The organism is Sphingobium sp. TomMM35A (genome assembly GCF_054771735.1).
On the sequence record NZ_BSRC01000002.1, the window covers coordinates 55,752 to 112,225 of the forward strand.

At 61.0% G+C, this 56,474-nt stretch carries 53 protein-coding genes (1 of these 53 only partly in view); 32 read left to right on the plus strand and 21 right to left on the minus strand.

Going from position 1 to position 56,474, the window contains the following annotated elements:
• Positions 1–48: 48 nt before the first annotated feature.
• The gene (locus ACYU8T_RS13425) at positions 49–1,299 is read left to right on the plus strand and encodes a serine hydrolase domain-containing protein (RefSeq protein ID WP_461159859.1); all 1,251 of its coding nucleotides are present in this window, start codon (positions 49–51) and stop codon (positions 1,297–1,299) included.
• A 91-nt stretch (positions 1,300–1,390) separates the two neighbouring features.
• On the opposite strand, the gene ACYU8T_RS13430 is transcribed toward ACYU8T_RS13425, so the two are convergent.
• The gene (locus tag ACYU8T_RS13430; RefSeq protein ID WP_461159860.1) at positions 1,391–2,263 is read right to left on the minus strand and encodes a 3-keto-disaccharide hydrolase; all 873 of its coding nucleotides are present in this window, start codon (positions 2,261–2,263) and stop codon (positions 1,391–1,393) included.
• Positions 2,264–2,401: 138 nt separating this feature from the next.
• On the opposite strand from ACYU8T_RS13430, the gene ACYU8T_RS13435 reads away from it, so the two are divergent.
• Positions 2,402–3,490, plus strand: a complete 1,089-nt coding sequence (locus tag ACYU8T_RS13435) for a Rieske 2Fe-2S domain-containing protein (RefSeq protein WP_461159861.1) — start codon at positions 2,402–2,404, stop codon at positions 3,488–3,490.
• A gap of 250 nt (positions 3,491–3,740) precedes the next feature.
• Entirely contained in the window at positions 3,741–5,234 is a 1,494-nt protein-coding gene (locus ACYU8T_RS13440; RefSeq protein ID WP_461159862.1) for a DUF5597 domain-containing protein, read from the plus strand.
• 217 nt (positions 5,235–5,451) lie between these two features.
• Here ACYU8T_RS13440 and ACYU8T_RS13445 read toward each other — a convergent pair whose 3' ends face one another.
• The 3 genes from ACYU8T_RS13445 to hppD are packed head-to-tail and all read right to left on the minus strand — an operon-like array spanning position 5,452 to position 8,113.
• A complete protein-coding gene (locus ACYU8T_RS13445) occupies positions 5,452–6,486 on the minus strand; it encodes a fumarylacetoacetate hydrolase family protein (RefSeq protein WP_461159863.1) in 1,035 nt (344 codons plus the stop codon).
• On the minus strand, positions 6,483–7,025 hold the full coding sequence (locus ACYU8T_RS13450; RefSeq protein ID WP_461159864.1) for a VOC family protein: 543 nt from the start codon (positions 7,023–7,025) through the stop codon (positions 6,483–6,485). The genes ACYU8T_RS13445 and ACYU8T_RS13450 overlap by 4 nt, the downstream gene beginning before the upstream one ends.
• Positions 7,022–8,113 (minus strand): 4-hydroxyphenylpyruvate dioxygenase, encoded by a 1,092-nt coding sequence (gene hppD, locus ACYU8T_RS13455; RefSeq protein ID WP_461159865.1) that lies wholly within the window; start codon positions 8,111–8,113, stop codon positions 7,022–7,024. The genes ACYU8T_RS13450 and hppD overlap by 4 nt, the downstream gene beginning before the upstream one ends.
• Before the next feature lie 216 nt (positions 8,114–8,329).
• Here hppD and ACYU8T_RS13460 point away from each other — a divergent pair, with 216 nt between their 5' ends.
• The 5 genes from ACYU8T_RS13460 (at position 8,330) to ACYU8T_RS13480 (ending at position 12,871) form a co-directional block, all read left to right on the plus strand.
• Entirely contained in the window at positions 8,330–8,797 is a 468-nt protein-coding gene (locus ACYU8T_RS13460; protein ID WP_461159866.1) for an Lrp/AsnC family transcriptional regulator, read from the plus strand.
• A gap of 88 nt (positions 8,798–8,885) precedes the next feature.
• Positions 8,886–9,905 carry a 2-oxoadipate dioxygenase/decarboxylase family protein gene (locus ACYU8T_RS13465; protein ID WP_461159867.1) on the plus strand — a complete coding sequence of 340 codons (1,020 nt, stop codon included), beginning with the start codon at positions 8,886–8,888 and terminating at the stop codon, positions 9,903–9,905.
• 106 nt (positions 9,906–10,011) lie between these two features.
• Positions 10,012–11,247 (plus strand): hydrolase, encoded by a 1,236-nt coding sequence (locus ACYU8T_RS13470; RefSeq protein WP_461159868.1) that lies wholly within the window; start codon positions 10,012–10,014, stop codon positions 11,245–11,247.
• A 106-nt stretch (positions 11,248–11,353) separates the two neighbouring features.
• Positions 11,354–12,175: a class I SAM-dependent methyltransferase gene (locus ACYU8T_RS13475; protein ID WP_461159869.1), complete on the plus strand. Its 822-nt coding sequence runs from the start codon at positions 11,354–11,356 to the stop codon at positions 12,173–12,175.
• A 138-nt stretch (positions 12,176–12,313) separates the two neighbouring features.
• Positions 12,314–12,871, plus strand: a complete 558-nt coding sequence (locus ACYU8T_RS13480) for a dihydrofolate reductase family protein (protein WP_461159870.1) — start codon at positions 12,314–12,316, stop codon at positions 12,869–12,871.
• 11 nt (positions 12,872–12,882) lie between these two features.
• On the opposite strand, the gene ACYU8T_RS13485 is transcribed toward ACYU8T_RS13480, so the two are convergent.
• On the minus strand, positions 12,883–13,629 hold the full coding sequence (locus ACYU8T_RS13485; RefSeq protein WP_461159871.1) for an SDR family NAD(P)-dependent oxidoreductase: 747 nt from the start codon (positions 13,627–13,629) through the stop codon (positions 12,883–12,885).
• A gap of 244 nt (positions 13,630–13,873) precedes the next feature.
• On the opposite strand from ACYU8T_RS13485, the gene ACYU8T_RS13490 reads away from it, so the two are divergent.
• The 14 genes from ACYU8T_RS13490 to ACYU8T_RS13555 all read left to right on the plus strand — a co-directional run bounded on the left by ACYU8T_RS13490 (position 13,874) and on the right by ACYU8T_RS13555 (position 28,639).
• Positions 13,874–14,644, plus strand: coding sequence for an SDR family NAD(P)-dependent oxidoreductase (locus ACYU8T_RS13490; RefSeq protein ID WP_461159872.1), 771 nt, complete (start codon positions 13,874–13,876; stop codon positions 14,642–14,644).
• Complete coding sequence (locus tag ACYU8T_RS13495; RefSeq protein ID WP_461159873.1) at positions 14,641–15,168, plus strand: SRPBCC domain-containing protein; 528 nt, start codon at positions 14,641–14,643, stop codon at positions 15,166–15,168. The genes ACYU8T_RS13490 and ACYU8T_RS13495 overlap by 4 nt, the downstream gene beginning before the upstream one ends.
• Complete coding sequence (locus ACYU8T_RS13500) at positions 15,168–16,454, plus strand: MFS transporter (protein WP_461159874.1); 1,287 nt, start codon at positions 15,168–15,170, stop codon at positions 16,452–16,454. Before ACYU8T_RS13495 ends, ACYU8T_RS13500 begins: the two co-directional genes overlap by 1 nt.
• Before the next feature lie 2 nt (positions 16,455–16,456).
• Positions 16,457–17,245, plus strand: a complete 789-nt coding sequence (locus ACYU8T_RS13505) for an SDR family NAD(P)-dependent oxidoreductase (RefSeq protein ID WP_461159875.1) — start codon at positions 16,457–16,459, stop codon at positions 17,243–17,245.
• An 8-nt stretch (positions 17,246–17,253) separates the two neighbouring features.
• Entirely contained in the window at positions 17,254–18,297 is a 1,044-nt protein-coding gene (locus tag ACYU8T_RS13510) for a zinc-dependent alcohol dehydrogenase (protein ID WP_461159876.1), read from the plus strand.
• Between the two features lie 4 nt (positions 18,298–18,301).
• Positions 18,302–19,969, plus strand: a complete 1,668-nt coding sequence (locus ACYU8T_RS13515; RefSeq protein WP_461159877.1) for an FAD-dependent oxidoreductase — start codon at positions 18,302–18,304, stop codon at positions 19,967–19,969.
• 99 nt (positions 19,970–20,068) lie between these two features.
• Positions 20,069–20,518: a nuclear transport factor 2 family protein gene (locus ACYU8T_RS13520; RefSeq protein WP_461159878.1), complete on the plus strand. Its 450-nt coding sequence runs from the start codon at positions 20,069–20,071 to the stop codon at positions 20,516–20,518.
• Positions 20,519–20,624: 106 nt separating this feature from the next.
• Positions 20,625–21,398 (plus strand): SDR family NAD(P)-dependent oxidoreductase, encoded by a 774-nt coding sequence (locus tag ACYU8T_RS13525; RefSeq protein ID WP_461159879.1) that lies wholly within the window; start codon positions 20,625–20,627, stop codon positions 21,396–21,398.
• Between the two features lie 21 nt (positions 21,399–21,419).
• A complete protein-coding gene (locus ACYU8T_RS13530; RefSeq protein WP_461159880.1) occupies positions 21,420–21,686 on the plus strand; it encodes an oxidoreductase in 267 nt (88 codons plus the stop codon).
• A complete protein-coding gene (locus ACYU8T_RS13535; protein WP_461159881.1) occupies positions 21,665–23,551 on the plus strand; it encodes an oxidoreductase in 1,887 nt (628 codons plus the stop codon). Before ACYU8T_RS13530 ends, ACYU8T_RS13535 begins: the two co-directional genes overlap by 22 nt.
• A gap of 11 nt (positions 23,552–23,562) precedes the next feature.
• Positions 23,563–24,279 carry an SDR family NAD(P)-dependent oxidoreductase gene (locus ACYU8T_RS13540; RefSeq protein WP_461159882.1) on the plus strand — a complete coding sequence of 239 codons (717 nt, stop codon included), beginning with the start codon at positions 23,563–23,565 and terminating at the stop codon, positions 24,277–24,279.
• Between the two features lie 94 nt (positions 24,280–24,373).
• The gene (locus ACYU8T_RS13545; RefSeq protein ID WP_461159883.1) at positions 24,374–25,507 is read left to right on the plus strand and encodes a helix-turn-helix transcriptional regulator; all 1,134 of its coding nucleotides are present in this window, start codon (positions 24,374–24,376) and stop codon (positions 25,505–25,507) included.
• A gap of 326 nt (positions 25,508–25,833) precedes the next feature.
• A complete protein-coding gene (locus ACYU8T_RS13550; RefSeq protein ID WP_461159884.1) occupies positions 25,834–28,110 on the plus strand; it encodes a TonB-dependent receptor in 2,277 nt (758 codons plus the stop codon).
• A 46-nt stretch (positions 28,111–28,156) separates the two neighbouring features.
• Positions 28,157–28,639: a nuclear transport factor 2 family protein gene (locus ACYU8T_RS13555; RefSeq protein WP_461159885.1), complete on the plus strand. Its 483-nt coding sequence runs from the start codon at positions 28,157–28,159 to the stop codon at positions 28,637–28,639.
• A 36-nt stretch (positions 28,640–28,675) separates the two neighbouring features.
• On the opposite strand, the gene ACYU8T_RS13560 is transcribed toward ACYU8T_RS13555, so the two are convergent.
• Entirely contained in the window at positions 28,676–29,092 is a 417-nt protein-coding gene (locus ACYU8T_RS13560) for a BLUF domain-containing protein (RefSeq protein ID WP_461159886.1), read from the minus strand.
• 168 nt (positions 29,093–29,260) lie between these two features.
• Between ACYU8T_RS13560 and ACYU8T_RS13565 the strand changes: the two genes are divergently transcribed.
• The 3 genes from ACYU8T_RS13565 to ACYU8T_RS13575 all read left to right on the plus strand — a co-directional run bounded on the left by ACYU8T_RS13565 (position 29,261) and on the right by ACYU8T_RS13575 (position 30,950).
• Positions 29,261–29,782, plus strand: coding sequence for an SIMPL domain-containing protein (locus ACYU8T_RS13565; RefSeq protein WP_461159887.1), 522 nt, complete (start codon positions 29,261–29,263; stop codon positions 29,780–29,782).
• A 15-nt stretch (positions 29,783–29,797) separates the two neighbouring features.
• Positions 29,798–29,998: a hypothetical protein gene (locus ACYU8T_RS13570; protein WP_461159888.1), complete on the plus strand. Its 201-nt coding sequence runs from the start codon at positions 29,798–29,800 to the stop codon at positions 29,996–29,998.
• Positions 29,999–30,161: 163 nt separating this feature from the next.
• Complete coding sequence (locus tag ACYU8T_RS13575) at positions 30,162–30,950, plus strand: SDR family oxidoreductase (protein WP_461159889.1); 789 nt, start codon at positions 30,162–30,164, stop codon at positions 30,948–30,950.
• A 157-nt stretch (positions 30,951–31,107) separates the two neighbouring features.
• On the opposite strand, the gene ACYU8T_RS13580 is transcribed toward ACYU8T_RS13575, so the two are convergent.
• The 7 genes from ACYU8T_RS13580 to aptA form a co-directional block, all read right to left on the minus strand.
• Positions 31,108–32,898: a flavin-containing monooxygenase gene (locus tag ACYU8T_RS13580; protein WP_461159890.1), complete on the minus strand. Its 1,791-nt coding sequence runs from the start codon at positions 32,896–32,898 to the stop codon at positions 31,108–31,110.
• Between the two features lie 146 nt (positions 32,899–33,044).
• Positions 33,045–33,440, minus strand: a complete 396-nt coding sequence (locus tag ACYU8T_RS13585) for a VOC family protein (RefSeq protein WP_247229576.1) — start codon at positions 33,438–33,440, stop codon at positions 33,045–33,047.
• Positions 33,441–33,488: 48 nt separating this feature from the next.
• Positions 33,489–33,875 carry a VOC family protein gene (locus ACYU8T_RS13590; RefSeq protein ID WP_097093431.1) on the minus strand — a complete coding sequence of 129 codons (387 nt, stop codon included), beginning with the start codon at positions 33,873–33,875 and terminating at the stop codon, positions 33,489–33,491.
• 68 nt (positions 33,876–33,943) lie between these two features.
• Positions 33,944–36,304 carry a TonB-dependent receptor gene (locus tag ACYU8T_RS13595; protein WP_461159891.1) on the minus strand — a complete coding sequence of 787 codons (2,361 nt, stop codon included), beginning with the start codon at positions 36,302–36,304 and terminating at the stop codon, positions 33,944–33,946.
• Positions 36,305–36,534: 230 nt separating this feature from the next.
• Positions 36,535–37,581, minus strand: a complete 1,047-nt coding sequence (locus ACYU8T_RS13600) for a hypothetical protein (RefSeq protein ID WP_247229580.1) — start codon at positions 37,579–37,581, stop codon at positions 36,535–36,537.
• 68 nt (positions 37,582–37,649) lie between these two features.
• The gene (locus tag ACYU8T_RS13605) at positions 37,650–38,450 is read right to left on the minus strand and encodes a phytanoyl-CoA dioxygenase family protein (RefSeq protein ID WP_097093434.1); all 801 of its coding nucleotides are present in this window, start codon (positions 38,448–38,450) and stop codon (positions 37,650–37,652) included.
• Between the two features lie 86 nt (positions 38,451–38,536).
• Complete coding sequence (aptA, locus tag ACYU8T_RS13610) at positions 38,537–39,856, minus strand: omega-aminotransferase AptA (protein WP_461159892.1); 1,320 nt, start codon at positions 39,854–39,856, stop codon at positions 38,537–38,539.
• Between the two features lie 159 nt (positions 39,857–40,015).
• Here aptA and ACYU8T_RS13615 point away from each other — a divergent pair, with 159 nt between their 5' ends.
• The 4 genes from ACYU8T_RS13615 (at position 40,016) to ACYU8T_RS13630 (ending at position 43,753) form a co-directional block, all read left to right on the plus strand.
• Positions 40,016–40,558, plus strand: a complete 543-nt coding sequence (locus ACYU8T_RS13615) for a cupin domain-containing protein (RefSeq protein WP_461159893.1) — start codon at positions 40,016–40,018, stop codon at positions 40,556–40,558.
• Positions 40,559–40,662: 104 nt separating this feature from the next.
• Positions 40,663–41,835, plus strand: a complete 1,173-nt coding sequence (locus ACYU8T_RS13620) for an acyl-CoA dehydrogenase family protein (RefSeq protein ID WP_201516578.1) — start codon at positions 40,663–40,665, stop codon at positions 41,833–41,835.
• Positions 41,835–42,956, plus strand: coding sequence for a CaiB/BaiF CoA transferase family protein (locus ACYU8T_RS13625; RefSeq protein ID WP_461159894.1), 1,122 nt, complete (start codon positions 41,835–41,837; stop codon positions 42,954–42,956). The genes ACYU8T_RS13620 and ACYU8T_RS13625 overlap by 1 nt, the downstream gene beginning before the upstream one ends.
• Complete coding sequence (locus ACYU8T_RS13630) at positions 42,953–43,753, plus strand: HTD2 family dehydratase (RefSeq protein WP_461159895.1); 801 nt, start codon at positions 42,953–42,955, stop codon at positions 43,751–43,753. The genes ACYU8T_RS13625 and ACYU8T_RS13630 overlap by 4 nt, the downstream gene beginning before the upstream one ends.
• 65 nt (positions 43,754–43,818) lie before the next feature.
• Here the strand turns inward: ACYU8T_RS13630 and ACYU8T_RS13635 are convergent, their stop codons facing one another.
• The 4 genes from ACYU8T_RS13635 to ACYU8T_RS13650 are packed head-to-tail and all read right to left on the minus strand — an operon-like array spanning position 43,819 to position 47,849.
• Positions 43,819–45,186 (minus strand): MmgE/PrpD family protein, encoded by a 1,368-nt coding sequence (locus ACYU8T_RS13635; RefSeq protein WP_461159896.1) that lies wholly within the window; start codon positions 45,184–45,186, stop codon positions 43,819–43,821.
• Between the two features lie 4 nt (positions 45,187–45,190).
• On the minus strand, positions 45,191–46,681 hold the full coding sequence (locus ACYU8T_RS13640) for an aldehyde dehydrogenase (protein WP_461159897.1): 1,491 nt from the start codon (positions 46,679–46,681) through the stop codon (positions 45,191–45,193).
• A 38-nt stretch (positions 46,682–46,719) separates the two neighbouring features.
• Positions 46,720–47,310, minus strand: a complete 591-nt coding sequence (locus ACYU8T_RS13645) for a thiamine pyrophosphate-dependent enzyme (protein ID WP_097093440.1) — start codon at positions 47,308–47,310, stop codon at positions 46,720–46,722.
• The gene (locus tag ACYU8T_RS13650) at positions 47,298–47,849 is read right to left on the minus strand and encodes a thiamine pyrophosphate-binding protein (RefSeq protein WP_097093441.1); all 552 of its coding nucleotides are present in this window, start codon (positions 47,847–47,849) and stop codon (positions 47,298–47,300) included. Before ACYU8T_RS13650 ends, ACYU8T_RS13645 begins: the two co-directional genes overlap by 13 nt.
• Positions 47,850–47,938: 89 nt before the next feature.
• Between ACYU8T_RS13650 and ACYU8T_RS13655 the strand changes: the two genes are divergently transcribed.
• The 3 genes from ACYU8T_RS13655 (at position 47,939) to ACYU8T_RS13665 (ending at position 51,110) form a co-directional block, all read left to right on the plus strand.
• Entirely contained in the window at positions 47,939–48,886 is a 948-nt protein-coding gene (locus ACYU8T_RS13655; RefSeq protein ID WP_461159898.1) for a LysR substrate-binding domain-containing protein, read from the plus strand.
• Between the two features lie 164 nt (positions 48,887–49,050).
• Positions 49,051–50,220: an alpha-hydroxy acid oxidase gene (locus tag ACYU8T_RS13660; RefSeq protein ID WP_461159899.1), complete on the plus strand. Its 1,170-nt coding sequence runs from the start codon at positions 49,051–49,053 to the stop codon at positions 50,218–50,220.
• Complete coding sequence (locus ACYU8T_RS13665; protein ID WP_461159900.1) at positions 50,217–51,110, plus strand: amidohydrolase family protein; 894 nt, start codon at positions 50,217–50,219, stop codon at positions 51,108–51,110. Before ACYU8T_RS13660 ends, ACYU8T_RS13665 begins: the two co-directional genes overlap by 4 nt.
• A gap of 81 nt (positions 51,111–51,191) precedes the next feature.
• On the opposite strand, the gene ACYU8T_RS13670 is transcribed toward ACYU8T_RS13665, so the two are convergent.
• The 4 genes from ACYU8T_RS13670 to ACYU8T_RS13685 all read right to left on the minus strand — a co-directional run.
• Complete coding sequence (locus ACYU8T_RS13670) at positions 51,192–52,151, minus strand: SDR family NAD(P)-dependent oxidoreductase (protein ID WP_461159901.1); 960 nt, start codon at positions 52,149–52,151, stop codon at positions 51,192–51,194.
• Between the two features lie 180 nt (positions 52,152–52,331).
• Positions 52,332–52,709: a hypothetical protein gene (locus ACYU8T_RS13675; protein WP_097093446.1), complete on the minus strand. Its 378-nt coding sequence runs from the start codon at positions 52,707–52,709 to the stop codon at positions 52,332–52,334.
• A gap of 102 nt (positions 52,710–52,811) precedes the next feature.
• Positions 52,812–55,844, minus strand: a complete 3,033-nt coding sequence (locus tag ACYU8T_RS13680; RefSeq protein ID WP_461159902.1) for a PAS domain-containing protein — start codon at positions 55,842–55,844, stop codon at positions 52,812–52,814.
• A 116-nt stretch (positions 55,845–55,960) separates the two neighbouring features.
• On the minus strand, positions 55,961–56,474 hold the end of the coding sequence (locus tag ACYU8T_RS13685; protein WP_461159903.1) for a hypothetical protein. 647 nt of this gene lie beyond the right edge of the window; 514 of the gene's 1,161 nt are visible here — the last part of the coding sequence; its start codon lies off the right edge, out of view; the stop codon is at positions 55,961–55,963.

A 56,474-nucleotide genomic window follows, 5' to 3' on the forward strand; every position in this document is an offset into this window, starting at 1 on the left:
TCCTAATGTGCAAAACCCGGCGAATTGCTCGGGATGAAGGAATTGGATGTGAACCAAGAATCATCACGCCGCTTTGATCCGGCCAGCTTCCGCGAAGTGACGAGCCTGTTCGAGCGCCATATAGGTCAGGGTGATGTCGCAGGGGCAGTGCTCTCGGTTGCTGTGGGCGATGAAGACCCTTGCTTCATTTCCGTCGGTGAGACGGGGTTCGGAACCGGCCGGCCAGTCCAGCCCGACAGCTTGCACCGCATCTATTCGCAAACGAAGCCGATCACCGGGATCGCCACGATGATGCTCGTCGAAGAGGGCGTGATCGGTCTCGATCAACCCATAGGCGAATTGCTTCCGGAACTTGCCAAGCTCGATGTGCTCGTTTCAGAAGAAGGCGACGCCATGCGTCCGGCCAAGCGGCAGCCGGTGGTGCGCGATCTGCTTACCCATAGTGCAGGCTTCAGCTACGGTCTGCAATTCTCACCTCTTGCGGCGCGTTACCGGGAGCTGGGCCTTTTGCCCGGCGACAGGATTTCCGCGCATCGTGACGGTGGCGAAGATCCGCGCGATTTGGCGCACATGGTTGAACTGCTCGGCACCTTGCCGTTGGCGCGCGATCCGGGCGAAATGTTCGAATACAGCCTCTCGATAGACGTGCTTGGAGCGCTCATCGAACGCGTTTCCGGCCGTGGCCTTGATGCCTTTTTCGAGGAGCGCATCTTTGGTCCGCTGGGGATGGCGGACACCAGTTTCGTCGTACCCTCCGATAAGCTCGACCGGCTCGTCAACCTTCACGAACGCGGTGAGGATGGGACATGGCGCCTGGTGGATGATCCAGCCGATAGCGCTTATGCCCGTCCGGCGCTGCTTTCAGGCGGTGGCGGGCTTGTCTCGACCGCCCAGGATTATGCGCGATTTACCGCGATGCTCGCGAATGAGGGTGAATATCGTGGCAAAAGGCTGCTGAAACCCGAAACGGTGCGTTTGGCGCGGTCCAACCTGTTGCCGGCCGGGATCAATGCCCAATTCTACGGCAATGTGATGCAGGATGTCGTCTTTGGCGCGGCTATGCAGGTGAACCTGTCTGCCTCACGCACGCCGCCGGGGCTGTACGGCTGGGGAGGCGCTGCTGGCACCGGAATGTGGGTCGATCCGATCCACCGGCTGCATGTCGTCCTGATGACCCAATATTTTCCGCCGGAGATCAATTTGACCTTCCGTGAAGACCCTGTCGCGGCGGTTTATGCTGACCTGGGGCTCTGGCCTGCTGGGCCGAGGGCGATGCTGCATCATCATCTTGATGGCTGAGTGCGACTGCTAAGCCGCGCATGGTGTTATCAAGGCCTCGTGTCTGCGATTTCTTCAATCAGGACCAATGCACGAAGTCGGCACTTCCGCATCACAGCCGTTTCAACCGGATATTCCGATATTCCACCTTCATCGGTGGACCTACATGCACTTGCATTCCGATCTCGCCACTGCAGCGGCGGCCCTTCGATTCATCCATTGCCGCCGCCATCAGTTGTCCGTTCAAGAGATGATAGAGGGCAGGGCCTTTGGCGATGATGTGGACTTCATTCCAGTCCGGTCTGATCATCGTCTTCAGGGATCCGGGCTCCCCAATCGCTCCGATCACTTGTGAAGGCTCTGTCGTCGTGCGTGCGAATTGGCCGCGTCGGGCGATAAAGCTCCGTCCTCGCTCCTCATATACCATGGCGGTGAAAAGATTCTGGCCATCGATATCGAACTGCAGCCCCGACAGTGCAAAGCGGTTGGTGGGGGTGGTTTCGTCTTTGACGACCTTGCTGCGGTAATTGACTCCGCTATTGCCCTGAGCCGTGATCCGATAGTCCAACTTCAGCTCGAAGTCTTCAACTTGACCCCCGCTCCAGATCAGAAACGTGTTGCTGCGGAGGAGGGTGTCCGGTGTCACCTCTCCCACGATCATGCCGTCCTCCACGCGCCAGTATGTGGGATCACCGCGCCAGCCCGACAGACTCTTGCCATCAAAAATCGGCGTGAAGCCGGGCCCGTCGCCCTTCGCCGGCCTAGGCATCAAGGGCATCGGCTTTGGTTCCGGCGGCAATGTCCGCTGCGCGGCAGAGGTCAAGGAAGGGAATATCGCCAAGGCGCCAGCGCCTGCGATGAATGTTCGACGTCCGGTCCGGTGTTCCATGATGTCCCCTTCAGATGCGGCCAGCAATTTACAGGAGTGGTCGCGGAAAATGCTGCTCGGCGCAAGCCGATCCGCTTGTCCACGCTTCAGATCCATCCAGTTGGGCGTGAACTTGCAAAATCAGGCCCGGCAGTTGGCGGGAAGCGATGCTCGGGGTCGCCACCCGCTTGGGGAACTGCTAATCAAGTCAAGGGCATCGCGGCGATCAAGACCGCGTGATCAGAGGATGAAGAGATGGCGAGCAGCAGCGATTATGGCTTCGGCCCGTTCCAATATCCGCGCGGGTGGTTCATGATAGGGGCCGCAGATCAGGTGATGGATCGGCCCGTGCCGGTGCGGTATTTTGGCGAGGATCTCGTCCTCTACCGAGGTGAGAGTGGCAGGGCCTACCTCGTTTCGGCCTATTGCCCGCACATGGGCGCTCATTTGGCCAACAATGCCACCAGTTACATCATGCGAGATGGCGATCAAATCCAGGGTGAATCCATCCGCTGCCCCTTCCACGGCTGGCGCTATGGCCCCGATGGAAGGTGCAATGATATTCCCTATTCCGACTTCATCCCCGGAACTGCGCGCCTCAAAACCTACCACCTGGTGGAACGGGCGGGGATATTGTGGGTGTGGCATGATCCTGAAGGGCTGGAGCCGGACTATGCTCTGCCGGACTTCGGCGGCCATTATGATCAGGCGGGGTGGGTGAACTGGAAGATCGATCATCTGGGCGACATCGACATCCACGGCTGTGAGATTGTCGATAACATGGCGGACCTGGGGCATATGTCGCCCATCCATGGAGCCGAACGCTGCATCTACTTCGCGAACAGATTTGACGGTCATGTCGTTCACCAGCTTTTTACCGCGGTGAACCGCGGCTGGGGAAATCTTCCGCCGACCCTGAGCCAACTCGATACATGGTATACCGGGCCGGGCATTCTTCAGTCCGACATGAACAGCCACCTGCCGGTGTTCATGCTCGTCGCGCATACGCCGATCGAGGATGGCCGCACCCGTGTATGGCACGCGACGATGGTACGGATGAGCGATGGCTCAGGGCCGCTGAGCGACGAGGAACGTCATGTCGCTTCGACATATCAGGACCAGTTGAGAGACGGCCTAGTCCAGGACGTGGAAATATGGGCCAACAAGCGTTCTAGCATACATCTGCTCACCGTGCCCGCAGATGGTCCTTATGGGCGGCTCCGCAACTGGTACAAGCAGTTCTACAATGAGCGCGACAAAGTGGCCAATATTCAGTCCCGCGTTAACGGGACGGTCGTCACGCTGGATCAAAGCTCCACATTGAAAGGCGGCGAAGCGGCCTGACCAGCTCGAAAAGCTGTATCTGAGCCAAATAAATGCAACGAATGTGTTTACTTCTTTGGTGTCGGCGGGATATAGCGACGGCGGTCGTTCATGTCGCGCCCTGAACTGGGGGCGCAGCCAAGTCTCAAAGGGGAATCCTATGGTCCGTCATCATCTTTTGCTCGGGTTGCTCTGTGGATTGGTGCTCCCCGGGACCGCTTTGGCTTCGGATGTACCGCGGCTTCAGAGTGAAGGTGGACGGCATACGTTCTTGGTCGATGACAAGCCCTATCTCATGCTGGGCGCTCAGGTTCACAATTCAAGCAACTACCCTGCGGTTCTTCCGCAGGTCTGGCCCGTCATGAAGGCGCTGAGCGCGAATACGATCGAAATTCCCGTAGCATGGGAGCAGTTCGAACCGGTCGAAGGGAAATTCGACTATAGCTGGGTCGATACCTTGCTGGCACAGGCGCGCCAGAACGACATGCGGGTTGTCCTGCTGTGGTTCGGCAGCTGGAAAAATGGCGAATCCACCTACACCCCTGAGTGGGTGAAGAACGACACGACCCGTTTCCCGCGCCTGATGCGGCGCGATGGCCGTCCTACGAAGACGCTGTCTCCTTTGGGCGAAGCGAGCCTTGCTGCCGATCGGAAGGCGTTCACGATGCTGATGCGGCATTTGAAGCAATCGGATCCCAAGCACACGGTGATCATGGTGCAGGTCCAAAATGAGGTGGGGACGCATGGCGTTGCCCGTGATTATTCACCTGCTGCCGAGAAGCTTTTCAACCAAGCGGTTCCAGAAGCGGTCTTGCGCGCCTCCGGCAAGCCTGCCGGGACATGGGCCGAGGCCTTTGGCAAGGAAGCGGATCAGGCATTCGCTGCCTGGACATATGCGCGTTATGTGCAGGAGGTCGCCGCTGCGGGGAAGGCAGAGAAGAATCTGCCGATGTACACCAACGCTGCTGTGTTCGACGCGACGAGTACCATGATGGCCGCACAGGTCGGTAGCGGCGGGCCCAACTGGAATGTCTTGCCGATCTGGAAGACGATCGCGCCGGCGCTGGACCTGATAGGTCCGGACCTGTATCTGCCGATCGAAAAGACCTACCTTGGATTGCTTGACCGCTACACGCGACCGGACAACGCCTTGTTCGTCCCCGAAACGAGCAATGCTGCGTCGAGCGCGCGGTTTTTCTGGGCAGCCCTGGGCAGGGGAGCCATCGGCTGGGCCCCGTTCGGCATGGATGCGACTAACTATTCCAACTATCCGCTCGGTGCTCGCAAGTTGGACGCCGCAACGATCGAAGCGTTCGCCGCTCCCTACCGGCTGTTCAAGCCGATCGCGAGTGAGTGGGCGTCGATCGCTGGAAAGCACCCGACCTGGGGAAGCTCAAAAGGCAGCGAGGGTGAAGAATCCACGTCGATGGGCCGGTGGAAAATCACCGCTATCTATGGCCGCAACAACTTCGATATCCCCGCGTGGCCCGGCATGGAGTCGCCCGCTTGGGCAAAGGAAGCTGTAGGTGGTGGGGTCGTCGCGCAATTGGGACCAGACGAGTTCCTCGTTGCCGGGCAATATAGCCGTTTCCAGTTCACCCCGGCCGACGCTGCGCTGAATGGTCAAATTTTGAGCGCTGAGGAGGGGACATTCGTGAACGGCCAGTGGAAGGCATCACGTCGCTGGAATGGCGACCAGACGTCCTACGGGTTCAATTTCAACGAGCAGCCGACTCTGCTTCGGGTAAGGCTCTCGACATATTGAGGGTCTTACCCTTGATGAATTGAGCGTGGTCGGAACTGCTGTCGTCAGCAATTTCGACCCGTCCGGTTGCAGTGCAAATTAATTCCGCATTCCTGCACGTCAGTGGCCATAGTAGCGCCGGGCCAAGGCGAACGATCACTCTAAGGCTAAGGGTAAGCAGCCCTGCGGCTGCTACGGGCACGCCAGCGCGACGACGAGCGGGTTGATCCCCGCTATTTCAGCGCTGATTGCCGGAAGCGGCGGTCTCCGGTTGCGCAACTGTCTGGTCGATCACGCCGAAGACTGGTGCGCCCGCTTCATCCTCCATCCAGATGCTCACCCGGTCGCCCCACCGTAGGAAAGGCGTATGCGGCTCCCCCTGAAGGATCTTCTGGACCATGCGCGCTTCGGCGATGCAGCTATAGCCAAGGCCGCCATCGGCTGCGGGCCGTCCGGGGCCGCCGTCTGAGCCACGGTTGGACACGGTGCCCGACCCGACGATCGTCCCGGCGGCGAGCGACCGGGTCTTCGCCAAATGGGCGATCAGCATGCCGAAATCGAACGTCATATCGACTCCGGCATCGGCCCGGCCAAAGGGCTGGCCGTTCAGATCGACCTTCAGCGTGCCGTGCAGCTTGCCGTCCCGCCACTGCGCGCCCAATGTATCGGGCGTCACGAAGACCGGTGACAATGTGCTGGCGGGCTTCGACTGGTAGAAGCCGAAGCCCTTGGCCAACTCGCCTGGAATGAGGTTGCGCAGCGATATGTCGTTCACCAGGCCGACGAGCCGGATGAGGCCGCGCGCATCCTCCGGGCTGACGCCCTGTAGCACGTCATCGGTAACCACGACGATCTCCGCCTCCATATCGCAGCCCCATGACTCATCGGCGAGCGGTATAGGATCGCGGCAACCCAGGAAACTGTCCGACCCTCCCTGATAGACCAGCGGATCATGCCAGAAGCTGTCGGGCAGTTGTGCACCGCGCGCCTGCCGCACCAGTGCGACATGGTTCACATAGGCTGATCCGTCCGCCCATTGATAGGCGCGGGGCAGGGGAGCGGCCGCCTCCGTCTCGTTGAAGGGTAGGCCGGGCACCGCGCCGCTTTCAAGGTCGCGCGCAAGTGCTTCCAGGCGGGGCGCGACCGCCGCCCAATCGTCCAGCGCTGCTTGCAGGGTTGGAGCGATCGCCTGCGCATCGGCATAGGAGGACAGATCGCGGGATACGACAACAAGGCGTCCGTCTCGGCCTCTTTTCAGACTGGCGAGCTTCATGCCTTTGGCCCCTCATGCAGCCATTGCGCGTGGCGGGGCGCGCGCTTTGTACGGCTCCATTCCTCAAGCATCAGCGGCGCGACGCGCTTCAACTCCGCATATTGTTCAGCCGTGCCGATATTGGCCGCCAGTTCGATGCGATGGCCATTAGGATCGAAAAAGTAGATCGACTTGAAAACCCCATGCCAGGTGGGGCCGAGCACGTCGACGCCCTGCTCCTCGAGGTGCGCTTTCGCGGCGAGCAGCGCGGCTTCATCCTCCACTTCGAAGGCAATGTGCTGGACCCAGGCGGGCGTGTTGGTGTCGCGGCCCATGGCAGGCTGGTGCGGCAGCTCGAAAAAGGCGAGGACATTGCCGCCGCCGCAGTCGAGGAAGACGTGCATATAGGGATCGTCTTCGCCGGTCGAAGGCACCTTGTCCTCTGCAAAGGCAGTGGTGAAGGTCATGCCCAGCATGCGGGCATACCAATCGACCGTCTCCTTCGCGTCGATGCAGCGATAGGCGACATGGTGAATGCGTTTGAGGTCTGGGACGGTCATGCCGGTTGCTCCACGTTCAACGCGCCCCGCCGCATCTGATCACGTTCCATGCTTTCGAACAAGGCGGTGAAGTTGCCTTCACCAAAACCCTCATCCTTCTTGCGCTGGATGAATTCGAAGAACACGGGGCCGATCGTCGGCTGCGCGAAGATCTGGAGGAGGAGACGCGGGTCCCCCTCCTGCGTCGACCCGTCGAGCAGGATGCCGCGCGCCTGCAACTGCTCCACCGGCTCGCCATGGCCGGGCAGCCGCTCATCCAGCATCTCATAATAGGTGGCGGGCGGAGCGGCCATCAACGGCGTGCCCATCGCCTTCAGCCGATCCCAGGCGGCAACAAGGTCGTCGCACAACAACGCGATATGCTGAATGCCCTCGCCATTATAGGCGCGCAGGAATTCCTCGATCTGGCCGCCGCCGGTCTTGCCCTCTTCATTGAGGGGGATGCGAATTTTGCCGTCTGGCGCGGTCATCGCCTTGCTGGTGAGGCCGGTATATTCGCCCTTGATATCGAAATAGCGGATCTCGCGGAAACCGAACACACGCTCGTAGAAGCTCGCCCAGTGCGCCATACGCCCACCATAGACATTGTGCGTCAGGTGATCGATGATCCTGAACCCAGCGCCGACAGGATGCCGCTCCACGCCTGGTTCATAGACGAAGTCGATGTCGTAGATAGATAGCGCGCCATCCTCGCCCTCATAACGGTCGATGAGGTAGATGATCGACCCGCCGATGCCGCGCACGGCGGGCAGCCGCAATTCCATGGGTCCGGTGCGCACCTCCACCGGCTCCGCGCCGCGCTCGATCGCCATGGCATAGGCCTTGGCCGCGTCCTTTACGCGCCAGCCCATGCCGCAGGCGGACGGGCCATGTTCAGCGGCGAAGTAAGCGGCCGGGCTTCGCGGTTCATAATTGGCGATCAGGTTGATGCCGCCTTGCCGCCATAGCTGCACATCCTTCGATCTGTGACGCGCGATCATGGTGAAGCCCATGGCGGTGAAAGCAGGTTCCAGCAGGCCCTTTTCCGGAGCGCTGAACTCCACAAACTCAAAGCCGTCGAGCCCGAGGGGATTGTCGAGACCAATCATGCGCAAACTTCCTGAATTGATGGAGCCGACGATGATGAAATCCTAGCATATACGGTCGAAATTATGTTTCATTTGATGGAAAATCAGGGCGATATGAGATGAGGTCCCATCACAAAGCTGGCGTGATGGATGGAAATGCATCAAAGATTGCGCCGAGCTGATCGACACTGAGCGGCTGCGATTCGCTCCTGTTAAAAACAAGGAAGCCTCTGCCTGATGCCCATCCGTCCCATTGACGCGATCGATCGCAAGCTGCTGCACGAATTGCAGCGTGACGCATCGGTCAGTCATGCCGAACTTGCTGAGCGGGTCGGCGCGTCAACCGCCTCATGCTGGAGGCGGATAAGGGCGTTGGAGGCGGACGGCGTGCTGGGCCGTCAAATCCGCCTCGTTGACCCGGCGCGGCTGGGTCGCAGCCTCAACGTGCTGTGCCATATCAAGATCAAGAACCATCAAGCAGAAACGACCGAGGCATTCGAGACCTTCATCACATCGCGCGACGAGATCATCGAATGCTATTCCATGTCGGGCGACTGGGACTATCTGCTACGGATATTGGTCGCGGATGTGGAAGAATATAATCACTTCCTGATGCGCACCGTCCTGCGCCATCCCACCGTAGCGACCGGATCGTCCCACTTCGCCTTGTCGCAGGTGAAATATACGACGGCCGTGCCGATCTGACCCATGCCATCATACTCGATTATCGATTATAGACATGAAGCTATTGCGATCTTCGGCATCCGGCCTTGGCTGATGACAGGATTACAGGATGAGTATCGAAAATGAAGGCGCACTGAAGCTGGTGACCGCGATCCTGGGTGAGGAGGATGGCCGCCGGATTGCCGCCATGCTGACGCCTATGCTGCCGGCCGGACATCAGGACCGGCTTGGCGTCACCCGCGCGCAGATGGCGGCCGCCATGAACATGCTGCTGTTCGCTGGATTGCTCGAACGAGTGCCGAGCGCCGCCAGCTATGTCGCGGACGCCATCGCTAGCGGCCGCCGCCTGTGTTTCGATCATGGCGCAATCCGCACCGTCGCTCTCGTCGATAAGGATACGGGCGCTCTGCCCCGCGGCGAATTGGCGTTCCGGCGCATACTGGAACCGTTGGGCTATGAGGATGTAGCGACCTACCCGCTTCCGGCGCTGCGCATGACCGGCCGCGCCTATCGTCATCGGGATTTTCCGGAAAGCATCCCGCAATTCTTCGTCAGCGAATTGCATGTGGACCAGTTCGACGAGGCGTTCGCCGCGGTTGCGGATCGCGTATTTGGCAGTTCGCAAGACCCGCTGGACGAAGATGCTCTGGCCGCGCTGGATCAGTTCGCGGCGGGTCGAACCATTCCCTTCGACGTTGCGCAGGCCGTGCTGCCGACGCTGGTCGCTGCTTTCGGGCGACATCATGCGCCCTGCACGGTCGCCGATTATGAGGCGCTGCGCAGCGCATCGGCAGAGGCGGCGTGGATAGCGACGGAGGGCAATGCCTTCAATCACGCCACCGACCGGGTGGCCGACGTCGTCGCGCTAGCAGAGGAGCTGAAAGCGCTGGGTCGGCCGATGAAGGACAAGGTGGAATTTTCCCGCAATGGCCGCGTCCGCCAGACCGCTTTCAGAGCTGACATGGTGGAACGGGAATTCGTCAATGATCAGGGTGACATGTGCCATATGAAGGTGCCCGGCTCCTTCTATGAATTCATCAGCCGGGACGTGGACCCCGCCACCGGGAAGCTCGACCTCTCCTTCGACAGCGGCAATGCGACCGGCATTTTCCATATGACCAAGCAATGATCGCGGCAGCGACCTCATCATGAGTGCGCGGTGATGACTATTGCGCCTATTCCTTCGCCAGTTTCGAGGCTAGTCTGCCGGAAAAACTGGCGATTCCAGGCCTGACATGACGGACGAGCATATTTTCAGCGCCGATATCGGCCTCGACCGGGCGGTGGTGGAGGCTGCCAGCGCCGCGCCGATGCTGGATCAACTGCTGCAATGGTCGGCAGTCAACAGCGGATCGCGGAACCTGGCGGGGCTGGCGACGGTGGCGTCGCTACTGACGGACGCCTTTTCCGTGCTGCCGGGCGACATGCAACTGCGCCCTGCGGCAGAGGTAACGTCGATCGCGCTGGATGGGCGGGAAGATGCCTTTGAGCTGGGCGACAACATCCTGCTCACCGTGCGTCCCGATGCACCGCTGCAACTGTTGTTCACCGGGCATATGGACACGGTGTTTCCGGCGGAGAGCAGTTTTCAGCACTGCCGCAGGGACGGCGATCTGCTGAATGGCCCCGGCGTGGCCGACATGAAGGGCGGGATCGCGGTGATGCTGGCGGCTCTGCGCGCGTTTGAAGCTTCACCACTCCGCGCGCGCATCGGCTATCAGGTCGTGTTGAACAGCGACGAGGAAATCGGTTCGCCCGGCTCCGCGCCGTTGCTGCGGGAAGCTGCGCAGGGAAAGCAGGCCGCATTCACCTATGAGCCGTCGGCACTGCCCGACGGCACGCTGGCGGGCGCGCGTCCGGGGAGCGGCAATTTCTCGATCATCGTCACGGGACGCAGCGCGCATGCGGGACGCAATCCCCGCGACGGCCGCAACGCGGTGCTGGCCGCGGCCGACATCGCCCTGCGGCTGGAACAGCTGGCGGGCGAGGGGCTGTCCGTCAACCCGGCGCGGATCGATGGCGGCGGCCCCAACAATGTCGTGCCCGACCATGCCATATTGCGCGTGAACATGCGGCCCGCGTCGGCCGATCGGCAGAAGATGGCCGAAACCGCGATGCAGGCGATCCTTGCGTCGGTAGCGCAGGCGCGGGAGGTTGCGATTCACGTGCATGGTGATTTCGGGCGGCCGCCCAAGACGCTCGACCGCCAGGCGCTGGCGCTGCTCAACCTCGTCAGCGATTGCGGGCGAAAGCTGTCGCAGCAGATCGGCTGGCGTGACACCGGCGGCGTGTGCGACGGCAATAATATCGCGGCGTGCGGCGTGCCTGTGGTGGACACGATGGGCGTGCGCGGCGGATCGATCCACTCGCCCGACGAATATCTGATCGTGCCGAGCCTTGGCGAACGGGCGGCGCTGACCGCATTGCTGCTCTGCACCCTAGCCAGGGAGGGCATGCCCCGCCCGGCCTGAGCTCCTACTCCTGAGCGGAGCAGAAGCGGGCCATCGCTGCGCGCGCTTGCTATTCACGAGTATCAAGCGCAGATCAGGGTTATCGCCGAAGAAGAGAGGATCACGGATGAACCGTCTTGCGCGCGCCGGTCTGCTGCTGACTGCCCTTGCCGTACCTGCCTTGCCACTTGCGGCACAGCATGCTCAGCACTCTGAGCACGGGAAAACACAACATGGCAACGATACCGCAGTCGCCGTTGCAGCGCCCAGCCGGACCGTCGCCAACACGGTTCGCGACAAATATCGTCATCCCGCAGAAACGCTTGCCTTTTTTGATGTTGAGCCGACTCAGACGGTGGTGGAATTCAGCCCGGGCGGCGGCTGGTACACCGAAATTCTCGCGCCTCTGCTGCGCGAAAAGGGCACGTTCTACGCGCTCCAGCCGTCGGGCCGATATCTTGAGAACTATCGCAAGTTTCTCGCGGCCAAGCCGGCCGTCTATGACAAAGTAAAGCTGATTTCTTACCCTGACCAGACCGCCATGATCCCTGCGGGCAGCGTCGATACGCTGCTTACGTTCCGCAACGTGCATAATTTGGTGATGGCGGGTACGGAGGCAGCGACCTTCAAAGCATTTTATGATCTTCTCAAGCCTGGCGGGACGCTCGGTATCGTCGATCACCGCCTGCCTGAAGACCGGGACAGCGCGCTTGAGAAGCAAAGCGGCTATCTCAAGGTCTCGACCATTCGCCGCTTGGCCGAGGCCGCTGGCTTCGAATATGTCGCAGCTTCGGAAATCAACGCCAATTCCAAAGACAAGGCTGATTGGCCCAAGGGGGTTTGGACCCTTCCGCCCACTTTCGCCAATGGCGATGTGGACAAGGCAAAATATCTAGCGATCGGCGAAAGCGACCGCATGACACTGAAATTCCGGAAGCCCGCCCCATAGGATATTGGCTGCTGTGCCTGTCCACGATCATGATCTTGAGCGGCATGCATCTGTGCACGCCAACGGCGCGTGCAGCACTTGCTAGCTGACGGAACCGATTAATACAGTCTGTCGCATAATCCGACCTAGAGTGGCTCCATGGGATCTCTCACTTTCAGCATCAACGTCACGCTGGACGGCTGCATCGATCACCAGGCAGGCATTGCAGACGACGAAACGCACGCCTTCTTCACCCGCCTTATGGACCAGAGCGGGGCGATGCTTTGGGGGCGCGTCACATATGAGATGATGGAGAGCTACTGGCCATCGGTTGCGCGCGGCGACACAGACGCGCCGCCAGCGGTGCGCGAATGGGCCGTCAAGCTCGAAGCCAAGCCGAAACATGTCGTGTCATCAGCGCGGAATGTCTTCCCATGGACCAACAGTCACCACGTCGCTGGCGACCTGCGGGCGGGCGTGCAGAGGCTGAAGCGCGCAACGCCGGGCGGCGTGTTGCTAGGCAGTGCTAAGCTCGCGGCTGAGCTGGACCGGCTGGGTCTGATCGACGAATATAGGTTCCTAGTTCACCCACGGATCGCTGGCCACGGGCCTACCCTCTATGAAAGCGGGCTGGCCAGCACGCGACGGCTCGAGCTGATTTCGGCAAGCCCGCTAAGCAACGGCGTGGTCGCCATGCATTACCGGCGTGCAAGCTGACCTCCTCGTCTTCAGCCTGCGGTCTGGGCACCATCCACCGGCAGCGCGATGCCGCTCACGGTGCGCGCATCCGCCGAACCTAGATAGGCGATGGCGCCGGCGACTTCGTCGGCCTCGATCAAATCACCCATCTTTGAAGCGTTGCGCATCAGGAGCGATATATCGACGCCTTCGGGGAGGATGCCGGTGGTCATGGGTGTCTTCACGCCGGTGGGGCAGATCGCATTCACGCGCACGCCCGCGCTCGCATATTCGATAGCCAGCGACTTGGTCAGACCGATGACCCCATGCTTTGCCGCGCAATAGGCGGTGGTGTAGGCGATCCCCACCAATCCGGCTGCCGAGCTGATATTGACGATGTTGCCTTTCGTGGCGACCAGATACGGCATCGCCGATTGGCACAGGTAGAAGATGCTGGAGAGGTTGACCCGCATCATTCTTTCCCATCGCTCTTCGCTGAACATCGGCAGCGGCCCCCAATCCATGATCCCGGCGATGTTGCACAGCATGTCGATCCGTCCCGCCTTTTCGGCGGCAGTGGCGATGAAAGTACGACAGGAGGCGGGATCACCAGCATCGAAGCCGATCACTAGCGGCGCGAACTGCGTATCCAGAGAGTCTGCCAAGGACCGAGCGCCCGCCTCATTGATGTCGCCCAGCACGAGCTGCGCGCCCTCCGCAGCCAGCCGCTGCGCGGTCGCCCTGCCGATCCCTGATGCAGCGCCGGTGACGATGACCAGCTTGTCGCGATAGCGCATTTTCTCTCCTTGAAATCCTTATCTTTGTCCGTCCGCCCGGGCCGAGTTTGATCGGCCCGAGAATGGCCTGCTTCCAGCCTTCATGTGGCTGGTTCAAAAGCCGAACGCCCTCCACCTCCAAATCAATTAGGCGCCGGGAAAAGCGCTCGTTGCGCGACCCCCTCCATTTCGACGAGGCGGGGGAGTCTCAGCTACGCCATGCTGCGAAAAACCGGCGAAGGACCGGGGTGATGGAGAGAGCAGGATGAGCTTCGTGGGGAAGTCCGCAATTGTGACCGGAGGAGGCTCCGGGATCGGCGCTTCTGCTGCGATGCGCTTGGCTGCGGAAGGCTGCAAGGTCGCCGTGGTCGATATCCGCATGCAGGATGCGGAGCGGGTCGCGAGCCTGATCGAAGCGCGCGGAGGCACCGCCCTTGCGATAGCTGGCGATGTCAGCAGGGAGGCGGACAACGAGCGATTCTTCGCCCAGGCCGAAGCCGCGCTCGATGGGCTCGACATGGCCTTCCTCAATGCTGGCGTGATCCAGCGCTATGGCCCGTTCGACCAGATGCCCGTCGAAGAATTCGACCGGATGATCGCCATCAATCTGCGCGGGCCCTATCTTGGCCTGCGGCAGGCGCAGCGACGTCTGCGCCCTGGGGGTGCAGTGGTGGTGACCGCCTCGGCTGCCGCGCTCACCGGCTTTTCGGATGCGGCGGGTTATAGCACTGCCAAGCATGGCGTTGTCGGCCTGGTGCGCTCTGCAGCGCGCGAATTTGCCAGCCGTGGTCTCAGGGTCAATGCGATTTGCCCGGGCGGGGTGGAGACGCCGATGACCGGAGCGGAGCAGCAGGACAGCATCGTTGCGCCGGATCAATTGGGCACGCCGCCCTATCGCGGCAATCTCACCCCACAGATGGTCGCGGAAGTCGCGCTGTTCCTGCTCAGTCCTGCTGCGGCCGCTCTGAACGGCCAGGCGCAGCTTGTCGATGCAGCGCTGTTGTCCGCCTTCCCCCCTGCGCTCGAAAACCAGTGAAGCGGAGAAACCAGATCGTGCCGAAAGCCGCCATAGACGCCAAAATCAGCTACGACCCTGCCAATGTCGTCACTTCCGAAGTGGTAGTGATCGAGGCATCGCCCGCTCTGGTGTGGGAAGTCCTGACCGACCTCGATCGGTACGGCGATTGGAATCCCTTTTGCGTGAAGGCCACGTCCACGCTCGAAATGGGCGCGCCAGTCTATATGAGCCTCGTCAATTATCCCAATCCCGGGGCGTTGCTCCAAGGATGCGAATATATATGCGAGCTCCAACCAGAGCGGAGGCTCGCCTGGGAAGCGAGATGGCATGAGAACTGGCCCTATGCCGCCCGTCGCGACCAGTTCATCGAGCCGATGGCCAACGGCCACTGCCGCTATTGGTCGACCGACGCATTTCTTGGTGAAAACGGCGTCCATGTCATGCGCTTTTGCGGACCCTGGGTGAAACGGGCGTTCGACGACACCGCCCATGCGCTGAAGGCCCGGGCTGAAGCCCTGCACGCCGAAAGGATAGGGCGCTGATGTCCGGGCGGCTTGCGAGCAGGCCAGCAATGTGCGTTTCATCTGGAGACGGGGACCGCGACGCCGCGCGGGGCTTCCTGGGCTGGCGCATGGTGGCCATCGCGGCGGTCACGCAGAATGTAGCGGTGGGTCTGACCTTCGGCTCCTTTGGAACGCTGGTCCTGGCCATCGAAGAGCGGTTCGCGACGACCCGCACATTGTCCGCGCTTGGTATCTCGCTGGTCATCCTCATCTATTCGCTTAGCGCCCCTCTGATCAGCCCGTTGATCGCGCGGACATCGATTCGGCGGGTCCTGACCACAGGCGCGCTGCTGGGAGCGTCGGGCTATTGTCTGCTCCCTCTGGCAGGCAGCATTGGCCAGTTCCTCGGCATCTTCGCGCTGTTGATCTCACCCGGCTTTCTGCTGCTGGGGGTCATTCCGTCCAACATATTGGCGAGCAATTGGTTCGTGCGGCAGCAGGGACGAGCTCTGGGCTTCGTGACCATGCCGGTGTTCGTCATGCTGGTGCCGATGATCAGTGCCTGGGGTCTCCATCATTATGGACTGACCACCGTATTGGTGGGCGTAGGCCTTGCGCACCTGCTTGTCCTGCCACTTATGCCGTTCGTGATCGACCGTCCCGAACAGATCGGTCAGCAGCCCCTTGGCCATGCCGATGGGATCGCACGCGCAGAAATACAGCAGCTGCTTCCCTGGCGAACACTGCTCGCCCGCCCAGCACTGTGGCTCGTCACGCTGGCAGTCGGCATCGTAGTGGGCGGCGGCGTGCTGAAGGCCGCGCATATGGTGCCGCTTATTATGGGGCAGGGTTGGAGCCTGGAGGAAGCCTCCTTCCTCTTCGCCCTGTCCGGGGGCACCGGTATCCTGGGAGCAATGGCCTTTGGCTGGCTGGCCGACAGATTTGGTCCGGGCAGAGCATTGGCCGCGAACAGTGTGGTGCAGGGATTGGTATGGTTCATATTCCTTCAGCCCGCGCCCTATTGGCTGCTGGTCCTGGACGCGGTCGTCGTCGGGGCATGCGGCGGCGGCATCGCCGCGGCCCAAGGGGTGTTGCTCACCAGATTGTTCGGACCACGAAACTTCGCGCAGGTAATGGGCATGGTGACGATGTTCACCGTTCCCTTCACCTTCGGCGCCGCCCCGCTCGCGAGCGCGCTTTTCGATGCGACGCACAGCTACTGGACACCGATCGCGCTCCAGATCGCGGGCTTCGCTCTCGCCGCCGTCATTTTCCTGATCCTGAAGGCCCGCGGCGCTGCACAACTGTCGAATATGGAGAGATAGACGTGATATTGAAGGACAAGGTCGTCATCGTGTCGGGCATTGGGCCTGGCCTGGGACAGGAACTCTCGTCGCTGGCGGCTGCCGAAGGGGCCCATGTCGTGCTGGCCGCGCGTACCCCCTCGAAGCTGGACGCAGCGGAAGCCATGATCCGGGAAGCGGGACATGATGTGCAAGTCCTGAAAGTTCCTACCGACATTTCGAAGCGGGAAGATGTGGAGAGATTGGTCGACGCGACGGTGGAGCGCTTTGGCCGTATCGATGGCCTTATCAACAGTGCCTATATCCCGGGTGCATTTACCGATGTTGTCGATGCTGACCTCGACGAATGGCGGCGGACGTTCGACGTAAACCTGTTTGGCACCGTTGGGCTCTGCCAATCCGTCATTCGGCAAATGCGCCAGACGGGCGGAGGCGCCATCGTCAATGTGAACACGCAGGTGACGCGCAAGCCCTGGGTGCAGCAGGCCGCTTACGCCACGTCCAAGGCTGCGCTCGCCATGGCGACGGTGCAGATGGCGACGGAGGTCGGGCGTTGGAACATCCGTGTCAACTCCACCTTCATGGGCTGGATGTGGGGTCATTCGGTCGAACAGGCGCTCGATTATATGGCAAAGGAAAGTGGCCGGAGCGTCGCTGAACTGAAGGCGGAGCAGGAGCGGGGCATCGCCCTTGGCCGAATGCCGACCGATCGTGAATGCGCGCGGCCGATTATCATGCTGCTGTCTGACTATTGCTCCGTGGTGACGGGCGCCAGCCTCGACATCAATGGCGGCGAATTCATGCCGGGTTGAAGGAGGGGATGTTGGAACTATCCACCATGCGCGTCGCGGACTTCATCGATCCGGGACATGTCGCCGCGCGCAGCGATGCGACGCGTCCCGTGCCTGCAGCCGGAGAGGTGATTGTCGCTGTCGAAGCCTGCGGCATTTGCGGGTCCGATCTGCACATGTTCCGCAACGGCAGCTATCGCGATCAACTCGTCCGCGCGACGCCAGAGGGCTATCATGTCCCCGGCCACGAATTCGCGGGGACCATCGACGCCATCGGTGATGGCGTGACGGGATGGTCAGTCGGTGAGCGCGTGGTCGGCGTGACGGGTCTGGGCGGCGGCATGGCCGATTATGTGGCTGTGCCCGTCAACCCATTTCAGCTGGTGCGCATGCCAGAAGGCGTGGACATGATTGAGGCAGCCACCACCGAACAATTGGCGGACGGCCTTCAAATGGTGCGCAAGGCCGCGATCAAGCCGGGCGAGTATGTCGTCATCTTCGGTGTCGGCATCATCGGGCTGAGCGTCATCCAGGCCATTCGGGCGCGCGGGATAGAGGCTGGGCAAGTCATCGCGGTCGACGTTCATCAGGCACGACTGGAGGCCGCTCTGGCGCAGGGCGCGACTGCCGTGGTCAACGCCCGCGACGGGGACGTCTTCGATCAGATCGCGGCAATCACCGGCACGGAAGAAGGCTATCAGGGCAAGTCCGCGCGGATCGGCGCGGTGATCGATTGCGCGGGCTATATCAAGCATATGCCCGGTCCCCCGCCCCTGGAAGCCGCGCTGCGCCTCATCGACTTGGACGGCGGAAGGATCGTTTGCTTTGGCGCCTATGAGGATAGGATGACGATCGACTTTGGTCCTATGATACAGAAGCAGCCGACAATCATGGGATCGAACGGCTATGCGGCTGAGGAACTGGTCGAAGCCCTGGCCTATATGGCTGAGCGCAAGGTCGACCGTGCGTCTCTCATTTCCCACCGTTTCCCGATCTCGCAAGCAGCCCAGGCCTTCGCCGCTCAATGTGCGCCGGAAGCCATAAAGGTGATGCTGACGATGGAAAGGAACTGACGAGGTGGAAGCGTTCGACGAGGAAGTGGACGTCCTGATCGTGGGTTCGGGGGCTGCGGCGCTGACCGCTGCCATTGTCGCCGCAGACAATCGCGCGACGGTGGCGCTCATAGAAAAGGGCGATCAATTTGGCGGGACCTCTGCCACGTCGGGTGGCGTTATCTGGATTCCTGCCAGCCATCTTGCCAAGGCCGCAGGCGCCGATGACAGCCCGGAAGAAGCCGCAAGCTATATAGCGGCATTGGCAGGCGACGATGCCGAGCCGGAGCGCATCAGCGCCTTTGTCGAAAACGCACCGCGCATGCTGGCTTATATGCAGGAGCGGACGGAGGTCCGCTACGCCTCTATTCCCTACACCGACTATCATGCCGAACTGCCGGGCGGAAAGATGGGCTGGCGCAGCCATGACCCTCAGCCGATAGACGGGCGGCGGCTGGGCGCGGATCTTGCGCGGCTGCGCCCGACCCATCCTGCGGGCATGCTGTTCGGCCGGATCAGCTGGACGGCGGCAGAAGCAGCACCGATGATAACGCGCATGCCCGGTTGGCAAAAAATGCTGACCCGCGCGCTTTGGCGGCATTATTCCGATGTCGGACAGCGCCTCCGCTCCACGCGCAGCCGGTTTCTGACTTCCGGCAACGCCCTGCTTGCACGGCTGAAGCTCTCGCTGGACGATCGTCAGGTGGAGATACGCTATCGTCACGCGCTCATCTCGCTGATCGAGTGGAATGGCCGTGTACAAGGTGCAGTGGTGCAAACGCCCACAGGAACCCGCCGCATCGCCGCGCGGCAAGCCGTCATATTGGCGGCGGGCGGCTTCGAACGTGATGCGGATATGCGGCGGCGCTATCTGACCGGATCGGCCAATCCCGAATGGTCCGGCAGCCAGAACGGCAACACAGGCGATGCCATCCGCGCCGCCCAGGCTGTAGGCGGAGCCACGCGGCGGATGGATTCAGCCTGGTGGGCACCGACGATCAAGGTCCCCGGCGAGGATCGCGCCCGTCCTCTCTTCTTCGAGCGCTCGCTGCCCGGATCCCTCATTGTCGATGCCAAGGGCCGCCGCTTCCTCAACGAAGCAGCTTCATACCATAAGGCAGGCGAAGCCATGCGCGATGCGGGCGGAGGGCAGGCCTGGGTGATTTTGGATGCACGGTTCAAATGGCGCTACCCGATGGGACCGTTGATGCCGATGATCCCCAGCTGGATGCATCCAAAGGCTGTACGGCGCATTCTGCGCAAGGCGAGCAGCATAAGGAAACTTGCTGTGCAGATCGGGGTCAGCCCGGACGTGCTGGAGAAAAGCGTTGCCCGCTTCAACCATCATGCCAGCCGTGGAGAAGACCCGGATTTCAGCCGCGGTCAGCAACCCTATGACCGCTATTATGGCGATCCGAAGGTGAGCCCCAATCCTAACCTGTTGCCGCTGGAAAAGCCGCCCTTTTATGCTTTGCCCGTCAATGCGGGGGACATCGGCACCAATGGTGGGCTTGCGACGGATGCGCACGGCCGGGTCGTGGATGACATGGGGTCGCCAATCGAGGGCCTCTATGCCGTCGGCAACAGTGCGGCGTCGGTGACCGGACGCTCTTATCCCGGTGCCGGGTCAACGATCGGGCCAGCCATGACCTTTGGCTACATCGCCGCGCGGCATGCCACGGGTGCGAACTAGCGGGCTTCTGCTTTGCTGCGGCCTTTGTCCATCGGCTTCCCTTGGATTGATCAATTAGCCTGTCCGCCTCTTTGCTACATCGAAAAAAGGAGAGGGAGAATGACCAGCAGCGCAAATCGCGATCTGTTCGTAACAATGTTGACGGCGCTGGGGCGAAAGGACTTTGATGAAGTCGAACGCTGCCTGGCCGAGGATATCCTGTTTGAATGGCCATTTCCTGTCATGGATGGCTTCCCAGTGGAGCATCGCGGCGCACGCTGGTTCCTGGAAGCCATGCAAGCGAGCTGGCGCGATTTTGACGACTATGCTTATCGCATAGAAACCATCCATGACTTGGCTGGAGATGATCAGCTGATCGCCGAATATAGCTCGCACAGCCGGTATATCCCTACCGGCGCGCCATATTCCAATCGCTACATCAGCGTTTTCGATTTTGCTGACGGGCGGATCACACGTTGGCGGGAATATGTAAACCCACGCGTCGTCGCGCAAATATTGGGCGAAGGAGCGTCCTGGAGCGAGGACGGCGGAGCACAGCGTCGCGCCTAATCGATTTCGACGTATCCGGGCCGAACGCAAGATGATGTCCTGCATTACACCCCGCGCGTCCCGACTGCCTGATGGCGGACAGAGGAATAAAGAAAGAGAGTGGATCATGGAAAAGGCAATGTTTCCGGAGGGCGCTGCCCTTGTGTTTGGCGGCAGCGGCGGCATTGGCCGCAGTGTCGCGGAGAGTTTTGCGGAAGCTGGGGCTGACGTCGCAATCGGCTACCACAGCAAGGCGGATGCTGCGCAATCGCTTGCCAGTCAAATTGAAGCAATGGGGCGCAAGGTTTCGGTCCATCGCGGCGACGTACGCGATCAGGCACAGGTAGAGGCCTTGTTCGAGGCAGCTGTAGCCGCGCATGGCCGGGTCCATACCATTGTCTGGGCCGCCGGGCCTCTCGTCGATCAGGTGATGATAGGCGATATGACGCATGAACAATGGCGCCGGGCCATTGATACCGAGGTGCATGGTTTCTTCAACGCCGTGCAGGCTGCGCTGCCCCATTTCCGCGCGCGTGGCGGTGGCTCCTTCGTAACGCTTGGGTCCGCTGGCCATATGCACTGGCCGGAAAAGGATGGTCTGTCCGTCGCGCCGAAAGCGAGCAATGAGTCGCTGGTGCGCGGCATCGCCAAGGAAGAAGGTCGCAACAACATCCGCGCCAACAGCGTGCTCGTGGGCGTGATCGAAGCGGGCATGTTCCTGGAACTCACCCGCCAGGGCGTCTTCGATGCCCAATGGGTCGCCGAGGTGCAGAAGGGCCTGGCGCTCAAACGCTGGGGCCAGCCCGAGGAGATCGGCCACGCTGCCGTATTCCTGGCGTCCAATCGTGCCGCTTATGTGACGGGACAGCAGATTAACGTCTCGGGCGGCTACGGCATCTGACGCGGCAGGAGAGGGATAATCATGGCTTACCGCCACCTCCTCGCGCCGGGACGCATTGGCGCCATGCCGCTGCGCAACCGCATCTTCATGACGCCGATGGGATCGAACCTGGCGGACGAGGATGGCATCACGGGTGACCGGCTGCGGGCTTATTATGAGGCGAGGGCGAAGGGCGGCGCGGCGCTTATCACCATGGGTTCGGTGTCGATCGGCTATCCCGACGGATCGGGTAACTGGCGGAACGAAGCGACTCCGACGAGCGGCATGTGCCCGGCGTCAGGGCGCTAGCCGATGCGGTTCATGCGCATTGTGCAAAGCTCGCGATGCAGCTTCAGCATGCGGGGCTGGTCGCGATGAACGACATGCTCGCCGGGCGTCCGATCTGGACGCCCTCTATTCCACCCGTTGGCAAGAGCGACGGCGACATGATGGAGGGCTTTCTGGAAGATGAGCTGGCGATCTTCACCGCGCCCTTCGCGGCGGTGGGGGAACCCAATTACAAGGTGATGACCGCGCAGGATATCGAGCAGCTGGTGCAGATGTTCGCTGGCGCCGCCGAACGGGCGAAGCGGGCGGGGGTGGATGCGGTGGAAATCCATGCGGGGCATGGATATCTGATCTCGTCATTTCTGAACCCATTAATAAATCAGCGAAAAGACGAATATGGCGGATCGATCGAGAACCGATCCCGTCTTCTTTGTGAGATCATTCATGGGATCAGGTCCGCCGTGGGTCCCGACATGCCGATCTGGCCGCGTCTCGACAGCCAGCATTTCCTGATCGACGGCGGCATCACCGTCGAAGACGCCGCCACCACTGCAAGGCTTGCCCAGGAGGCGGGCGCCGACGCCATCCATGTGTCCGCTGACGGGCATCCCGGGCGCGGCACGACCTATTCGACCGGCCACGCCACCGACATCCGCAACGGCTTCGTCGAGGCAGCCGCGAGGATCAAGGCGCGGGTGGACATTCCCGTCATCTGTCCGGGGCGGATCGAGCCCAAGGACGCCGACCGCTTCATCGCGGCGGGTAAACTTGATTTCGTGACGATGGGCCGCAAGCTGCTGGCCGACCCCGCATTACCCAACAAATTGAAAGCGGGGCAGGCCGAGGCGGTGCGTCCCTGCGTCTATTGCTATACCTGCATCAGCCAGATTTTCTTCAGCCGCCCGGTCAAGTGCGCGGTCAACCCGGAGACAGGGTTCGACCGGGAAAGGGCGCTGCATCCTACGGCGCAGGCTCGGCACATCGCAATTATCGGGGGCGGTCCCGCAGGCATGGAAGCCGCGCGGAGAGCGGCGGCATCTGGTCATCGCGTCACATTGATCGAGGCAACCGGCGGGCTCGGCGGAACAGCGCGCTTCGCTTCGATCGCCTATGCGCCCAATCAGGGCATCGTCGATTGGCTGAAGCGCGAGACAGCAGCCCAGCCCAATGTCACCATCCGCCTCAACACACGGGCCACGCCTGAATTGTTGAGGGAGATCGCGCCGGACGAGGTTATCGTCGCGACCGGCGCGCGGCGCGAACTGCCGCCGATCCCGGGCGCCGACCGCGACAATGTATTCAGTGGCGGCGAGATGCGCAGCCTGATGCTGGCAGAGGATCTTGGCCAACTGAACGGCAAGATCGACGGCAAGACTCGCCTGATGATGCGCGCGGGCAAAGTGACCGGCCTCACCGCTCGTCCCGGCTTCGTCCGCGCAGCCAGCGGCTTCTGGATGCCTTTTGGCAAGCAGGTCGTCATCATCGGGGGCGAACTGGTCGGCCTGGAACTGGCGGAGTTCCTGGCAAAGCGCGGTCGTCGGATCGTCGTGATCGATGAAACGCCGCGCATGGGCGCAGGGCTTCAGGTGGTGCGGCGGTGGCGTGTGCTTGATGAACTGAAGCATCTGAACGTCAAGCTGCTGCCCGGTGTCACCGACATCGCCATTGGCGAACGCACCGTCAGCTATGTGAACGGATTTGGCCAGCGCCGGACCGTGGGCGCGGACCAGGTCATCATTGCGAAGGGCGCGCAGGGCGATACGCGGCTGGCGGACATGTTGCGCGAGGCTGGTTTTCAGGTGCGCAGCATCGGCGACGCCAATGGCGTCGGCTATATCGAGGGCGCGATGCAGGATGCGGCGGATGCCGTCGCCGCGATCGGATGAAGGGAGGCGGCATGTTCGATTTCAAAGGGCGTCATGTGCTTGTCACCGGAGGGAGCAGCGGCATCGGCGCGGGCATTGCGAGTGCCTTCATGGAGGCCGGTGCGCGGGTGATCATCACGGGCACGCGAGAAGCGGTCGAACCACAGTTGATACCCACCGGCGCAGAATATCACAGCCTCCGCCTGGAGGATCGGGACAGCGTCCACGCACTCGCAAACAGCCTCGGCAAGCTCGACATATTAGTGAACAATGCGGGCGGAACTTCGATGCCGGAGGATTTCGACGCGGCCATAGACGCCAACCTGAAGGGGGTGCATACCCTGACCAGCGCTTGCTTGCCCCTGCTGGAGCAGACCGATCATGAAGGCGGCGGGGCGGTGGTGATGATCGCATCGATGATGGCGATATTCGGCAATTCCATGTTTCCCGGCTACAGCGCCGCCAAGGCAGGGATGCTGCTCCTGACCAAATCACTGGCACAGCAATGGGGTGGCAAAGGGGTTCGCATCAATGCGCTGGCGCCCGGCCCTGTTCGCACGCGCATGACCGAGCGTTATGCCGACGATCCTGCTTATGGCCCGGCGACCGCGCAGCGCATGGCGCTTGGCCGTTGGGGAGAGCCCAAGGACATCGCTGGTCCCGCATTGTTCCTGGCCAGCCCCGCGGCGGCATTCATTACCGGAGAATGTCTGGTGGTGAGCGGTGGCTACATGATCGCAGAGGCGTAAGGGCCGCTCGGCTGCTGCGCAATTGGCAACATCTGTTCAAGCCTCTACCATGCTGGAAACGGCCGCACAGGGCCGGTGCGGGAGAGGCACGAAGATGACTGACGATGCGAGCAGGCGGATGGAATTTTCGCGCCTGATGCTGGCCCTGAACCAGGGGCTGCTGGGCGATGACCCGTGGCGCGAATTTCTGTTGATGCTGCGCGACCAGACCAATGCCCGTTATGGAACGCTGATCCTGACGCCGCCGGATCTTTCGCTCACCACGATGATCACGCCGACTGCGACCAGCGAGTCCATACAGCGCTATCTGGACCGCTATCTCGAAATCGATCCGTTCGTGAACCTGCCCGAGGGCAAGGTCATGACGCTGTATGAATATGTGGGAGAGGCGGCGCTCAAGAACTCGGCCTATTACAAGGAATGGATTGAATCCATGGACGGGTCCCATGTGCTGGGCGTCGACCTGCGCATGAGCGGCGGGTTCGAAGCGCGCCTGCGCCTGACCCGCGCTCCGGGCGGCGATCCCTTCAATCGCGAGGAAACCGGCCGGGTAGAGGAAATTGTCCCGCATCTGCGGCAGGCGATCGAATTATATCAGAGGTTGGAAACATCCAGATCCGAACAGGCCGTGATGATCGGCGCGATCGAACAGTTCGCCGTCGGCACCGTCATTCTGGACCATGATCTGAAGGTATTGAAGGTCAACGAGGTTGCGGCATCAATCCTGGCGGATGGCGACGGCATCGGGCTGGTGGGAGGCCGTGTCGCCCTTACCAACCCGTCACGCGATGCCGAATTCCGCAAGAGGCTGAAGGCGGCCGCGTCGGAATGCGGCAACGGGGGAGGCCGGTTCGTTTTCCTGGCGGAGCGTCCTTCCGGGCATCGCGACATCGGAATGGTCGTGCAACCTGTGCAGATTCCCGGTTTCATGCATACCGGCAGTTCGCCTGCCCTCGCGCTGTTCCTTGGCGACCCGGAGCGGCAGTGCGTCGTGACAGCAGATGCCGTGCGCAAGCTCTTCAATTTCACACCGACCGAGGCGTCGATTTCCGCATCGCTCGCAAATGGTGTGTCAGTCATCGATACCGCGCATCGGCTGGGCATCGCTGAAAACACGGTACGATCACATCTGCGGTCAATCTTCGCCAAAACGGGGGTCGCCCGGCAATCGCAGCTTGTTCACCTGATCCACACCAGCATGCCGGAACTGACGCTGCCGCGTGGCTGATCTCTTCGATTTGACTTAATCGATATGGAGGTGTCTTCCCTCCCCTAGCTGCGCGATGCTCCTCGAGACGATCTGCTGAAGGCAGACGCGATGACGAGGAGAGGATGGGCTGCCACAAGGCGCCTCATGGCCAACGCGAATAGGGTCGGACTGCGATCCTCGCGAATGCGCGCCATGCGGATCAGCCGGGCAGCCTTAGCCACCCCCTCCGTTCGCGACGCAGCCAGTGATGCCTTCGTCGGGCGCTGGCGTAGAGAATGGGGAGGAACAGCATGTCTCGAATTTTCTGTTGCACATTATTGAGCTGTGTCGCGCCGGGCGCCCTCATGACAGGTGTCGCCCGTGCGCAGGACAGTGCTCCAGCAGCGGGCAGGACCGAGGCTGGCCTGACCGATATCATCGTGACGGCGCGCAAACGTTCTGAAAATATCCAGAATGTTCCAACGGCGGTCACTGCAATGGATGCGAAGCTGATCGCGGATCTCCAGATCGAAAGCTTTCAGGATGTCGGCAAGACGGCACCGAACGTGGTTATCCAGAAGCAGGCCGGATCGCCGACCGCGCCCCAATTCAATATTCGCGGTGTATCTTCGGGCTCCATCAACTTTCAGATCGATTCCGGCGTCGCTCTCTATATTGATGGTGTGTATCTAGGACGGCCGGGCAATTCCGCATTCGACCTCGCAGATATCGAACGGATCGAAGTGCTGCGCGGACCGCAGGGCACTTTGTTTGGCCGTAACTCCACCGGCGGCGCAATCAGCTTCGTGACAGCAGGGCCTACCGGCAAGTTCGGCGTAGTCGTTGACGGCACCATCGGAAATTACCAGCGGCGGCGGGGCCGGATTACCGTCAATACGCCAGAATGGAATGGCTTGTCCGCCCGCGTCACCTATGTGCATGATGAAAATACAGGCTATGTGAAGAACAGCGGTCCGCGCAGAACCTATCTGTTTCCGGAACCTTTCGGGCCGCAAACCAGTGCGGACAGTTTCGGTGCGAACAACAATGAATCCGTTTTCGCGGCGGTACGCTATACCGGCATCGATAATCTGACGCTCGACTATCGGTTCGACTATGCCGATCTGGTGACGACGCTCGATGCGATGCAGTTGTTGAACGGTGGGGCGGCCTTTGGCGCGATCACCAATTTTCCTAACCAGCCTGCTCTGGGCGGAACGGCGGTCGAGAGTTTGAGGCGGCTGGACCGCGTGCCGATCGACGGTTTGGCTGCCGCGAGCCAGAAGACCTGGGGACATAGTCTTACGGCGGTCTATGACTTAAACGATGCGCTCAGCGTCAAATATATCGGGGCTCTTCGCGGCTTCAAGGTGAACAGCACTTCCGATCTCGATGGCAACGCGCTTGTCGATCCTTATGGCGGGACGGGCGGTTATTTCCAGGCATTGGGCGCAGTACGTTATGCCAAGCAGCGGCAATGGTCCCACGAACTCCAGCTGCTGGGGCATATGGACCGGTTGGATTTCGTCGGCGGCCTGTTCTACTATCGCGAGAAAGCCTTCCTCAACAGCCCGGTGATCTTCGGCCTGGTGGCGCAACCCGGCCAGCCGATCCCGATCGTCAATCCGGACAGCTATCTGGCCGGCGGCGACCTGTTGCGAGTGCTCAACAAATCTTACGCCGCCTATGCCCATGTGGATTTCCGGCTGACCGACGAGCTGGAGCTGAGCGCGGGCACGCGTTATTCCAAGGATGATCGGACGGAGAATGACCTGCTGGCGGCTCCGCGTACCCCCACGGTGCCGCGCGGCAGCTTCCGGGCGAAGCAGGGGCGCTTCGACTATGACGCCTCCATTCGTTACCGCTTCGCGCCCGACAGCAGCGTCTATGCCAAGTTCACCACCGGGTTCGTCTCAGGCGGCATCTTCCATGGCGCGGAATTCGAGCCCGAGACGATTAAATCCTATGAAGTCGGCCTTAAATCCGAATTCCTGAACAGGCGCGTCCGTATCAACCTGGCGCTGTTCCAGGCGGATCGCAAGGCGCTTCAGGTTACCGGCTTCGATCCCAACCAGGGCGGCAACATACTGCTCAACACTGGCACGGAGCGGGCGCGGGGTGTCGAGGTCGAAACCACCGTGGTGCCGGTGGATGGCCTGACGCTTAATGCCAATTACGGCTTCACCGATGTGAAGCCCAAGGCGGAATCGTCCAATCCCGCCGCGACGCCGGTGCGGTCCTACCAGCCCCGGCATACCGCGTATCTCGCGGCGCAATATGAAGCGGCGGCCTTCCCGGACGGCACGACGCTGAGCTTTCGCGTGGATGGCCAATATGAGGGCAAGCATTACCGGCTCCAGTGCCCGATCGGCGCGCTGCAGTCGCCGACCGAAGGCTGCCTGGGGAGCGGAGACGCTGCGCTTGATCGCGCGCTGGTCATTCCTTCGAGCTGGCAGATCGGCGCCCGCATGACCTTTGCCGATATCCCGCTTGGCAGTGTGAAGGGACGGATTTCGCTGTGGGGCAAGAACCTCAACAATTCGGACAAGCCGGAATTCCTCTTTCCCGTATTCGATACCTGGACTGTCGGAACCTTCCAGGCGCCGCGCACCTATGGCGTCGATTTCGGCGTGGAGTTTTGATGGGACCGCGTTTGAACCTTATCGCAAAATTTGAGGATTGGTCATGATGATACGGCTCGAAGACATAGAGCTCATCAAGCAGCTGAAGCATAAATATTGCCGGTATCTGGATACGGCCGATGCAGACGGCCTTGCCTCCGTCCTTACGGAAGACATCGTCGTCGATTATGTTGGCGCCAGTTATCACTTCCATGCCGAGGGCCGCGATGAGGTGGTGTCTCTGCTCCACGCGGCCTTCCATGAGGACTTCGTCGGTTGCCATACAGTGCATCAGCCCGAGATCGACGTGACGAGCGATGATCGGGCGGAAGGCCGCTGGACGCTTACCGACTATGCCATGGACTTCCGTACGGGCATGGAAACGAGCGGCGCCTGCCTCTATCGTGATGAATATCGCAAGGTCGATGGCCAATGGCAGATCGCTCGGTCCTCCTACCGCCGCCTGTATGAGCGGATGGAAAAGCCTGCGGTGGCGCCCAATTTCACGTCGCGCTATCTTGCGGAGAAGGCCGCCAATCCGGAAATCTGATGGCGTGGGTGCTGATCGAGGGGTAAGCGGAGCGGCTCATGCATGTCCCATCATGGCGGATTCGGACATGAATTGGGCTAATGCTTCGACACAGTCTTCGCGGGCGCGCGCCGCGTCGGTTAGCAGCCGTTCAATCCTCCGCTCACCCGATCTCGCGGGGGGTACATATGCCAGCGACCAGGTGATGAACCGGCGGCAGGGATATGCGCCCTCTGCGATGGTGCGGATATCTTCGTGCCGGAGGTCATCGAGGATGATCCGCTGCAATGTGTCCACCGAAGTCGCGGGGCCTTCAAGATATTGCGCGAAATGGCGGCCGGTGAACAGCAGTGCGCCCGTGACCTGGAGCTTGCGATTGCGAGGTATCGAGTCCCTGACGATATCCGCCACCAGCTCATCGGACTCCTCCTCGGCAAGCCTGCTCGTGCTGATGTAGAACCATCGGAAAATCATTTAGCGAACTCCGGGATTGTCGATCGTCATTACAGGAGAAGCGGCTGCCCCGTCTCCAACTCACTAGGGTTAAGCAGAAAGTCCCAACCGTGGGCCCAGCCTTTCGCTCAGCTTCGCTTCATCTTTCGTGGGGCACGTTCGGCTGCACCGCAAAGCTCAGGAGAGAAGATGTCCGTCGCTAAATTGTCTTTGGCATTGAGCCCGCTGATGCTCCTCCATGCCTGCGATCGAGAGCCGCGCGACCCGCGTGGCGTTGGTCATGATGAAACGCTGCTGTCCGTCAGCGCAACGGGACAGGGCGACACGCGTCCTGATCAGGCCCAGTTCCAGGCCGGTATCAATAGCTGGGCGAAATCAGCCGCCGAAGCTACTGCCGCGAACCAACAGCTGATCGGAAAGATCGTGGACGCACTTTCCGGTGCAGGGATAGCGGAGAAGGACATCCAGACACGGAGCCTGAGTGTGCAACGGCTCGATTGGGGCGATCGCAAAGGCCAATATCAGGCCAGCAACATCATCAACGTAACCGTGCGGGACGTTGATCGGGCATCGGCCGCAGTGACAGCGGCTACCACGGCGGGTGCCAATGTCCTGAGCGGTCCCGATCTGCGCATGGCTGATCCGGAGAAGGCGGCGAACTCCGCATACACCGCAGCGTACAAGGCCGCGCACGCGCGCGCTGAGGCCTAGGCCGATGCGGCAGGAATGACTATCGCGCGCGTGCTGTCGATACGCGATGCAGGCGGCACCCAAGGGAACCGCTATCTGCCGGGTGCGGTGCCGGTAGCGCCCCCACCCATCGCGGTCGAACAATCCGCCGCCAACGCTTCGAATGTGCCGTTGATGCCGGGGCAGACAACGAGCACAGTCGCCGTGCAGGTGGATTTCGCACTCAAGCCGAAATAAGCGCTATATCTAACCGCGATCGAAGCAGCCGTTTGCACGAACGGCGATCATGTTATTTGTACTTTGCGTAGCCGTGACTTTAGGAGGGGTGGCATGCTGGTCCTTCGCAACAGCAGGCCGGTCCACTAACGCCGAGCGTGACGAGAAAATTGGGAGAGAGTAGATGAGCGGTCGATTGAGCGGCAAGCGGGCCATTATCCTTGGCGTCGCTCCACAGAATGTCGGCGCCGCCATCGCGCGTACCTATATCGATCATGGTGCACAGGTCGTCATTGCCGGCCGCAGGACGGAACCGCTGCAACAGATTGCGGACGAGATCGGGGCGGAATGGGTCGCCTGCGACATCACCGACGAAGCCAGTCTCAACAAGGCGGTGGAGGATGCCGCCGACAAGATGGGCGGGCTCGACATCGGCGTCAACAGCACCGGCTGGGGCTTGCTCAAGCCGTTTCTGGAAACAAGCCGTGACGAGCTGGAGCGCATGGCCGCTGTCCAGTTCACCGGCCCATTCCAGTTTTTTCAGACGCTGGTGCGGACCATGCAGCATGGCGGGTCCATCATCCAAATCTCATCGGTGACGGCGACGATCATGTTCGAGGATCATGCCGCCTATATGGGCACCAAGGCCGGTATCGATCACGTCATCCGCACGATCGCGAATGAATTTGGCGAGAGGGGCATCCGGGCCAACAGCATCGCGGCTGGCGGCGTCGCGGATGCACCCATGTCGGGCGGGGGAATGGCCATCCCGGCGATGCGCGAACTTTATATGCGAGAAATCCCCCTCCGGCGGCCGGGCATGTCTGCGGATGTCGCCAACGCCGCGCTATGGCTGGCGAGCGAAGAGTCGAGCTTTGTTACAGGTCAGGTGATCCATGTCAGTGGCGGCCAGACGCTGCGGCGTAATCCGTCCATTGCGGAAGTCTATGCCATTTTCGGGGCAGAGCAATGAACCGATAATGGAGATTGGCTGACCTTCCGCAAGATGGAAGGTCAGCCAGATTGAAGCGTCACTACAGCACTTTGCCACCCGGAGGCGGGCCGACTCGAACTTCCGGATGTCGATGCACGAAATCGGCGCCAAAATCCGGATAGCTTGGTCGCTGTCTTTAGGCTTCCGAATTCCTGGAAACTTCCAGTCCTTCGAGATCGCCCTTTTCGCGCCATTTCTTCAGTTCTTCGAAATAGGCCAGGGTGCCACCGGCATAGGGAGCGTTGCGGGCCATCTTGTGGTCGCCGAGCGATCCTTCGTTGTTGTAGAAGCCCGGGGTGCATTCGGTGGAGAATTTGCCGGTCCCTGTCAGGTGCGACATGAGCACGCCAAGCCAGTCTTCCTGCGCCTGCTCGGTCGGTTCGAAGGCCCGGGCGTCCAGGTCGACCATGCGCTTGATCGTGTAGGCGGTCTGTGTCGCGACATTATCGAGAATGGGAACGACATTGACGCCGGTGCCGCCCTGGACCAGGCTGGACATCAGCAGGTTGGGGAAGCCCTTCGTATACATGCCATGCAGGGTGGCGGCGCCGTCCTTCCACGCGTCGGTCAGCGACTGCCCGCCTTTGCCGTACAGTTCAAAGCCGAGGCGGCGGGTATAGCCTGTCGAGACTTCGAATCCCGATGCATAGACGAGGCACTCGACCGGATATTCAGTGCCGCCGACCACCACGCCGGTGGGGGTGATGCGCTCGACACCCTTGCCGTCGGTATCGACCAGGGTGACGTTGGGACGGTTGAAGCTTTGCAGATATTCGTCATGGAAGCAGGGACGCTTGCACATGGTGTTATACCAGGGCTTCAATGCCTCTGCCGTGGCGGGATCCTGCACGATCTGATCGATGCGAGCGCGAATGCCCTCCATGCGGGCGAAGTCGGCCAGTTCATACTGATCGTCATCAGCCGCGCCGCCTTCGAAATTGACGCCGCCTGAAATCTGCGTCCAGCCATCGTTGATGAGGTCCTGCTCGACCGGCTGACCGGCGACCAGCGCCTCGAAATTCTCGATCCGCTCCTGCTGCCATCCTGGCCGGAGCGAAGCGGCCCATGCAGGATCGGTCGGCCGATTGTTCCGCTCACCCACGCCGGACGGCGTGCGCTGGAAGACGTAGAGATGCTCTGCGTCGCGGGCAAGATTGGGCACCGCCTGCACCGCCGTCGCGCCGGTGCCGATGATGCCGACGCGCTTGTCCTTCAGGCGATCCATCGGCGTGGTCGGGCTGCCACCGGTATAGGCATAGTCCCAGCGGCTGGTGTGGAAGCTGTGCCCCTTGAAGGTTTCGATCCCCGGGATGCCGGGCAGTTTGGCCTTGTGCATGATCCCGCCGGCGATGACGAGGAAGCGTGCCGCCAGCACGTCGTCATGGTTGGTGCGCACCAGCCAGCGGGCGCGTCCCTCATCCCAGCGGACTTCCGTTACCTGCGTCTGGAACAATGCGCGGTCGTAAAGGTCGAAATGGCGGCCGAGCTGCTGGCAATAGCCGAAGATTTCCGCTGCCTTGGCGTATTTTTCCGTCGGGATGTAGCCGGTTTCCTCAAGCAGCGGCAGGTAGATATAGCTTTCAATGTCGCAAGCTGCGCCCGGATAGCGGTTCCAATACCAGGTGCCGCCGAAATCACCTGCCCGATCGATGATGCGGAAATCCTCGACGCCTTGCTGCCGCAGGCGCGCACCGGTGAGGAGCCCGCCGAAACCGCCGCCGACGATTGCGACCTCTGTTTCTTCGACGATCGCCGGGCGCGTGAAGCCCGGTTCGACATAAGGGTCGGCGTCGAAGTCGCGGAAAACGGCGTTGGGATCAAGATACTGGCTCGGACCATCGGCCCGCAGGCGCTTGTCGCGTTCGATGCGGTATTTTTCTCTTAGCGCTTCAGGAGATATCCGGACCGCTGTTTTAACATCGCTCATGAGCTAGCTCCAAAATCTTTAAATTCATCTTCGAATATCATCCCGCGATGCGCCACATCAGTATAGACCATGCGAGAGGCAATCAGTCCCGACCGTCCTATTGATAGGACGGCGGGACTCGTCGCCCGTTCCTTCATTTGCCGTGGTCAGGCGACAAATTGCATGACTTCGACTTTATGACCCTCGGGGTCGGCCACGATCGCATAGCGGAACTTATGCTCCTCGAGCGTCTCAGCCGCTCTGGCGATGCTGCCGCCCGCGGCCAGCGCTGCAGCCACGACGGCGTCCACATCGTCGACCATGAAGGCAATTGCTGCCTCTCCCGGCGTTGGCGTAGGCCTGTTCACATAATGCATCAAGGCGAGTTGCTGGTTGCTTTCTCCCCCTTCTGCCTTCAGGAAAATCTCTATGTGGGGCTCTTCGGTTTCGAGGCCGTCGAAGCGTCCCACTTCCTTCATTCCGAAAGCGTCGCTGTAGAAACGCACCAATGTCTCTGCATCGCCAACCATCAGTTTGAAATAATATAGGGAAATCTTGCTCATCGGTTTTTTCCTATCGTGATCAAATCACTGAAATATGGTCTATGTTTGTCAAAGGCCGAATTGCATGACCTCGATGGCGTGACCTTCAGGATCGGTAATCGTTGCCCAGCGGAAATTATATGCCTCCAGCGTTTCGGCCGGCAGGATTATGCCGCCGCCTCTGGCTTGCGAAGCCGCCACGACTTCGTCCACATTTCCAACCGTGAAGGCGACCCTGACTTCGCCAGGCTGGGGCGTGGGCTTGTTGAAATATTGCATCAGGCACAATTGTTCGGTCTCTCCTGCCGACAGATATATCTCCAGGTGAGGGCGTACATGTTCGGGTTCGTGAATACGCCGGATTTCCTTCATTCCGAAGACCTCACGATAGAATGGCGCCAAAGCCTCCGCATCGTCGACCATCAACTTGACGTAATAAAGGGAAGTATTGCTCATCGATTTACCTCTTTGCGATCAAATTACCGGCTTTTGATATTCAATTTCTTGATGCCTCTGTGCTCGCCCTAAAAGGAGTAGCGTGCACGAACGCCGTACATGCGGGGCTCGCCATATAGGGTGGCAGAATAGAGAACCGAATTGAACACATTGCTGTTGGACACCCGGTACAGTTTGTTGGTGATGTTGGTGCCGTAAAGGCCGAGATCCAGATTGCTTCCGCCGATTTTCTTCCAATCGATCGACAGGTTGAGCGTGCCAAACGCCTCCAGCTTTTCGCCAGGCTCGTTCGGCGGGACTATGGTGCCCGACGTGTGCTGCGAAGATGTATGTGAGTAGATCGCGAAGAACGAGATCGTGCCGAGATCGCCGCCAAGCGATTGTTCAGCCGAGGCATGAATGCTGTAGATGTAGGGCGAGACATATTGGAACGGCAGACAGGTCAAGTTTGCGGTGCCAGGCGCGGTGACGAAGTTGCCCGAGCAGTCCTGTACCAGCACGCTCGGTTGATATTCGTACCGCTTATATTTGGCGTCGGTGTAGCTGAATGTGCCGCCGATCTCCACGCCGGGGAACGGCCGTAGCGAAGCTTCCGCCTCTACGCCCTGGATGCGGGCATCAGCCTTCAGAACCTGAGCGCCAGCAGCCTGCGTGCCAGGATTGAAATCACCGGCCGCCCGCTGGATATCCTTGTACGTCAGGTAATAATAGGTGGCGTTCAAACGGAGCGGCATGCCGGCAATACGGACGTCCGACTTGAAGCCGCCTTCATAAGAAGTGACATATTCGGGCGGGAATGTACGGGTGTTCGCAAAGACGGCGTTGGCGTTGATGCCACCGGCCTTGTAGCCGCGACTGACCTTTCCGTACAGCAGCAGGGCAGGAGATACCCTATAGTCGAGGCCGATATTCCACGTTGGCGCATTGGTCTTCAGATTAGCCGAAAACTGACAATCGGAAGGCGTGGTGGCAGGGATCGTGGGATCGGTATAGCAGGCGACAAAGCCCGGGCCCGCCTGATACAAATTCGCCGTGCCGCTCACCTTGTCCCAGGTATGCCGGTATCCGCCCGTGAGCTTCAAATTTGCGAGCGCGGGGGTAAGCAGGCCAAGGTCAAGAGTCGCTTGCGCATAGAGCGCCTTGGACCTGTTGGTGATCGAATATCTGATGTCGTATCCCGGGCAGAAACCGGTAAAGGCGGCAGGGCAAAAGCCGACAGATCCGGCGCCCTGATTTGCTACCGGACGCTGGTCGTAGAGAAATGCGCCAGTGGTGAATGTCAGAAGATTGTCGAGCAGATTGCCCTGCAGTTGCAGTTCCTCGGTGAAAACTTTCAAGTCGTCCCTTGGAAGATCGGTCAATGTCGCATTCAGGTAGGTAAGCGGCGTTCCATCGCCCGGCAAAACTGCCTGTCCCGGCGCAGGATAGCGCCGTGGGTCATTATCTTCCTGTTGGAAGACGCTGCCGTCGCTATCGATGCTATAGGATGAGGTGAAGCGCTGGTAGCTTACGATATTGCGGAGGGTCAGTTCGTCGTTCAATGCGAGCGAGGAGGTGTTGGTAATGCCCCACGTCTTCGTTCTTTGATAGGAGTCGGTGCCATGAGCCGTCTGCCGCGGGCCGCGGGCTTCTGAATCGGCGACAGCCGCCCGGTACACATCGCATGACGCGATCACGCCGGGGATGGTCGGGCCTTCCTGACAAAAGCCGAGCGTGGGGTCTGACAATGCAGCGATGTTAAACCCAGTGTTGACCGTGCCGGTGCCATTGTTCCTGGAATTGGCTCCATATGCCATGGTGTAGTTCTCAAACCCCTCGAAGGGCTTGAGCGTCAGGCCGATGCGTCCAGAATACCAGTGGGTGTTGTCGCGATCCTTGTCCCAGACTACATCATAGGTGTAGCCGTCACGGTCATGATAGGCACCTGCAACGCGCAGGAGAACCTTGTCATCGACGATCGGCACGTTGATCGCGCCTTCCAACTGCTTATTATCGTAGTTGCCGAACTTGGCCTGCGCATAGCCTTCAAATCTGTTCGTCGGTTTGTGCGGGACGAGGAGAACGGCGCCGCCAGTGGTGTTGCGGCCGAAGAGCGTGCCCTGCGGCCCATTCAGAACCTGCACATTCTCCAGATCGACGAAGTTCCCGGCGCCGCCCTGCTGCGGGGTTGAAATGGACGCGGGCAGCGGGACTTCGTTGAGGTACACCACTACACCAGGAGACGCCTGGAAGGTCGCACCCTGGCCGCGGATCGTGAAGCTCTGCGCTTCACGCGAAGGATTTCCGTTATTGCCCACGACCAGGGAGGGAACTGTCGCTTGCAGGTTTTGCGCCTCCGTAACGCCTTGCTGCTGTAGACGCTCAGGAGAAAAGGCCGTGATCGCTATAGGCACGTCTTGCGCGCGCTCATCACGGCGTTGGGCGGTCACGACGATATCGTTCGAAGGAAAGCTGTTAGGATCGGGCTCCGCAACGGCTTGATCTTGACCCTGGGCCTGCACATTCTGGGGAATGGCGACAGGCAAAAGAGTAACTGAACATAATAAGGCGATGCGAATCCTAGTATATCCGACCATTTAACAGCCTCCCTTTATTCGTTTAATGTCGTGCCAAAATCTATTGGCTGTCGTTATTCATCAGTAATTGGCGACGAGCTTCTTCATTCTGCCGCCAGATCGTATATTGCGGGCATGATCGTAGGCGAGCCTGGCTCGAACACGCTGGTGAGCAACTGGATGAACTCAGGGTCGTGGAGCGGATCACTCGGCGTTTTGAAAGCTATGCCCCGCGCGCGCAGTTCCGACAGGAAGATATCGAAAACCTGCTCATGAGACAGGTCGTCACTATGATCCAGCGCGACCGTCATTTCATCCAGGTCCATGTACATGTCGGCGCCCCAATGGAATAACAGGCGGATTTCGTCGGCGGGCAACTGCTGAATGACGTTGCCATCCGTCTTGATTTGCCAGCCGTCCGAATTGGGGTCGGCTGCGATCACCGAATTGATTGCCAAGCCTTCGGGCTTGCGCATTTCAGCCGGGCCGCATGCATTGGCGCCGTGATACATGACCTCATTTTCCACGACGGCAGCACGGCCCCACATCGGCGCATAAAGCTGTTTGGGCTGCCCCTCGGGGCCGTCAGGCCAATAGGTGAATCCGCCGCCGATCTGCCCCTTATAGTACCAGGTCAGAACCTGCGCTTTCTTGACCTGCCAAGGGCGAAACAGCCCGCATTTGGTCATAAGCCCGATAAGCCAGCCGGGTGTGTTCTGAATGGTCACGCCCCGATAGTCGGCGCCATCGACATGAGGCGCCCCGCCCGCACCGGCGGGCCCCTGAATATTGCAGAGCATGAGGTTTGGCGCTGCATATTTGGCGCCCCAATAACCCCGGGCGAGATCAAGAAACTTGCTGTTGTAGAAGCAATCCTCGACCTCTGGGTAAAGGCTTGCATAGCCGCGGCCGAGCGTTGACCGAAAGACCGGGCTGAGAAACATGTCCCACGTCGGTACGAATCCTTCAGGAAGTGAGCCGGATGTTGCGCCGATTACCTCTTCAGGCGAACTGAATTCCTGGGACAGGATCGTCGTCCAGGGGCCCTTATTGCGCAAGACAGAGAAAAGCCGCTGCCGCTGATCTTCGCTGAACGCGTTCTCTATAAGCTGAGGCTCAGCGATCGGTCGCAGGAAAGAATGCGTGTTCATGATTTCTCCTTTTGCTGCCGGAACAGCCAATTGTTTTTTGTGTTCTCGCTGTGAGAGAAAGATATCCCTCAGCTTTCCCTAAGTGCTTTCAATGGATCGGCCTGTGCTCCGGCATGGCCGTATCCATATTTGGGACCGACCTGATATCCCATGAGTTTGAGCAGATCGTCAGGCAAGGTCCGCGCGATTTCCGGGGGGCAGGCGATATATTGATTTTCACCTTGTCGTAGCCATCCCAGGGAATAGTTTATCGCCTGCGCAATACGCACATCATTTGACCGGTTGTTGCCGCCGGCATGCCAAAGCTTGCCTGAGAAGATCAGCACTGATCCCCGCTTCATTTCTGTCGGCAGCGTGTCTTCCATTTTGTAATGGGCAGGCGGACGAGCATGGCTTCCGGGGACGATGCGTGTGGCACCATTCTCTTCAGTGTAGTCGGTGACAGCCCATAGAGTATTGCAACAAGCGATACAGTCGTCCGGGAATATGAAGTCATCGTAGAGAAGTTCATCTGTATGGATGACTTGCGCCGGAGCACCCGGGTTGAGCGAGATCATCTCGGTCGTGCAAATCTGGAACGTCGATGCGCAGCTGAGAATGTTCTTGACCACGCCTAAGACCAGTGGGTTCATCGCCAGATCGCGTCCGGCCGGCGATCGGGCGATCAGCTTGCCCACCCGTTGCGCATAGTCCCCGCCCCACTCTGCGTCGGTCAGCTGAGCCTGCGGATTGAATGGCTGCATGTCCGATCGGACCTGATCCATCACCGACTCAGGAACCAGGCAATCGATAATGACATGACCATGTTCCTGCATTACTGCAGTGGCTTCTTCGATCGTTGCCGTATTTGGCAGATGCTGCACGCTCATTGTGAAGCTCCTTCATTGAGCTCGTATGGTTGTCATCCCGGCTTCTTGGGAGATGTCGCCCGAAACAGATTCAAACCGAAACTGCGTCACCTCGTTTTTCTAAGTATGTCGAAGAGTGTTTGCGTGATGCGATCGATCTGGTCTCGATCGATGATGAGTGGTGGGGAGAGTGCGATGGTGTCACCATTGGCGCGGACTAGAAGCCCCTTTTCAAAGCAGTCCACAAATACATCAAAGCCGCGTGATCCGGGGTCATCGGGTCGGGGCGAAAGTTCGATCGCGGCGATCAGGCCCATGGCCCGGATATCGGCAATGTGCGGCGCATTCTGCAATGAGAGCAAATTGCGCTGCCAATGCTCCTCAAGTTCCGCAGCGCGCATGAAGAGGCCTTCGCGCTGATAAATGTCGAGGCTGGCAAGACCAGCTGCACATGCGGCGGGGTGGCCGGAATAGGTGTAGCCGTGGAATAGCTCGATCGCGGCCTCGGGCCCCTGCATGAGGGCGTCGTGGACGTGGCGGGATGTGAACACCGCACCCATCGGCATGGCGCCGTTAGTCAGCCCCTTCGCCGTCGTCATGATGTCCGGCGCGACATCGAAATGCTGGGCTGCAAAGGGGCTGCCCAGGCGGCCGAAACCGGTGATGACCTCATCGAAGATCAGGAGGATGCCGTGCCGCGTCGCGATCTCGCGTAGCCGCTTCAGATACCCCTGCGGAGGCAGCAACACCCCTGTCGAGCCAGCAACCGGTTCGACGATAACCGCAGCGATCGTTTCCGCGCCATGGAGTTGGACGAGCCGCTCCAGATCGTCGGCCAGTTCGGCGCCATGTTCGGGAGGGCCCTTGCAGAAAAGGTTGCGGCTCGGATCATGTGTGTGCCGCATGTGATCAACGCCATGCAGGGTGGAGAAGGCGCGTCGATTATTGATCAGCCCCCCTACCGAAATGCCGCCAAAACCGACCCCATGATAGCCACGCTCACGCCCAACCAGCCGAGTGCGTGTGCCTTGACCAATCGCGCGCTGATAGGCGAGAGCGATCTTGAGCGCCGTGTCCACGGATTCTGAGCCGGATCCGGTGAAGAATATCCGGTCGAGACCCGGGGGCGCTATTTCGGCCAGGCGTTCTGCAAAGCGGAAGGCAAGGGGATGGCCTAGTTGAAAGCTTGGTGCGTAGTCCAAGCCCTCCAACTGGGCGGCGACCGCTGAAGCAATCTCCTTCCGACCATGGCCGGCGTTGACGCACCACAGGCCCGCTGACCCATCGAGTATGTCGCGTCCGTCATCGCTGCGGTAATACATGCCGGATGCTTCGACCAGCATTCGCGGCGCCGCCTTGAACTTCCGATTAGGCGTGAAGGGCATCCAATAGGCATCGAGTGCTACGCTGTTGGTCAAAGTCTTCATTTGATCATCCGTCAATTTGTTGACATGTTGATCGTTTATCCAGGCATGCCGCAAGGCGTTTTCAGCTTTTAAGAAGATCCTTGATTTTCAATAGGATGCCTTGATGAATGTTCGATATATCGAACATATTCAACAGGGAGAGTCGTTTCAGTGTCGGAAGTGGAGATCGGATCGCGCCTGCGCCGTGCGCGTGAAAAGGCCGGAATATCTCAGCGCACGCTGGCCAAACGTGCTGGGATCACCAATTCTACCATCTCGCTGATGGAATCGAACGGCACCAATCCGTCGATCGGCGCCTTGAAGCGCGTGCTCGATGCCATGTCCGTCAGTTTGTCCGATTTTTTCGCGATGGACGAACCGGACCGTCCTCAGTCTTTCTATAAGGCTTCCGAACTCACGGAAATTGGCAAGGGGTCCGTGTCCTTGCGCCAGGTGGGATCCAACCTGGCTGGGCGGCAACTGCAGATCCTGTCGGAGACGTGGCAGCCGGGCGCGGACACGGGGAAGATCAGCCTTACTCATGAAGGCGAGGAGGGCGGGGTGGTGATATCAGGCTTCATTGAAATCACCGTCGATGACGAACGATGCATCCTTGGACCTGGCGACGCTTACAACTTCGACAGCAGGCGGCCACATCGCTTCCGCTGCGTCGGGGATGAACCGGCCCGCTGCATTAGTGCGTGCACTCCTCCCACCGTCTAGGATATTTCGATTATATGCCAGCTTCGCATAGCTCAGTTTGATTTCTGTACTTTTCAGTATGGCCTATCCATCGATACCGGCAGGCAAGCTTAGATATGATTGGGATGGAAATGGGCGCGCCCGAACAAGAAGAGACGTTTTCAGACATCCGCGAAGGCATCCGCCGGCTTTGTGCGCGGTTTCCCGGGGCCTATTGGCAGGAGTTGGATGCTGAGCGGCGCTATCCCACCGAGTTCGTGACGGCGCTGGCCAGCGAGGGTTGGCTTTCAGTGCTGATCCCGGAGGAGTTTGGCGGCTCGGGTCTTGGGCTGGCTGCTGCAACGGCGGTGCTGGAGGAAGTGCACCGTTCGGGATGCAATGGCGGTGCGGCCCATGCGCAGATGTACACCATGGGCACTGTCCTGCGGCATGGGTCGGAGGAGCAGAAGGCACGCTATTTGCCGAAGATCGCCTCGGGTGAGCTTCGCCTCCAGGCGTTCGGGGTCACCGAACCGACGAGCGGCACTGACACGACCCGTATAAGGACCTTCGCCAAGCGGGATGGCGACGACTATGTCGTCAATGGCCAGAAGATATGGATCAGCCGCGCTGAACATTCCGACCTGATGGTCCTGCTGGTGCGCACCACGCCGCGTGAGGAATGCGCCAAGCCTACCGATGGCATCAGTGTCTTGCTGGTCGATATGCGTGAAGCGGTGGGCAACGGCCTTACCATTCGGCCGATCCGCACCATGCTGAACCATGCGACGACGGAACTGTTCTTCGACGATTTGCGCGTGCCAGCGGCGAACCTGATCGGCGAGGAAGGAAAGGGCTTTCGGTACATCCTGTCCGGCATGAACGCCGAACGCATTCTGATCGCGTCGGAATGTATTGGCGACGCGCGCTTCTTCATCGATCGCGCGAGCGCCTATGCGAAGGACAGGTCCGTCTTCGGCCGTCCGATCGGGCAGAACCAGGGTGTCCAATTCCCTATCGCGCGCGCCTATGTGCAGACGACCGCCGCCGCTGCCATGGTGGATCGGGCCGCGGCGCTGTTCGACGCGGGGGTGCAGCCGGGCACCGAAGCGAACATGGCCAAGATGCTGGCGTCCGAAGCGTCATGGTACGCCGCCGACATGTGCGTCCAGACCCATGGCGGCTTCGGCTTTGCGGAAGAATATGACATCGAGCGCAAGTTCCGCGAAACGCGCCTCTACCAGGTCGCGCCGATTTCGACCAACCTGATCCTCAGCCATGTGGCGACGCATGTGCTGGGCCTGCCGAAGAGCTTCTGATGGGAAAAGTGCTGGCAGGCTTGCTGGTCGTCTCGCTGGAACAGGCGGTGGCTGCGCCGCTGTGCACCAGCCGCCTTGCAGAAGCGGGGGCGCGGGTCATCAAGCTTGAGCGGGCGGAGGGAGACTTTGCGCGTGGTTATGACTCCGTTGTGCATGGCGAGAGCGCCTATTTCGTCTGGCTGAACCGCGGCAAGCAGTCGCTGCGCATTGATCTGAAGGATACCGCCGACGCGGCGCTGATGGAACGGATGCTGTCCAAGGCAGACGTGTTCGTCCAGAATCTCGCCCCGGGCGCGGCGGCGCGATCGGGTTTCGGATCGGCTGATCTGCGCGCCCGCTATCCCCGCCTCATCACCTGCGACATCACCGGCTATGGCGAGAGCGGCGATGCGGCGGGGATGAAGGCCTATGACTTCCTGATCCAGTGCGAAGCCGGGCTTGCCAGCATCACCGGCACGGCGGATGATCCTGCGCGGGTCGGGGTTTCGGTGGCCGACATCGCCTGCGGGATGAATGCGCATGCTGCGATCCTTCAGGCTCTGATCGAACGGCGGCAGACCGGCAAGGGTCGCGGCATCGCGTTGTCGCTGTTCGATGGTTTGGCTGACTGGATGACGGTGCCGCTGCTGCATTATGATTATGGTGGCAAGGCGCCGTCGCGCGCTGGGCTGAAGCATCCTTCGATCGCCCCCTATGGTGCCTTTGCGACGGCGGACGGATCGCAGATCGTGGTGTCGATCCAGAATGAGCGGGAATGGGCGAAGTTCTGCGCCACGGTGCTGGGTGATGCAGGCCTAGCGACGGACCCGCGCTATGCGTCCAACACGCTGCGCTGCGCCAATCGTCCAGAACTGGACGCGATGGTCGGCCGTGTTTTTGCAGCCGAAATGCCTGACGCACTGATCGCCCGGCTGGAAGCGGCTGGCACGGCTTGGGCACGATTGAACGGCGTTGATGGTTTGTCGCGGCACAGCCAGCTTCGCCGCGTCACCGCGGAAACTCCGACCGGCCCTGTCGCCTTGCCAGCCTCGCCCGTAAGATGGGATGGGGAGGAGGCGGTTGCGCTGCCGGTTCCGGCTTTGGGGGGCGATGATGAAGCGATCCGGGCGGAGTTTCTGTGAGCCGAGCGATCGAACATCGCACCGATATAGCCGCCGCCCGGCAAGCGCATTTGCTTGCGGCGCTGCTTGATCACGACACGCCGCCGTGGCGGGCGGGAGAGTTGCCGCCGCTTGCGCACTGGTTGTTGTTTCCGCCGGACGCGCGGCAATCAGGCATTGGACCCGACGGTCACCCGATGCGGGAGGATGATGGCTTGCCACGCCGGATGTGGGCCGGCAGCCGTGTGCGTTTTCTCGCCCCGATCCTGCTTGGCAGCGAAGTGGAGCGGGAAACGAGCGCGACCGCGATCAACGACAAAGAGGGGCGATCCGGGCGGATGCGCTTCGTCACCTTGCGGCACCTGTTGAAGGTGGACGGCCAGGTCTGCGTTGAGGAAGAGCAGGACGTCGTCTATCGCGAAGCTGGGCGGAACGGGGCTCCTCCGCCGCCCGAAGAAGTGACGCCTGCGCCGCCTGTTGCGCGCGTGGTGACGATCGATCCGGTGCAGCTTTTCCGCTTCTCTGCTCTCACCTTCAACGCGCACCGCATCCATTATGATTTGCCCTACACGCAGGATGTAGAAGGCTATCCCGGGCTGGTCGTCCATGGCCCCTTCATCGCGACATTGCTGATGGATCATTTCCTGCGCCATGCTCCAGCCGCGCAGGTCTCAAGCTTCTCCTTCCGCGCGCAGCGGCCGATTTTTGCGGGAGAGCCGTTTACTTTTAGCCTGTCACCGGAGGGAATGGGTGGCGACTTGATGGCGATTGATCACGCGGGCGGCCTGGCGATGCGGGCGCGTGTGGAAACTCGCTAGTCCAGTCCTGTTCATTGGTAGATTCGCCAGATCGCTAAGTCGCCTTAGGCTGTAGAGCTGAGAGGCTATGACGCCAGGCACGTCAGCTTTTTGACCTCCGGCAGTGAGGCAAGGTCAAGTGCAGCCGTGGCAAGCGCGTCCGCCTTGGCCGCTCCCAGCACTGGAGCGGCAAGCGCGATGAACTTGGCCATCAGCTTGTCGGCCCCGAGGAAGTTGGAGGGTTCACCAAGGGGCACGACCACCTTGCGGCTGAATGTCTGACCGCGCGCGGAGATGGTGATTTTCCCCGACATGTTGGTCGGGAACTCAGCCTCAATCTCCGGATCGTGGATGCAGGCGACCTTGGGCAGCATTGTGCGGATGACAGGGTCGTTCAACCGCTGATAACTGTCCCATTCCATCGCGCCTGTCACCAGCGCGCAGGAGAGGACGAACGGCGCGCTGAACTGCGCGTCCACGATGTTGCGTGGATTGCGTTTATGCTCGATCGGCGCGCCAACCAGCAGCAGGCCAGCGTTGGACAGGCCATAGGTGATGCTGTCCACCTGCTCCGGCGACAGTCCATGCTCCGCCCGCAGCGCCAGCACCGCGTCTATACCGGCATGGCCGTAGCGACAGGATGGATAGGGTTTGATGCCGGTATGCATCAACTCGTAAACGGAGCCGAGATCCTGCACGACCCGCTCTGGCCGTGGCGCAGGCGCGTAGCCCTGAAGGAAGCCATGGCGTCCCTCGATCGCTCCTGCCGGACCCTTGTAGCCATTGCGCGCCAATGTCGCAGCGGTAAGGCCAGCCATCGCTGCCCAGCCGACTTGAAACGGCTTCGTCTGCGCTCCGTCGGCCAGGAACTGGAGGCTTCCCGCGCTCTGGCTCAACGCAATGCCCAGCGCGGAGCTGATCCCTGCGGCATCAAGGCCGAATATCCGCGCCGCCGCAGCAGCAGCGCCGAACACGCCGCAGGTCGCGCTGGGATGAAAGCCGCGGGCATAATGATCGCCCGCTGGCAGTGCCACAGCGATCCTGCAGCAAGTCTCATAGCCAGCGACGATTGCGGCTAGAATGTCCGCGCCGGATGCTCCCACAATCTCCGCTGCGGCAAGTGCGGCCGGGATGACCGGCGCGCCGGGATGCAATGTCCCAGCGGCATGGGTGTCGTCAAAGTCGAGCGCATGCGCCAGCGCGCCATTGAGCAGCGCCGCACCCGCCGGGGCATAGCCTGCCGGGTCGCCGAACACGCGGGCTGCACCATTGCCCATGCCCATCGCGGCTACGGTTGCGAGCAGGGGCGGAGCGACCGCCGCCTCGCTGCGCGCTCGCACGATGCTGCCGATGAGGTCGAGCAGGAGAAGGGGCGTGCGCTCGACCACCTCTGAGGGCAGGGACGCTATCGAGACGTTGGCACAGAAATCCGACAAGGCTTCCGTGATTTTCATGATCTCACCGGATCACGAATGGATTTGATACCGGAGAGCCGAGGTCGATCCATACGCTTTTGGTCTGGAGATATTCGTCCATCGCCTCCTGCCCGTTTTCGCGTCCGATGCCGCTGCGCTTCATGCCGCCGAACGGGGCCATGAAACTGACGGCGCGATAGGTGTTGACCCAGACCGTGCCCGCCTCGACGCGTTCAGACATGCGAATGGCGCGGCCGATATTCTGCGTCCATACGCCCGCAGCGAGGCCATAGGGGCTGTCATTGGCGATCGACAGCGCCTCTTCCTCATCATCGAACGGGATGATGGCAAGCACCGGCCCGAACACTTCCTCGCGCGCGATCGGCATCTGGTTGTTGACGCCGGTGAAGATGGTGGGCTGCACGAACCAGCCGTCCTCCAACCCGGCAATCGTAGGCAGGCCGCCGCCCAGCACGCATTCTGCGCCCGATTGACGAGCGCCCGCGATATGATCGATTATCTTGCCGCGCTGCGCCAGGGTCGTCACTGGCCCGACCTGTGTGTCGGCCAGCTTCGGATCGCCGATGCGAGCGGTGCCCGCCAGGGCGACCAGACGCTCCACCACCTCGTCATGGACGTCGCGCTGTACCAACAGGCGCGATCCCGCGATGCAGGTCTGGCCCGATGCGGCGAAAATGCCGGACACCGCGCCATAAACTGCGCGCTCCAGGTCGGCATCGTTAAAGATGATGTTGGGCGACTTGCCGCCCAACTCCAGCGTGACCTTCTTCAGATTTTCGGCAGCGGAGCGATAGACGGCGATGCCGCCGGGTTCGCCCCCGGTAAAGGCGACCTTGGCAATGTCAGGATGCTTGACCAGCGGCTCGCCACATTCCTGTGGCAGGCCGGTGACGGTATTGACGACGCCCGCCGGGAAGCCTGCGCGTTCGAACAGTTCGACAAAGGCGAGGGTCGAGCAGGATGCATGTTCCGACGGCTTGATGACCGCCGTGTTGCCCGCCGCCAGCAATGGCGCCAGCTTCCACGCGAGCAGCATGAGCGGCGAGTTCCACGGCGTGATGCAGGCGATCACCCCCAGCGGCTCGCGGCGGGTGAAGGCATGCATTGATGGCTTGTCGATGGGGAGAACCTGCCCCTCGATCTTGTCGGCCAGACCCGCAAAGTAGCGATAATAGGTGGGGAGATTGCCAAGCTGCGCCCGCATTTCCGCGATCAGCTTGCCATTGTCCTGCGTTTCGAGTTGCGCGAGGCGTTCCGCCTCTTCCGCGAGGATGTCGGCAAAGCGATAGAGCAGGGCGCCGCGCGCGGTTGCTGTCAGGCCACGCCACTTGGGTGAGCGGAAGGCGGTGCGCGCCGCCTCCACCGCTGCATCGACATCGGCAGAGGTGCAGCGCGGGATCAGAGCCCAGGGCTTGCCAGTAGCGGGGTCAAGGCTCTCCAGCCATTCGCCGCCACCCGCCTCACGCGCACTCCCCGCCAGCAGATTGCGGAACCGGACCAGATCCTCAGCCATCAAACTCTCCCCTTAGCCCAGCGTGGCCTGCTGCTACTTTAATTCGGCCCGAAGCCCAGATGTTCGCGCATGCGTGCCTTCAGCCATACACCATCGCGGGCGGGCAGGGCACGCGGCGTTTCCTCGTGCACGATGCGGATGACGATCAGGCGCGGACCTTCACCGATCGTGCCGATCGCTTCGCGCGCCCGAGCGATGCCCGCCTCATCGGTGACTTCGAAACATTCCGTAAAACCGCACACTCGCGCCATCTCGGCCAGGTTGATCCCTGCGCCCGCGTGGCTCATCTGTCCGCCGGTTTCGCCATAATGGCCATTGTCGAGAACAACGATCGAGAGGTTGTTCGGCCGCTGAACGCCGATCGTTGCAAGGCCGCCAATGCCCATCAGCTGCTCTCCATCGCCGGTCACGACCGTCACTGGACGCTCCGGCTGCGCCAGAGCGAGGCCGAGCCCGGTCAAAGCCGCGCCGCCCATGGCTCCCCACAGGTAGAAGTTGCCGGGATGGTCGCCCGCCGCGAAGACATCATAGGTGGGGGAACCAAGGCCAGTGACGATCAGCATATCCTTGCGATCGGCGAGCAGGTCCGCCACGGCCTGGCGGCGGTGGAGACGGTTCACTTCAGCCATTTCTTCGCTCCCAGCATGCTTTGCGACAACAGGATAGCGATCGGCTGATCGCTTTCGAACGCCATGGTCGCGGCGGACGCCATCATCGGGGCGAGGTCTTCAAGCCGGTCGATGCGGATGGTGGTGACGCCCATGATCTCAAGCGCGGCGGGCGTCGCGCGGCCCATCGACACTTGCCACGGGTTGAATTCCTGAAACTCGCCGCGCATCGTGACGATCGTCAGAAACGGAACGCGGCAGCTCGCCAGCAGCGAGAGCATGTTGATGCAATTGCCAACCCCGCTCGACTGCATGAGGAGGGCGCTCCGCTCCCCGCCCAGCCACGCGCCGGTGCAGAGGGCGATACCCTCTTCCTCGGTGGTGAGGACAATGCTCTTCATGTTCTCGGCGGCGCTGCACATGCGGATCAGCCGGGCATGGCCTGCGTCCGGAACATAGCTGACCTGCCGGACATTCGCCTGCTGCAAGGCGTCGAAGATTATAGGTGCCCAGGGGGAGTCGGCATGTGCCCCTGTTTCCGTCTCGCTAATGGCTGACATGTGTCCCTCGAAGTGGATTTCGCAAAGCCTATTGCGGGATTTGCTAAACCAATAGGAACAATATACGCGTCCAGCTATGTCGGTTGGGCATGATAGAAAGGCGCGTGCAGGTGGACTTCCGGCGGCTTGAACATTTCCTGAAAATCGCCGAGCTCGGCTCGCTCAGCCGGGCGGCGGACAGGATGCGGATCGCTCAGCCCGCGTTGAGCAGACAGATGCGCATCCTTGAGGAAGAGGCAGGCACACCGCTGTTTTACCGCCATCGCAGGGGCATGCAGCTCACGCCGGCTGGCGAGGAATTGCGGCAGCATATCGCAGGACCCGTGCGCCAGGTCCGGCAGGCGTTCGACGACATACGCAATCGATCGGCGGAAGGAGGCGGGCAGATCGCCCTGGGGGTTCCTCCGACCGTCAGCTATATTCTGGCTGGACGGCTTGCCCGCCGTGTCGCGGAGCAGGCGCCCAATATCTCGCTGCGGATCGTCGAGGGCTATGCCGGGCACCTGATCGACTGGCTGCAAAGAGGCGAGATCGATGTCGCGCTGCTCTATGGACCGGCTTCGGATTTCCAGATGAATGTGGCGGAAATACTGTATGAGGAGTTGGTCCTTGTGGGCCCCTCATCCTCCGACCTGAACCCTGCGAAGCCGATTTCGATCCAGGAAGTCGTCAAACTGCCCATCGTGTTGCCCAGCCAGTCGCACGGACTTCGGCTGATCGTGGAGGCAGCGGCGCGCAAGGCCGGTGTTCCGCTCAATGTCCGATTTGAAGCGGACTCCTTTCTGGTGCTGAAGGAGCTGGTGGAATTCGGTCTAGGCTATACTGTATTGCCACTCTCATCGATGAGCCGGGAAGTCGATGCTGGCATCCTGCGCTATGCGCCGATCGGCCATCCGCCCGTCGTCCGCCAGTTGGTGCTCGGCATGCCGCGCGAGGAGCAGCTGACCCGTTCGACGCGGATCATCGTTCGGCTGGTGCGTGAGGAGATCAAGCATCTGGTGGATAGCGGTGTCTGGAAGGCGCAGTTGCAATATTGATTGAGAGGTATCGGCGCCGTTCGGACATATCGATCCGGCATAGGTGGCGATAGCTGTTCTATGACTATGAGCGCAGTGCGGGGGCTATTTCATCGCGATGCCGGAACGAGGAAATGGTGGGGAGGACAGGGTTGGATAGGCGGGAAGCCGAGCCATCGGCCCGGATGAAGCGGAAGGCAGCGGGCGTCCTTTCCCTTGGGGACTATGAAGCCCTTGCGCGCGCGCATTTGCCACGCCCGCTGTTCGGCTATGTCGCTGGAGCATGCGAAGATAATCTGACGGTTGCCGCCAATCGAGAGGCGATGCGCCGGGTCGCTTTCGTCCCGCGCGTTTTGCGGGACATGGCGGGCCGGACCCAGCAGCTTTCCCTATTCGGTGAGAATTGGAGTTCCCCTTTCGGCATAGCACCCATGGGACTTTCGGCCCTGATCGCCATGCGGGGGGACATTGCCCTCGCGCGAGCCGCCCACGCCGAAAATGTGCCGATGCTGCTCAGCGCGACATCGCTCATCCGGCTGGAGGAGGTGCGCGCCGTCTCGCCCTCTTGCTGGTTCCAGGCCTATCTTCCCGCTGATCGCGAGTGGATCGACGGCGTGGTGGACCGGGTCACAGCGGCAGGCTTTGGCACGCTCGTCATTTCCGTGGATGTGCCGGTTCTGGGCAATCGTGAGAATTTGATCCGCGAACGCTTCTCGACGCCGCTCAAGCCGTCGCTTCGGCTGGCGCTGGACGGGGTGCTGCACCCCCGCTGGCTGCTCGGCACCTTTGCGCCGACCCTGCTCCGCCATGGCATGCCAGCGTTCGAGAATTCAAGCGCGACGCGCGGCGCGCCAGTGATCGCGCGAAATGTGGAGCGCAGCTTCGGACAGCGCGACCGACTGACCTGGGACGGGATCAGGCATATCCGGGACCGCTGGCGTGGCAATCTGGTCATCAAGGGGTTGCTTCACGCGGAAGATGCCAGCTTGGCGCGCAGCGTCGGGGCGGATGCGATCATCCTGTCCAACCATGGCGGGCGGCAGCTCGACGGGGCGATTGCGACGCTCGATGCCTTGCCCGGCGCCGTCGCCGCAGCAGGCGATATGCCGGTCCTGATCGACAGCGGGTTCCGCCGCGGCAGCGACATATTGAAGGCGATCGCCTTGGGCGCGCGCATGGTTCTGATTGGACGGCCTTTCCTCTATGCTGCGGCGGTTCACGGGGAAGCGGGCGTGCGCCACGCCATCGGGCTGCTGCGTGCGGAAATCGACCGCAACATGGCCCTCTTGGGGACCAACTCGCTGGATGAGCTTGGGCCGGATTATCTTCACCGCACGGACGGAGCAGCCATATGACAGAGACCGAGCAGCCCCGCCCATGCCCCGGCCCACCAGCCGAGCAGGGACCGCCAACCCGTTTCGTAATGCCCGAAGGCGCGATCGACACACATTGCCATGTCATCGGCGCCCCGCCGGTATATCCGCTGGTGGCAGAACGGTCCTACACCCCGCCGCCTGCCAGCGCGGAGGCCTATCTCGCGATGCTGGATGCTGTGGGCTTCGCCAAGGGCGTCCTTATACAGGTCAGCGTGCATGGAACGGACAATCGGCTGCTCCATGAGACACTGTCGGCGCATCGCACACGATTGCGCGGCGTTGCAGTGATGCCCGCTGACCTGCCCGAGGCAGAATATGCACGGGCGCATGAGGCGGGCGTGCGTGGCCTTCGCCTCAACGATTTCATCCGCGATGGCGCGGGTCTGTACGGCGGAGGCATAGGTTTCAAGGATCTGGAGCGGTTCGACGCCCTGGCCTGTGAAATGGGCTGGCATCTTCAGCTTCTGCTGGACGGGCGAAACCTTGTGGACCTCGCTCCCCGCATAGCTCGTCTTCGTGCCCCATGGGTCATCGATCATATGGGACACATACCCTATGAGGTCGGCGTCGATCATCCAGGGTTCCAGACGCTGGTGCAGATGGTCGCGGATGGCGGATGGGTCAAGATTTCGGACGCCTTCCGCATGTCGGAACAGCCGGGTTATCGCGATTCCATCCCCTTTGCCCAGGCGCTGGTCGCTGCAGCGCCCGATCGATGCGTCTGGGGATCCGATTGGCCCCACGTCGCGCAGTGGCGGCCCATGCCTACGGTATCGGGGCTGCTCGACCTGCTCGCCGAATGGGTGCCTGACGAAACGGTGCGCAACCGCATCCTCGTCGATAATCCGGCACGCTTCTATGGCTTCTGATACCGTCATGACGGCCTTGCGGGGGAGGCGGTTGCGCAGCGGTTCGGTCAGCATTTCCTGCGCACGGGCATGGCGCTCACTTCAGCTATTTTCCCTGAGCAAATCTTCTGTTGCCTGCCAGAGCAGGCGGGCCGCGTCCGGTTCAAGCGAGGAGGAAGACACGCCCCAGCCCGAAGGCATCGGCGGAGCCCAGATCGGCGCAATGGCGCAATCTTCGAGATACAGTCCCCCTTGGCCCTCCAGCTCTGGTGCGACAGCGGCCCACACCGGCGTTGCCGCGCCTTCATCCGCCGTCTTCATGCGGCCCTGCGGCAATGAGCCGTCTTCATTGACCCACCCCAGCTTGACCGCATCTTCAAAGGTGACATGTCGGCCGAGTCTGGTTTCAACCCCACCCGGCGTGACCGCATTCATCGTCACGCCCACTTCCGCATGACGACGGCTATATTCGACGGCAAGCAGGTTGGCGCAAAGCTTGGCATGGCCATAGGCCTCGAATTTGTCATAGGCACGCCTCTCATAATTGAGGTCATCGGTATCCAAAGTCGCCAGCTGATGGGACCCTGAAGAGACGATGACCACCCGGCCGATCCCGCTTCCTTCCCTCGCTGCTGCCAGAGATGGCAGAAGCAGCTCTGACAGGAGAAACGGCGCGAAATAGTTGACGGCCATTTGGCTTTCGAAGCCATCCTTGGTCATCGTGAGCGGCGGGCCCATCAGCCCGGCATTGTTGATGAGGAGATCGAGCGGCCGACTGCGCCAACGCTCGGCGAAGGCGCGGACAGAGGCCATTGAAAGGAGATCAACCTGTTCGACAGCAGGGGATGCCACTCCTCGCGAAGCGGCGATGCGTTCTGATACGTCCCGTCCAGCGGCCATGTCGCGCACCGCCAGCGTTACCTCGGCTCCCGCACCGGCAAGCGCTGCGGCAATGGCCACGCCGACGCCGGAGGATGCTCCAGTTACGACGGCAGTGCGTCCTGTCAGGTCCACGCCACGCAGCACGTCATCTGCGGTCGGCAGCGATATGGTATCGGACATTTTATCTCCCGTGATTGGTGTCACGCTTTACCGTTCGCGTTCAGTGCGGCAACCGAGCGGCTCCATTATTGCGCATTTTTCATGAATTTTGCGCATGATGCGATAAGCCGCTGCTTCGGGCATAGCTCCAGCCGGCAGAGGAGCAGACCTATTCAATCCGTCAAACTTGACGGAAAGAGATCAGCAGGTCAGGCCCTGCCCGCGACGGAACCAGATATTGGCTGGCGAATGCCACAGGGCGGCCGTTCCCATCAGCAGAACCGCCACGGCCTTCGCCATTGCGCTATGCAGCGCGCCGTCATGTAGCGTGATGCCTCCATGGTGCAGCGCCAGAGCAAGGCCTGATCCAGCAACGATTGTCACGCCGATCCGGGCCAGGCTCGACCCCAGCATCAACAGGGGCAATAGCACAAGCAACAGGCCCGCCGAAACGATGATGCCTACATCATCCCGGCAGCATATGTCGCTCATTTTGAACAAATAGCAGAGGATGGTGTAACCTGCGGCACCCGCAATACAGGCTGTTCCGATGAGCACTTCGAGAGGGGGGATGCGCATGCTGGCTCCGGTTCAAGCGCAGCACCAATTATCCCTCGGCTCAGATGTTCCAGATATTGAAGGTGAAGAAGGTCTTCATTGCTTCGGATCAATGACATTTCTTCAGACGCCGGGCGCCTCGTCCAAGGCCACGGCAAGTTCGTCGCTCCGGAACGGCTTCACTAACCGCCTTAGATCCGGCGCGATCTCATCCAGCTCGGCATAACCCGAGACGATAAGCACTTGTATTTGAGGCAGTGCCACAATCAGGTCGCGCGCAAGCTCTGTTCCGCTTTTCCCCGGCATCAAATGATCGGTCACGAGCAAATCGGGCGACAATCCTTGCTCGACCAACTTCATCGCTTGTTCGGCGGAGGCCGCTTCGACCACATCATAGCCGATGTCGCCCAGCATCGCGGATGTCGTCATGCGGGCAAGATCTTCATCGTCGACGACCAGCGCAATCCCGGCCGCCGCTTTCTGACCTGCCGCTGCCGTGGGGAGCGGGGCGGCAGTGGCGTGAGCGCTGCTGATCGGCAGCCACAGCTGCACGTTGGTTCCCACTCCCAGGTGGCTCTGAATGGTGAGGGCGCCGCCGAGTTGTGATGCAAGGCCATGCGCCATGGACAGGCCAAGACCTGTGCCTTGACCGACGCCCTTGGTTGAGAAGAATGGTTCGATCGCGCGTGCCAATGTCGCTTCGTCCATGCCTACACCCGTGTCGGCAACGGAAAGCTTGAGGTAGCGTTCGCCCGTCAGCTGTTCCGGGCGGTTGCCCTGATCCTCGGAGGCAACCACGCTGATGCGGAGCATGCCGCCGTCTGGCATGGCATCGCGTGCGTTCACCGCGAGGTTGAGGAGCGCCATCTCCAACTGATTATGATCGGCATGTGCGGGAGGAAGATCGTCCGCGACCTCCACCGCTACCTTGATTTGAGGGCCCGCCGTGCTGGCGATGAGATCGGCCATGCCATGGACGAGGCTGCCAAGGTCTACCGCGCTCGGTTGCAGAGGTTGGCGGCGAGCAAAAGCGAGCAGGCGTTGCACCAGAACCTTGGCGCGTTCAGCCGACTGTGCCGCGCCTGCAATCAGACGCTGCTCGCGTTCGCCTCCCAACCCCCTCCGTTGCAGGATGTCCAGGCTGCCGACGATCGGCGTCAGAAGATTGTTGAAGTCATGTGCGACGCCGCCGGTGAGTTGGCCCATCGCCTCCATCTTCTGGGCGTGGCGCAATTGCTCTTCCGCTTCAGCAAGACGCTCCTGCTCGCGCAGCAGATCGGTGACATCGCGCCCGATGAGGTAGGCCGCTGTCACCTCTCCAGACGCACCGCGCACCGGCTCAAAATGCATGTCATAGGCTCGCCGGTCTGCCGGACTGTCGCCCCACCATGCGCGCTGCTGGAAAGATTCGCCGGCGAGAGCTCGCGCCCACAGCTTTCGCGCTCCCTCACATTGTTCAGGCAGATGCGATAGCAGTTGAAGCAATGATTGGCCGATCTGGGGCCGGACGCCGAATACGCGTTCATAATCAAGCTGACCGGCCGGGTTGATGGCCAGGAAACGATAATCCACGCCGATCATCTGGATCGGGGAGTCCGTCGCGGCGACGATTTCAGCAAACAGCCGACGCTCGGCCAGCGCTTCACCGACCCGACGTTCCAGCGTCGCGTTGAGTTGCCGCACTGCATCTTCGGCACGTGCGCGTTCGACCGCTGCCCAAGTCCTCTCCGCGACCTCCAACGCAACGGCGGCCTCCTCATCCGTCCACATTCTTGTTTCGGCTTCGTGGAGGTATAGGATCGCCGTCAGGCGGCCTTCCTTTATCAGTGGCACGATCAACAAGGCCGTAGCGCCGATGCTGGCATATCCCTCGGCGTAAGGCGCGGCGACAGCATCGTCCGCGACCGATGGAATCCGAAGCAGCTTGCCTGCCTTTAGCTGCGCTATGATGGCAGGGCCGAAAACATCCAAGGAACGCGTTTCGCCCGCGAGAGAGGCCATGCGGCCATCGCTCCAGTCCCGCTCGACGGTGACATGGCGCTGCTCCGCGTCGATCTCACCATAGCCGGCGCGGCCGACGCGCAGATATCGTCCCAGAAGGCGCGCCGCAGTCTCCTTGATCTGCTCGGCCCGAACCAAGGGCCTCAATTCATCGCCAAGCTCAAGAAAAAAGCCTTGCCGTTCGGCCAGGGCGCGCAAATCCGCTTGAGCATGGGCCCGCTCCACGGCCGACCAGGTGCGCTCAGCCACCTCCTGGATCAAATCGACCTCTTCGGCCGTCCAGCGGCGCGGTTCTTGATGATGCAGGTAAAGCGCGGCGACGAAGCGGCGATCCTTGATCAGCGATACCGTCACCGCAGAGCGGACTTGCAGGGCAGCGAACGCGGCAGCGCTCATGGAACCCTGCGCGCGCGGGTCCGTCAACGTATCCTCAACCGCCAGGGAGACGCCATTGCGCAGCGCAGAGAAAATCTCGTCACCAAAGGCGGCGAGATCATGGGTGCCGTTGTGATGCGGCACGGAGCCATCAGTCCAGTTACCGGACGTGGTGAAATAGCGCCCTTCCGGATCCAGGCTGCCATAGCCGACCCGGCTCATCCCGAAATGCTCACCAAGCAGCGCCTGGGCCGCCATGACAATCTCTTCGGCGTCTTGCAAATTGCGGAAGGAAGCTTCCAGCCGGCTCATGAAATGCTGGCGCTCTCGCGCGATCACGGTTCGGGTCGTTTCCGTGCAGACGCAAAGGGCGGCGACGGCAGCTCCGGATTCGTCTCGTACCGGGCTATAGGAAAAGGTGAACCAGGCAGGCCCGGGCTCGGGCCGATGAAGCGTGACCGGCAGGTCTTCAAAGCGTGTCGCTTCGCCTGCAAATGCCAGGTCCACTACCGGCTCGATCACATCGCGGACTTCCGGCCACACCTCAAAGAACGGGCGGCCCATCGCGCTGGGGTGATGCGGGCCGAGAATGGGAATGTACGCGCTGTTGTAGACCAGCCGACGCGTCTCCCCGATGAGGATAAACATCGGGAACGGCGCATCCGCGATGACGCCGGTGATCAATCTGACAGACATCGGCTGGTCCGCGACAGCAGCTATCAGCAGCTCCTGCTCCGCAATGAGCGGCAGGTCGGTGGTGCATTGGTCGCTTTGTTGCATTTGCGCCTAGCGATAGAGAAGATCGCGTCGATGCGCCAGAGAGCTAAATGGACGGCCAGATCTTCCTGGCTTTTCGGTTGGAGGTGGGGGCGACTTAAAACCCGCCCCCTCGAAAATTATTTTCCTCCGAAGGTTCCGATATAAAGCCCTGCCGAGTGGCCGGACTTTCCGGCGGGATCCTTGATGGCAAAAGCTATGCGGCGGCCGTCTGGGGACACGGTGGATTGATGCGCCTGCGCCCCCGATCGGCTAACATTGGTAAGGGCCCGGCGAGACTTGCCGTCCATTGTGATGACGAAGATGTCGAAGCCCTTGCCGGAGTTGGCGGCGGCGATCTCCGCTGCATTGCTTTTACCCGCAAAGCGCAGGATCTGTTCGACGCCCGGTTTGATATGGGCGCTAATGCCGCGATAGGGACCATCCGGATCGGAATGGATATTCGCTTCTTCCAGGCCATAGCGCTCGTCCGGGAAGACATGGGTTTCGTTATGTGACGGGGTGGCGTACACCTTGCTCACGGCCTTGCTCGCGATGTCGACCTTGTACATTTCGCTGTCAAGCGTGGCGACCTCGGTGGTCCAGAACATGACGCTTTGCCCGCCGTCGATGAAGTCATAGGCTTCAGGGAAG

What these genes read in the sequence shown, in the direction of transcription:
- ACYU8T_RS13430 (WP_461159860.1), bottom strand. Translation starts at nt 2,263, where the DNA reads ATGGATCTGAAGCGTGGACAAGCGGATCGGCTTGCGCCGAGCAGCATT.
- ACYU8T_RS13435 (WP_461159861.1), top strand. Translation starts at nt 2,402, where the DNA reads ATGGCGAGCAGCAGCGATTATGGCTTCGGCCCGTTCCAATATCCGCGC.
- ACYU8T_RS13445 (WP_461159863.1), bottom strand. Translation starts at nt 6,486, where the DNA reads ATGAAGCTCGCCAGTCTGAAAAGAGGCCGAGACGGACGCCTTGTTGTC.
- ACYU8T_RS13450 (WP_461159864.1), bottom strand. Translation starts at nt 7,025, where the DNA reads ATGACCGTCCCAGACCTCAAACGCATTCACCATGTCGCCTATCGCTGC.
- hppD (WP_461159865.1), bottom strand. Translation starts at nt 8,113, where the DNA reads ATGATTGGTCTCGACAATCCCCTCGGGCTCGACGGCTTTGAGTTTGTG.
- ACYU8T_RS13460 (WP_461159866.1), top strand. Translation starts at nt 8,330, where the DNA reads ATGCCCATCCGTCCCATTGACGCGATCGATCGCAAGCTGCTGCACGAA.
- ACYU8T_RS13465 (WP_461159867.1), top strand. Translation starts at nt 8,886, where the DNA reads ATGAGTATCGAAAATGAAGGCGCACTGAAGCTGGTGACCGCGATCCTG.
- ACYU8T_RS13470 (WP_461159868.1), top strand. Translation starts at nt 10,012, where the DNA reads ATGACGGACGAGCATATTTTCAGCGCCGATATCGGCCTCGACCGGGCG.
- ACYU8T_RS13475 (WP_461159869.1), top strand. Translation starts at nt 11,354, where the DNA reads ATGAACCGTCTTGCGCGCGCCGGTCTGCTGCTGACTGCCCTTGCCGTA.
- ACYU8T_RS13480 (WP_461159870.1), top strand. Translation starts at nt 12,314, where the DNA reads ATGGGATCTCTCACTTTCAGCATCAACGTCACGCTGGACGGCTGCATC.
- ACYU8T_RS13485 (WP_461159871.1), bottom strand. Translation starts at nt 13,629, where the DNA reads ATGCGCTATCGCGACAAGCTGGTCATCGTCACCGGCGCTGCATCAGGG.
- ACYU8T_RS13490 (WP_461159872.1), top strand. Translation starts at nt 13,874, where the DNA reads ATGAGCTTCGTGGGGAAGTCCGCAATTGTGACCGGAGGAGGCTCCGGG.
- ACYU8T_RS13500 (WP_461159874.1), top strand. Translation starts at nt 15,168, where the DNA reads ATGTCCGGGCGGCTTGCGAGCAGGCCAGCAATGTGCGTTTCATCTGGA.
- ACYU8T_RS13510 (WP_461159876.1), top strand. Translation starts at nt 17,254, where the DNA reads ATGTTGGAACTATCCACCATGCGCGTCGCGGACTTCATCGATCCGGGA.
- ACYU8T_RS13520 (WP_461159878.1), top strand. Translation starts at nt 20,069, where the DNA reads ATGACCAGCAGCGCAAATCGCGATCTGTTCGTAACAATGTTGACGGCG.
- ACYU8T_RS13525 (WP_461159879.1), top strand. Translation starts at nt 20,625, where the DNA reads ATGGAAAAGGCAATGTTTCCGGAGGGCGCTGCCCTTGTGTTTGGCGGC.
- ACYU8T_RS13530 (WP_461159880.1), top strand. Translation starts at nt 21,420, where the DNA reads ATGGCTTACCGCCACCTCCTCGCGCCGGGACGCATTGGCGCCATGCCG.
- ACYU8T_RS13540 (WP_461159882.1), top strand. Translation starts at nt 23,563, where the DNA reads ATGTTCGATTTCAAAGGGCGTCATGTGCTTGTCACCGGAGGGAGCAGC.
- ACYU8T_RS13545 (WP_461159883.1), top strand. Translation starts at nt 24,374, where the DNA reads ATGACTGACGATGCGAGCAGGCGGATGGAATTTTCGCGCCTGATGCTG.
- ACYU8T_RS13550 (WP_461159884.1), top strand. Translation starts at nt 25,834, where the DNA reads ATGACAGGTGTCGCCCGTGCGCAGGACAGTGCTCCAGCAGCGGGCAGG.
- ACYU8T_RS13555 (WP_461159885.1), top strand. Translation starts at nt 28,157, where the DNA reads ATGATACGGCTCGAAGACATAGAGCTCATCAAGCAGCTGAAGCATAAA.
- ACYU8T_RS13560 (WP_461159886.1), bottom strand. Translation starts at nt 29,092, where the DNA reads ATGATTTTCCGATGGTTCTACATCAGCACGAGCAGGCTTGCCGAGGAG.
- ACYU8T_RS13565 (WP_461159887.1), top strand. Translation starts at nt 29,261, where the DNA reads ATGTCCGTCGCTAAATTGTCTTTGGCATTGAGCCCGCTGATGCTCCTC.
- ACYU8T_RS13570 (WP_461159888.1), top strand. Translation starts at nt 29,798, where the DNA reads ATGACTATCGCGCGCGTGCTGTCGATACGCGATGCAGGCGGCACCCAA.
- ACYU8T_RS13575 (WP_461159889.1), top strand. Translation starts at nt 30,162, where the DNA reads ATGAGCGGTCGATTGAGCGGCAAGCGGGCCATTATCCTTGGCGTCGCT.
- ACYU8T_RS13580 (WP_461159890.1), bottom strand. Translation starts at nt 32,898, where the DNA reads ATGAGCGATGTTAAAACAGCGGTCCGGATATCTCCTGAAGCGCTAAGA.
- ACYU8T_RS13585 (WP_247229576.1), bottom strand. Translation starts at nt 33,440, where the DNA reads ATGAGCAAGATTTCCCTATATTATTTCAAACTGATGGTTGGCGATGCA.
- ACYU8T_RS13590 (WP_097093431.1), bottom strand. Translation starts at nt 33,875, where the DNA reads ATGAGCAATACTTCCCTTTATTACGTCAAGTTGATGGTCGACGATGCG.
- ACYU8T_RS13600 (WP_247229580.1), bottom strand. Translation starts at nt 37,581, where the DNA reads ATGAACACGCATTCTTTCCTGCGACCGATCGCTGAGCCTCAGCTTATA.
- ACYU8T_RS13605 (WP_097093434.1), bottom strand. Translation starts at nt 38,450, where the DNA reads ATGAGCGTGCAGCATCTGCCAAATACGGCAACGATCGAAGAAGCCACT.
- aptA (WP_461159892.1), bottom strand. Translation starts at nt 39,856, where the DNA reads ATGAAGACTTTGACCAACAGCGTAGCACTCGATGCCTATTGGATGCCC.
- ACYU8T_RS13620 (WP_201516578.1), top strand. Translation starts at nt 40,663, where the DNA reads ATGGAAATGGGCGCGCCCGAACAAGAAGAGACGTTTTCAGACATCCGC.
- ACYU8T_RS13625 (WP_461159894.1), top strand. Translation starts at nt 41,835, where the DNA reads ATGGGAAAAGTGCTGGCAGGCTTGCTGGTCGTCTCGCTGGAACAGGCG.
- ACYU8T_RS13635 (WP_461159896.1), bottom strand. Translation starts at nt 45,186, where the DNA reads ATGAAAATCACGGAAGCCTTGTCGGATTTCTGTGCCAACGTCTCGATA.
- ACYU8T_RS13640 (WP_461159897.1), bottom strand. Translation starts at nt 46,681, where the DNA reads ATGGCTGAGGATCTGGTCCGGTTCCGCAATCTGCTGGCGGGGAGTGCG.
- ACYU8T_RS13645 (WP_097093440.1), bottom strand. Translation starts at nt 47,310, where the DNA reads ATGGCTGAAGTGAACCGTCTCCACCGCCGCCAGGCCGTGGCGGACCTG.
- ACYU8T_RS13650 (WP_097093441.1), bottom strand. Translation starts at nt 47,849, where the DNA reads ATGTCAGCCATTAGCGAGACGGAAACAGGGGCACATGCCGACTCCCCC.
- ACYU8T_RS13655 (WP_461159898.1), top strand. Translation starts at nt 47,939, where the DNA reads ATGATAGAAAGGCGCGTGCAGGTGGACTTCCGGCGGCTTGAACATTTC.
- ACYU8T_RS13660 (WP_461159899.1), top strand. Translation starts at nt 49,051, where the DNA reads ATGAAGCGGAAGGCAGCGGGCGTCCTTTCCCTTGGGGACTATGAAGCC.
- ACYU8T_RS13665 (WP_461159900.1), top strand. Translation starts at nt 50,217, where the DNA reads ATGACAGAGACCGAGCAGCCCCGCCCATGCCCCGGCCCACCAGCCGAG.
- ACYU8T_RS13670 (WP_461159901.1), bottom strand. Translation starts at nt 52,151, where the DNA reads ATGTCCGATACCATATCGCTGCCGACCGCAGATGACGTGCTGCGTGGC.
- ACYU8T_RS13675 (WP_097093446.1), bottom strand. Translation starts at nt 52,709, where the DNA reads ATGCGCATCCCCCCTCTCGAAGTGCTCATCGGAACAGCCTGTATTGCG.
- ACYU8T_RS13680 (WP_461159902.1), bottom strand. Translation starts at nt 55,844, where the DNA reads ATGCAACAAAGCGACCAATGCACCACCGACCTGCCGCTCATTGCGGAG.